Raw genomic sequence first — 48,947 nt, 5'->3', positions numbered from 1 at the left:
GGCCCTACCCTCATGCCCGGACATCCCGGAGATCACCCGACCGAGTCGCCACACTCGAACCAATGCTCACCATGATCGATAGAGAAACGGCTTCTGAGACGCAGTTGCCGCCTCAGACGCACCATCGAGCCCTGATGCTGCGGATCCGTGGCTTCATCGAGCAGCACCTGGCCGACCCCGGCCTGACCCCGGCCACGGTCGCCGCCGCCCACAACATCTCCACCCGACAACTGCACCGTCTCTTCCAGGCGCAGAACATGGCCGTCGCCGGGTGGATCCGTCGTCGCCGGCTGGAGAACTGCCGCCGCGACCTGGCCGACCCCCGGTACGGGCAGCACACGGTTCAGGTCGTCGCCGCCCGTTGGGGGTTCACGGACAAGGCACACTTCAGCCGCCTCTTCCGGGCCACCTACGGCATGCCCCCGGAGACCTGCGCCACCTGGCCCAGCACCAGCGCGGTGGACGGGCAACGTCCACCGCGGGGCACCCAGCACGATGATCGGGCGCCTCCCCGGAACCGGTGCCGAGCGCGCCGGCACGCCAGGACCACCCACCCATCATGAGTGGTGATCGTCGTGGCGGCCGGCGCACGGCACCCGAGGGCTGACCCTGGTGCAGACGTTGCGGGGCGAGGGCAGACCTGTGGTAGGCGTGCTCAACGAACCGCGTCACGGCCTGGTGTCAGCAGGTGATGGAGTCGATGTAGACATGGTCCACGTCGAAGAGCTTGAGCCAAATGCTGCTCTTGCCCCGGCGGTCGGTGGTCTGGCCGGGCAGTCCCCAGTAGTGCCACTTCGTGACGCAGCCGCGGTAGAAGCGGACAGCGTCCGTGTCGTAGTAGGAGGAGTGGTTGCTGGACCAGTCACCCGGCGGGAGTTCGACGTCGGCGGGCCACCCCGACCACGTGCCGGGCTTCGTGACACAAGGCAACTTGTCTTCGCCCTCATGCCACCACCCGGAGGAGACTCCCCAGCACCAGTTGTTCGCGATGCGGACGTTCATGCGCGAGTTGTTGCTGACCTCTCCCCCACAGCCCTGCGTGCTGCATGTTCCCGCCTGGGCGGAACCCGGCATGGCCAACAGTGCTCCCGCACCGAGCACTGCCGCCAGCGCGGCCCGAACGAATATCCCTGGTGTCGGCCTCATGACTGAAGACCCTCCCCGTTCACCTGAGCCTGATGAGCCCAGCGCCATCGGAATGAGGCTGCGCCGGACGCCAGCCGACGTGCTGGCGTACAGAGTCTCGGGCTTGACGGTCGCACTGTCGTTGACCGTCGGCGCCAGGCCGTTGACGATCAGTGCCCGCCCCGCGGTAGCGTGCCGCGGTCTTCGCCATGCGAACATCCCGTTGCCGCGGTCGGCCCGGTCAGTGGAGCACGTACCATCCGGGGTAGGTGCTCGTTCCGGTCATCCGACCGCCGTGCCCGGCTGATCGAGTCGAATGACGACGTCCTCCCGGGCTTGCCCGCCCTGGGCTGACCCCTGCGTCGTGAAGTGGCGGCTTCGCCGGGGTCTGCAATGGAGTCCTGGGCAACCCCCGAAAAGCGAGGACGTCGCGGGCTGGGCATCGGGCCGGGGAAGGCCGGCTGAGGGCCGGTCTCAGCGGTGGGCCTCGCGGTCCAGTTGTTCGATGTGTTCCGGTTGCATGGTGATGGTTGCGGCTGCTGCCGAGGCGCGCACGGTCTCCGGGCGGGTGGCGCCGGAGAGCACGATGAGGGACGGGGACCGGGTGAGCAGCCAGGCCAGGGCGATCTGTGCGGTCGTGGCGTCGTAGTGTGCCGCAAGGCCCTGGAGTGTGCCGGCGAGCGGGGGGCTCATGGTGGTCATGCCCCGTAGTGGGGAGTAGGCGAGGAAGGCGATGTCGTGGCGTTCACAGTGCGCGAGGACCTCGTCGTCACCTGGGGCGAAGAGTGAGTAGGGGTTCTGCACGGTGGCGATGGTCGCCTCGCTCCGGGCTTCGGTGAGCCGGCCCAGGTCGACGTTGGACAGGCCGATCAGGTCGATCTTCCCTTCCTGTTGCAGTTCGGCCAGGGCGCCGGTGCTTTCGCTGATCGGGACGTGCGGGTCGGGCCAGTGCAGGTGGTACAGGTCGATCCGGTCGACGTGCAGGGCGCGGAGGCTGGCTTCGCAGTGACGGCGCAGGGTCTCGGGCCGGCCGTCGGTGGGGAAGGTGTCGCCGCTGCGGTAGTGGCCGCCCTTGGTGGAGATCAGTGGGCGGTCGGCCGGGGCAATGCCGCGCAGTGAGCGGGCGATGAGACGTTCGTTGTGGTTGTCCTCGGTGGCCGTGGTGTAGGCGTGGGCGGTGTCCAGGAGCCGTATGCCTGCGTCGATGGCCGTGGTGATGGCGTCGGCTGCTCTGGCGGGGTCGTCGGCGTGCTCGAGGGTCAGGGCCACCAGACCGAGGCCCACGGGGTGGACCTCGGTCCGGCCGATGCGGCGTGGTGTCAGGCTCACGCCGCACGCTCCGTGACCCCGGCGGTATCGACGAGGTGCTCCCCTGCGGGGACGGAGACGGGTGCCCGCCCGGGCAGCTCGACGATGCCGGTGCATCCCGGGGGCACGGTGACGGTGGCGACGAGTCGATCTCCGGTGAGCTCCCAGGACAGGGCTGCCGTGCCGTAGGGGGTCTCGTGCCGGGTGCGGGCCCAGGTGATGCCGCCGCCGGGGCGGGGGCGGTAGGTGATGGCGCGGTAGCCGGGTTCGGCCGGGGCGATGCCGCCGACGACGCGGTGCAGCCAGTCGGCGACGGCGCCCAGTGCGTAGTGGTTGAAGGAGGTCATGCCGCCGGGGTTGAGGGTGCCGTCCGGACGGAGGCTGTCCCAGCGTTCCCAGATGGTGGTGCCGCCCATGGTGACGGTGTAGAGCCAGGACGGGCACTCGGTCTGCGTCAACAGCCGGTAGGCGACGTCGAGGTGGCCGGTGTCGGTGAGGGCGTCGCAGATCAGCGGGGTGCCGACGAAGCCGGTGGCGATGCGGGCGTCGTCCTGGAGGACCAGTTCGGCCAGCCGGTCGCCGGCGAACTGGCGCAGGCCTGGGTCTTCGAGAAGGTCGAAGGCCAGGGCCACGCAGTAGGCAGTGGGGCTGTCGCTGGTCATGCGGCCGTCGGCGTGTACGTAGCGGCGGCGGAAGGCGTCGGCGACTTCGTCGGCCAGCGTTGCGTAGTGCTGTGCCTCGTGCTCGTGGCCCAGTGCGCGGGCTGCCCGGGCGAGGTGACGGGTGGACCAGGCGAAGTACGCGGTGGCTATGAGGTAGCGGTCGGTGCGGGCGGCGGCCGGGTCTTCGGGCGGGGCGATGGGGTCCAGCCAGTCGCCGAGCTGGAATCCGGTGTCCCACAGCCGGCTGGGTCCTGCCAGGCGTTCCATCAGGTCCACCCATGCTCGTCCCATGGGGAAGTGACGGCGGAGCAGTTCCAGGTCGCCGAAGCGTTGGTAGAGGACCCAGGGGGTGAGGGTGGCCACGTCGCCCCAGGCGGCGCCCGGCTGGATGGGGGTCCACATCGGGGCGCCGGGGATGACGGGTACGTACCAGGGGATGGTGCCGTCGGGGAACTGTTCGACGGCGACGTCGTCCAGCCATGAGTCCAGCATGCCGGCGCAGTCGTAGAGGAAGCTCGCGGTGGGGGCGAAGACCTGGATGTCTCCGGTCCAGCCGAGGCGTTCGTCGCGCTGCGGGCAGTCGGTGGGGATGTCGACGAAGTTGCTCCGCATGCTCCACAGGACGTTCTCGTGGAGCCGGTTGATCAGGGGGTCGCTGCACTCGAACCAGCCCGTGCGGGCCATGTCCGTGTGGTGGACCCGCGCGGTGACGGCGTCGCCGGTCAGTTCTCCCGGCCAGCCGCTGACCTCGGCGTAGCGGAAGCCGTGCAGGGTGAAGCGGGGCTCCCAGGTCTGTTCACCGGAGTCGCCCAGGATGTAGGCGTCGGTGGCGGCCGCGAGACGCAGTGGGCGGGTGGCGAGCTCGTCGTCCTGGAGGACTTCGGCGTGGCGGAGGGTGATGGTGGTGCCGGCGGGGCCGTCGACGGTGATGCGCAGCCGGCCGACGAGGTTCTGCCCGAAGTCGAGCACGTACCGGCCCTCGTCCTTGGGCGTGATGGTGACCGGCCGGACCTCCTGGGTGCAGCGCACCGGCGGGCCCTTGGGCGCGACGAGGGTGCGCGGGTCCCGGCTGCCGGTGGCGACGGGCTCCCAGGTTCCGGGCCGGTCGCCGTGCGGGGTGGACCAGCGGGGGTCGTGCAGGCGGGCGTCGAAGGTCTCGCCGTCGTACAGGCCGCTGAAGAGGATCGGGCCGGTGGATGCCTGCCAGGCGTGGTCGGTGGCGACGACGGTGGTGGTGCCGTCGTCGTGCGTCACTTCGAGCTGGGCGATGAGGGACTGGTCGGTGCCGTAGAGGTTGCGGTGGCCGCCGTCGAAGCCGAAGCGACCGCGGTACCAGCCGTCACCGAGCCAGGCCCCGATGGTGTTGGCGCCCTCGGTGAGGAGCGAGGTGACGTCATGGGTGGAGTAGCGCAGGCGTTCGCCGTACACGGTCCAGCCGGGAGCGACGGTGTCGTCGCCGACCCGGTGGCCGTTGATCTCGGCCTCGTACAGGCCGTGCGCGGTGATGTAGAGGCGGGCGTGCGCCACGGGCCGGGGCAGGGTGAAGTCCCGGCGTACGCGGGCGGGGCGGCGGTCGCTGTCCGGGTCCTCGGGCCAGGGGGCGCCGACGGGGACGGCACGCCAGTCCTCGGGGGCGAGGAGGCCGGCCTCGACGGCGGCCGGTTCGCTCCAGCGGGAGGGCTCGTCGGCCCCGGTCCAGACGCGGACCCGGACGACGGCTCGTTCCCGGGAGGTCAGGGGGGCGTCGGGCCAGGGCACGAGAACCCGGTCCTTGCTGGCGATGCGGCCGGTTCGGTGCGTGCCGGCGCTTCGGGTGATCTCGATCTCGTAGCCGTCCTGGGGTCCTGCTCCGGGCGGCGTGGTCCAGGACATGTGGGGTTCGGTGACGCCGATGCCGAGGGCGTCGCGCAGGTGCTCGAAGGTCACCGGGGCAGGCTGAAGGGACATCGATGGGGGCCTTCCGTGAGGGGTTGTGCGACCGGCGGGGCCGGGAAGGGGCAGGGTGTCGTCAGCCCTTGACGGCTCCTCCGGTGAGGCCCTTCATGACCTTCTGGTTGAGGAACAGGTAGACCGCGAGCGTGCCGAAGACGTTGATGCAGATGGCGGCGAACAGCGGGCCGTACTGGGTGGCGCCGAAATCGCCGGTGAAGTTCAGCAGGCCGACCTGGACGGTGCGCAGGTCCTGGTCGTTGGTGAAGGTGAGTGCGATGAGCAGGTCGTTCCAGATGAAGAAGAACTGGACCAGGCCGACGGTCAGGACGGCGTTGCGGACCACCGGCAGGCTGACGCTCCAGAAGGCCCGGAGGATGGACGCGCCGTCGATGGTGGCCGCCTCGAACAGCTCGCGGGGGACGGACTTGTAGTACGTGGCCATCATGAAGACGGTCAGGGGCAGGCCGGTGCCGGTGTAGGTGAGGATCAGCGGCCACAGGGTGCCCGAGAGGCCTGCCTGGAAGTACACGGTGAACAGGGGCAGCAGGATCATCTGGGACGGCACCATGATGCCCGTGAGGAAGATCAGAAGGGTCAGCCTGCGGCCCTTCCACACCATGATCTGCAGGGCGAAGCCGGCCGCGGCGCCCAGCAGGAGGATCAGGGCGAGGGAGGGTACGACGGCGAGCAGGCTGTTCCTGACGTACAGTCCGATGTGGCCGGTGGTCCACGCCTCGGTGTAGTTGCCCCACTCCCAGGTGGTCGGCAGGCTCCACGTCGAGTGGTTGAGGTAGTCGGTGTTGGACTTCAGCGAGGTCAGGAACATCCAGACCAGCGGGTAGATCTCCACGACGAGCAGCAGCCCGATGGCCACTCGTGCCCACGTGCGGGAGACGCGGCGCCGGCGGCGGATTGCGGCACCGCCGTGACGCGGGCGGTCACCTCGGCCGCGCACCCGGGTCGTGAGGGGCGTGTCGACGGACATGGGTTCAGCCCTTCGTGAGGTCGCGCCGGGACACGCGGAAGACGACCAGGGTCACCAGCAGGCACAGCACCGTCAGCAGGAGCGCGATCGTGCTGCCGTAGCCGTAGTCGCCGTAGGTGAACGAGGTCTGGAACATGTACAGGGTCAGCGGGGTCGTGGCGTTGCCGGGTCCGCCGCCGGTGAGGGCGACGATGGAGTCGAAGACCTTGAGGGTGCCGTTGATGCTGAAGATCAGTGACGACATGAGCACCGGGAAGGACAGTGGCAGCACGATGTGGCGGATCAGCCGCAGTCCGGAGGCCCCGTCCAGTCGTGCGGACTCCAGGATCTCGTCGGGGATGTCGACCAGGCCGGCGAAGAGCAGGACGGCGTAGAAGCCCATCGAGCGCCAGATGTCCATGAGGATCAGCACCCAGAAGGCGTTTCCGGCGCTGCCGAACCAGTCGACCGGTGCGATGCCGACCATGTCCAGCAGTGAGTTCACCGGTCCCGTCTGCGGGGCGACCTGGAAGAACTTCTGGAACAACAGGCCGACCGCGACGGTGGGCAGGACGACGGGGAAGAACACCAGGGTGCGGATCAGGCCGGAGGCCCGCTTGAGGAAGAAGATGTACAGCAGGGACAGCAGGTAGCCGACCGCGACCTGCCCGACGGTGACCACGACCGCGTACTTCAGGGTGAACCACAGGGCCTGGCGTACGGCCGGGTCGGTGAACAGCCGCTGGAAGTTGTCGACGCCGTTGCCGGTGAAGCCGTCGATGGTGTTGCCCTTGGTGAACGAGTACCCCAGTGACCACACCATGGGGACCAGCATGATGAGGGAGTACACGAGCAGTGCTGGTCCTACCAGGATCAGGATCGCCCTGCGGTCACCGAGTACGCGGTGCATGGTGCCACTTCCTTGGGTGTCGGACTGCCGGAGCCAGGTGTTCCTGTGAGGGGCAGTCCCCGGCACGCGGTGATGCCGTGTGGTGCTGCCCCTCGCGCACCGTCACTGGCTGTTCAGGGCGTCCTGGACGGTCTGCATGAACTTCTCGGGGCTGAGGGCGCCGGTGGCCAGGCCGGCGGCGTTGGTCTGGCTGACGGTGGTGGCCTTGGTGCTGAACAGGGCTTCGAACCAGAGCACGTTCTGCCGGGAGGAGCTGATCGTGTCGCGGACCTGGGAGGCGACCGCGTTGGGCGCGGGGACGTCGGTGCCGAGCTTGAAGCCGGAGATGACGCCCTGGTCCTTCAGCACGGTGCTGCCGTAGTTCTTGGCGATGCACGAGACCCAGTCGCCGGTCTTCTTGTCGAAGGTCTTCGAGCTCAAGGTGATGGCCAGGCCGACGTTGGAGGGGTACTGGTCGATGGAGCCCGTGCCGCCGGCGACCGCGGGGAACGGCATGAAGCCGATGTTGTCGGCGCCGACCTGGTCCTGCTCGGGGTCGGCGATGTTCGCCAGCGCCCAGCTGCCCATGTAGAACATGGCGGCCTTGCCGGACAGGAACTGGTTCATCGCGGTGTCGTAGTCGATCGAGCCGACGCCCTTGCCGAAGTAGCCCTTCTTGCCGAGGTCGGCGATCTCCTGGGCGGCCTTGACGTACTGCGGGTCGGTCAGCTTGGCCTTGCCGTCCGCGACGTCCTTCAGGGCGTCGGGGCCCAGGCTGCGGTAGAGGTAGGTGGAGAGCAGCCGCGTGATCGGCCAGCCCTGCTGACCCGATGCGGAGAACGGCTGGATGCCCTTGGCCTGCAACTTCGCCGCCGTGTCGACGAGGGCGTCCCAGGTCTGCGGCTCGCTGAGGCCGTTCTGGGTGAAGATCTTCTTGTTGTAGAAGATGCCCTCGACGTTGTACTCGTACGGCAGGGCGGCCAGCTTCCCTCCGTACAGGGCCTTGATCGTCGAGACCGCGCCGGGCTCGAGCTGGTCGAGCACGCCCAGGTCGGTGAGCTCCTTCTCCAGGTCCGCGACCTTGCCGGCCTTGTACAGCTGGCTGGTCAGGGCCGGGGCGTTGCCGGCGGCGAACTGGACGGGCAGGGCGTTCTGTCCCGCCAGCAGTTGCAGCTTCTGGTCCAGGCCGGTCTGCGGAACGGTCTCGACCTTCAGCGGCTGCGCGTCGTTCGCCGCCTTGCACGCACCCTTCGACAGCGTCGTCAGGGCCGTCTTGACCGTGGTGTTCTCCGTGACGCTGAGGTAGCTGAAGTCCTTGGCCGCTGAGGCGGCGGAGCCGCCGCCGGTGCCGCCGCAGGCGGTGGCGAGGACGGTCACCGCGGCGGCGCCCGCGGTGAGGCCGAGGATCCGGGTTCTTCTGGCGCGGGACGAGTGGGTGATCACAGCTTGGCTCCCTGTCAGCGTTGATACGGAGGCGCGCGATGCCGGCCTGCAGGAACGCCGCGACCACCAGAGTGTGTATAACGTTCTTCACGACCGAGCGGGCACCACAGTGCACGCAGGACCCGCCGCCGTCAAGACATTCGGCTGTAACGCCGCGGAAATGCGTCCCGGATCTAGCCGACAAGGTCAGCCATGGTGTAGACCGTTGCACTAGTCAGACAGAAACGCAGGGGGCAGCAGGCATGGAGTCCGCATCGCAGCGGAAGAAGCGTGTGACCATCACCGACGTCGCCCGCCACGCGGGGGTGTCGACGGCCGCGGTCTCCAAGGTGCTGCGCAACGCCTACGGGGTGAGCGCGGCCATGCAGGAGCGCGTCAGGGCCGCCATGGCGGAGCTGGACTACCGGCCGCACGCGGCCGCGCGCGGCATGCGAGGACGCACCTACACGATCGGCGTCCTTCTGGACAACATCCGCAACACCTTCTTCGCCGACATCCTGGACGGGATCCGGGACCAGCTCCACGACAGCGAGTACACCGTCATGATCGGTGCGGCCGGCTTCGGCGCGGACGCACAGGCCAAGACCATCCGGTCCATGGTGGACCGGCAGATGGACGGGCTGATCCTGATCGCGCCGGGCACGCAGCGCAGCGAAGTGCTGGCCATGGCCCAGGCCACCCCGACCGTCGTCATCGGCCATCACGACCCGTCCGACATCCACGACTCCGTCCTGGACGCGGACGGGCTCGGGGCCGCCCTCGTCGTCGACCACCTGGTGTCCCTCGGTCACCGCGACATCGCCCTGGTCTCGGCCCAGGGCACCAAGGCGAGCCAGTGGACGCGCACTCCCGAGATCGTCCTCACCAGCGGATACCTGGAGGCGATGGAGCGCCATGGGCTGCAGGAGCATGCCCGCCTGTGCCAGGCCGCCTACTCCGACGAGGGCGGCTACAAGGCCGGCATGAGCCTGCTGACCGGTGAGCGGCGTCCGACAGCCATCATGACCGGCGCCGACGTCGCCGCCCTGGGGGTGTGGCGTGCCGCGCACGAACTGGGCCTGCGTGTCCCTGAGGACGTCTCCCTGGTCGGCTACAACAACACCGCGATCGCGGACCTGGCCACCGTGCAGTTGACGAGCGTCGACCAGGCCGGGCACACCATGGGCTCGACGGCGGCCAAGATGCTCATCGAGCGCGTGGAGGGGCACCGGGACCGGGCCACGCAGACCACCATGACGCCGCGTCTCGTCGTCCGCCGCAGCACCTCGGCGCCCGCCGGTGCATGATGCCGGCGCCCGTGAGCGTGACACCGGCGCAGGGATCCGCGGCGAAGGGCATGAATCCGCGGGTGGGAATGACGGACGTGGCCAGGGTGGCCGGGGTCTCGGTGGCCACGGTCTCCAACGTGCTCAATCAGCCGCATCGCGTGGCCGAGCCCACCCGCAGCCGGGTCACCGCCGTCATCCAGCGCCTGGGCTACGTACGCAGCGAGAACGCCCGCCTCCTGCGGGGCGTGCCGTCACGCGTCCTGGCGGTCCTGGTGCCGGACCTCGCCAACCCCTTCTACGCCGCCCTCGTGCGGGGTGCGGAAGACGAAGCACGCAAGGCGGGGCTTGCCGTCCTCGTGGGCAACAGCGTGCACGATCCCCGCGAGGAGAACCGCTACCTGGACCTGTTCACCGAGCATCGGATCCGGGGGGTGCTGCTGACGCCATCGGATCCGGACAGCGCCGGGATGCGGGCCTTCCGGCACAGCACCGTCCCGTTCGTCCTCATGGACCAGGCGGCGCCGAACCGGGAGCTGTGTTCCGTCTCGGTCGACGACGCCGTCGGCGGACGCCTGGCGATGGAGCACCTGATCGACATGGGGCACCGTTCCATCGCCTACGTCAGCGGGCCCGACCACCTGCCCCAGGTCCGGGAACGACGCGCCGGCGCGCTGCGAGCACTGTCGGCAGCCCGCCGGCCCGCCGCACTCCACGAGCTGACCTGCGATCAGCTCACCCTTGCGGCAGGACGCGACGCGGGCAGCCGGCTGCTCGGGATGCACAGACGCCCCACGGCCGTCTTCTGCGCCAACGACCTGCTCGCGCTGGGCGCCTTCCAGACGCTCCACACGGCAGGCCTGCACGTCCCGCGGGACATGGCTCTTGCCGGATACGACGACATCGAACTGGCAGCGGCCGCGGCCGTCCCCCTCACCTCCGTCAGGCGTCCCGCCGTCACCATGGGCAGCCTCGCCGCCCGCCTGCTCATCGCCGAAACCCAGCAGGGCGACGCGCCCCCGCACGCACACCGGCAGGTCGTCATGGAACCGGAGCTCGCGGTCCGCCGGTCCACGCTCCGGTGCCTCGACGCTCCCCTCCCGACCCTCCGTAGTTGACGCCCAACTCCCCATGGCCGCCCACGACTTCGCCCGGGCGCTACAGGGGCTCAGCGCTTGGTGGGACGCGATATCCCAGCTCAACCGCCACCTGTCTCGCAGTATGAAATGTTTCAACTGGTTTCAGGGGCAATGTAGTGATAGATCATCAAAAAACCTGAGGTACAGGGGTTGTGGCCCACCGCCACCCGCTACTAGCCTGCAAGCGCCTTGAAACGAATCAAGGCCCTTGCGTCGCAGGGAACATGACGCGCCGCCTGTTATCAGCAGATCTGAGGGCCGAGAGCGTCACTCCTTGAATGCGACCGCATGCGGAAAGTCCACCCTCTCAGGGGAGGTCTGCTCCAAAAATGAAACGTTTCATACGAGCCGGCTACAGCATTCCCGCTGTCCTCGCGGCCGTGCTGGCCTTCGTCGGCACCGGGATCGAGTCGCCGCCCGCGGCAGCGTCGTCATCGCACGTCGCCGTCGTGGGAACCGAAGCGGACGGCACGACGACTCCGCTGGGAATCGACGACGCGCATCCGCAGCTGAGCTGGCAGTTGGCGAGCACCAGCCGCGGTGTCACACAGACCAAGTACCGCCTGAGCGTCGCCACCAGCGCCGACAAGATCCGCAAGGGCCGCTCCGACGTGTGGGAGACCACGGTCCGGTCCTCCGACACAGCCGTCACCTACAAGGGCCCGGCGCTCAAGTCCCGCACCCGCTACTACTGGTCGGTCCAGGTGTGGACGAACAGCGCCGCGGGATCGACGGCCTCGACGCCGAGCTGGTTCGAGACGGCCTACATGAACTCCGGTGACTGGAAGGGCTCCTGGATCTCCGGCCCCGAGCGCAGTCCCGGTCTGCTGACCGACGAGCAGGCCACCGCCGACGACTCGTGCTGCCGGCAGATCGACACCGCCCTGTCCCAGGACGCCGCCGCGGGCAGCACCAGCATCAAGGTCACCGCCGCCACGGGCATCACCGCCGGGACCCGGCTGACGATCGGCGCCGGTGACACCGCGCAGAAGGTGTCCGTCGCCTCGGTCGGCGACAGCGTCGAGGTCACACCGGCTCTGCGGCGGGACTACGCCACAGGCGTCACGGTCGTGGGCGAGGAACCGGAGGACTTCTGCCGTCCGTCCAACGGATCGCCCAAGTCCGGCGCCTGCAAGGAGATCCGGCCGGCGCCACTGCTGCGCAAGTCCTTCCGTGTCGCTCCCGAACGCGAACACGGCCAGGTGGTCAGCGCCCGCGTCTACGCTTCCGGCCTCGGCTGGAACGAGATGACCCTCAACGGCGGCAAGACCGACCCCGAGGGCTTCCTCAACCCCGGCTTCACCAGCTACGACAAGACCGTCCAGTACACCGTGGACGATGTGACCAAGCTGATCCGGCAGGACAAGCGGTCCGCGGCGGACAACGTCATCGCCTCCCAGCTGGGCTCCGGCCGCTACGACAGCGAGGCGACCTCCGGCAACCACGGCTGGGAACGGGCCGAGTGGCGCGCCAACCCCACGCTCAAGGCGGACCTGTGGGTGACGTACGCCGACGGCACCGAGCAGGTTGTGAAGTCCGACACCAGCTGGAAGACCACCGGCGCGGGCCCGATCCGCTACGACAACTTCGACCTGGGCGAGACCTACGACGCCCGCAAGGAGATCTCCGGCTGGGACACCCCGGGCGCGCAGGTCTCCGCCTGGTCCACGGCACGCGCCGTGACCGGCCCGTCCGGCGCCCTCGTGGCCCAGAAGAGCGACCGGACCCGCAAGGTCGCCGACTGGCCGGCCGGCACGCGGAGCGAACCCGCTGACCGTGTCTACGTGTGGGACACCGGCCAGCAGCGCACCGGCTGGGCCACCGTCAGCATCTCCGGCGCCCCCGCCGGAACACCGATCCAGATCCGCTACGCCGAGAAGCTCGGCACCGACGGCCTGGTCAGCATCTCGGGCTACGCACCCGCAGGGCAGATCCAGACCGACTACTACATCGCCAAGGGCACCGGCACGGCCAAGCACCCCGAGACCTTCGCCCCCCGCTTCACCTTCAACGGCTTCCAGTACGTGCAGATCAGCGGCGTGGGCGGCAAGCCCCTGCCGGACGGCGTGACGGCCACCGTGAAGTCGGTGCAGGAGGTCCGCACCGACCTGCCCGAGACCGGTACCTTCACCTCCTCCAGCACCCTGCTCAACAACATCTACAAGGCCACGAAGGCATCGGTCGCCGGCACGCACGAAGCCGGCTACATCATGGACACCCCGACCTACGAGAAGGACGGCTGGACCGGGGACTCCCAGCTGATGGCACCCACCGCCTCCTACCTCTTCGACACCCAGCGCCAGTACCAGAAGACCGCGCAGGACCTCGTCGACGACCAGTTCACCAACGGCGAGATCTCCCTGCTCACCCCGGGCAACGGCCTGTACGGCTACTCCACCAGCGGGACGTTCAAGCCGGCCGGCGCCAGGTCCACTCCCATCTGGGACGCACTGCTGTTCGTCGCCCCGTGGGAAGGCTACGAACAGTACGGGGACACCAAGCCGCTGCAGACCGCGTACCCGTCGATGAAGAAGTACCTGACCGACTGGATCCCGCAGTGGTTCCAGGCCGACAACGACGGCCACGACTTCACGCTCACCTCGGGCCTGGGCGACTGGGACGTACCCACCGGCAAGGACGCACCGGCAGGCTCGGCCACCAGCGTGAGCGTACCCAGGGTCATCGCCCCGTCCTCGACCGCCTACGTCGCCTACATGGCCAAGATCACCGCTGACGCGGCACGGGCGCTCGGCAAGCCCGCCGAGGCGGCACAGTTCGACGAGCTCTTCGCGAACATCAAGGCCGACTACAACGCCAAGTGGTGGGACGCGGGCGTCGGCTACTACCGCGAGGACTCCTCACAGATCTTCGCGCAGACGAACCAGGCGCTGCCGCTGGCCTTCGGGCTGGTCCCCGATGACCAGAGGACCGCGCTGCAGGAGAAGCTGGTCCACGACGTACTGGTGACCCGGGAGGGCCACCAGGAGGTCGGCATCGCCGGATCGCGCTGGATCTTCCCGGTGCTCACGCAGGCCGCCCACGACGGGGCCACCGACGCCGCCAAGGCCGCGTACACCATCGCCACCCAGACCACCTACCCCAGCTACGGCTACTGGCAGTCCCTGGGCTGGACCGGACTGGGCGAGTACTGGGAGTCCAGCAGCCGCACCCGCAACCACGAGATGTTCGGCTCCATCGGCCAGTGGATGTACGAGGACCTCGCCGGCATCCAGGCCACGGCCCCCGGCTACAAGGAGATCGCCATCAAGCCGCTGATCACGCCCGGCCAGGGCATCGACAGCGCCTCGGCCTCCTACCGGTCCGTCAACGGCAGGATCACCTCGTCGTGGTCCTAGACCTCCACAAGGACCACCCTGAAGGTCACCATCCCCGCCAACACCACCGCGAAGATCTACGTCCCGGCCACCGACCCGGCAGCCGTCCAGGAAAGCGGAACCGGCAAGACCTACACCGCGGCCAAGGCCCCCGGCGTCAAGCTCACCGGCACCCAGGGCGACGCGGTCGTCTACACCGTCGGCTCCGGCACCTACACCTTCACCACCTCCCAGCACCGGTAACCACCACCCACCGCCGGGCGGGAAATCCGGCCACCCGGCGCCGGCACCCGCAACAACCCAGTACGGCCGGGACGCCCGCGTCCCGGCCGTACGCCGCATCCGCCCCACCGAGCCTGTCGGGAACAGGAAAAGTCACGCCGCTCCCGGCACCCCGCCACCACCGCGATGCCTACAGCGCGGGCCTATGAGGACGCCAACGGTCCCCCTGGCACAACAGGCTGTTGGCGCTGCAGATACCGTCGGCGTCACTGATCATCTCTGTAGCCCAGGGGACACCATGCAGCTCCGTTTGAAGTACGCGCCGGAACCCGAGAACGCGGCACGGTTCGCAGCCGACATCGTTGCGTCGGCGGCCGAGGTGAGCGGCATCGACCTTGATTACACGCCGGACAGTCTCACGAATGTCGATGAGATCATCGAAGGTTTCCGTGCGGACGGCGTGACCAGCGACGAGGTCGCCGAGACCCTTTACGGGTTCGGCTGCTACGTCGGCGAGGTCCTGGCACGTCACGGTGGCGGGACGTGGCGCAAGGTCACGGAACAGGAAGCCGGATTCTTCGGCTTCCCCATGGTCATCGAGATGCCCACGAAGCGTGTGTGCAACCCGATCGGGAAGGCGTTCAAGCGGGTGGACAACGGACCCGAGGACAGCGTTCGGTACTTCTACGCGGTGTTCACGAGCACCGAACAGCGCTGAGCCCCACGGCAATCCGTGCGGGCCGGCGAGGTCACATGGCCATCTGAGGAGGAATGTCCGGTCGCACGAGACGGACGCGCGCGGCTGGTATGCGGTCGGGCAGGTAGACGAATCCATTGCCGTTGTCCAGAAGCGATGCTTCATCGATGCCGTCTACGGACCAGAGATCGACCGGCCCACCAGTGTTGTTGATCATCCGAAGGAAGAAGTCTGCTTCCTCCTCGCCCCGACAGACGAAGACCCCCTCCACCTCAGCACGGCGACTACCGGCGATTCCTGGCGCGGCGCCCATTCGGGTCCAATCCAGGCCATGCCGTGCAATCGACGCCCGATTGAGGACGGACGACACGTGGAAGAGGCTCGGCGTATCAAACACGCCGGGAGTATACGAAGCAGTCCGCCTTCCATCCGGTGAGGGGTCCCGTCCGGTGATGGAACGTGGACGACGGGCAGGAAGGCGCGTCGGCGAACTGGCATCGTCAGTCCCTGGGCAGGTACCGCGGAAAGGGCGTCCGGCCCGCACGTATGCGCCGCATCAGGGCGGGCGTCCCGTCGCTCGCGCCCCGAGACCCCATGAACGGCAAGGTCTTGGCGAGCCCTCTCCACTACGCGACTGCGGTTCCTTCCGGCGTCCGGCGGCCCCGGCGCGTCGGCCTGCCCGGGCCGCACCCGGAACCGAAAGTTCGGCAGGTTCTCCCAGGTCAAGGAGATGGACGCCGGGTCGCTGTCCGTCGTGCTGCCGGACCGGCCGTACCCCCCCGTCGTGAGGATCAACGACAAGCAGGGGATGAATGCAAGCAGTAAGCGAATGCCAGGAACAGCATCGAAGCGTTCCGTTTCGCATCGCGAACCTGCCTCTGCCATGATCTGACCCCACGTCGGCTCTGGGCGGCAGAGGTAGCCGGGCCGTCGCTGCCCCCGATGGGGTCATTCACGGAGGGACGCATGGACTTAGCACTTGCCCAAGCGGTGGCAACCAGGGTCGCGGAGGGCGCACTTGGGGCCGCGAGTTCGCGGGCCCTGGACGGCCTGCTCGACATGATCCGGCACAGGTTCCGCCGCGACGGCGACGCGCTGGCCGCACTCGACACGGCCGAAGCGAACGCGGAACCGCTGATCGTGGCGCTGACGCAGCACATCGAGCGTGACCCGGACTTCGCTGAGGATCTGCGCGACTGGCTCAGGGACGCCGAAGGGGAGCAGGGTTCCGCACCCGCTGCCGCCCTGCGGCACAGCACGCAGAACACGGTTTCCGGCACTGTCCATGGCCATGTCATCCAGGGCCGGGACATCAAGGGCCGGTTCAGTTTTCGTGGCCTCCGTGGCCGAGGGGAGTAGCACGTAGGTGAGCATCGATTCTTCCTCATCGGATCGCACCAGCAACGCCATCAGTGATGGTTCGCAGGTCAGCGGCAGCGCGTACCAGGCCAAGAACATGCGCTTCGGTGCGCGTTCCACGGGGATCACGCTCATTGCTCTCGCCGGCGTTGCCGGGTTGACCTTCGTTGGTTTCACCCTGGCCGGTTCGGAGCCGTCCGACGATTCCTCAGGACCTGCGACGGGCGCATCCGCGTCCGTCAGCGCATCGCTCCCGGCGACATCGCTGACTCCGTCCCCCTCCCCCAGCACGCCGGCTGCATCCGTGGCTGCGCCGGTGGCAGAAGCGCCGTCGGAGCCGGCTCAGGCCCGCCCGTCCGGTGGTGCGGCCGGCGCTGCTCCCACAACGGCAACGGACCCCTCCATCACACAATGCCGGAGCCACACTCCGACGAGCATCGGAGGCATGGCCACTGCCAACCCCTGCATCAGGATCGAGAACAGCAACACGATCTACATCTACAGCGACTTCACCGCTCAGAAGACAGGCCAGTTCACCCTGTTCATCTGGCTCATCGACGATACCGGCACGCCGGTCCGCACGCGCATGAAAGCCTGCCCGATCAATTTCAAAAGCGTTGGCGAGAAGAAAGCATGCTCACTGCGCGGGATCACCCCTCCGGAGGCCGGGAAATGGGAAGCTGCCGTGACGGTCGAGGTCGGCTCCCGCGCCCAGCCTGCCATCTGGGACACCTCGTACAAGGGCACTCAGAGCGGAGCCGTGGTCTGGGATCCGATTCGCGCCTGACCTGACAGGCCGTTCTGTCCCTCGGTGCGAGGCGTCCGATGATGTCGGGATCAGCCGGACCCTTCGTCCACGGCGTAGGTCTGCGAACCCGCACGCAGGTTGGCCTGTGCCCTGCGGTAGGCGCGGCGGCTGGGCACTTCTGCCTGGGTGTTCTGCGCGTCGCGGCGGGTGGTCAGCGCGGCAAGTGCCTCACGCGCTTCCCCGAGGGGCCAGTCCGGCAGGTCGATCTCGCGGTGTTGCCGTGCGGCCGTCTGGATCTCCAGGAAGGCGTTGGCGGAGGCCGCCGCCTGCCCCGCCCGCTGCGGCGCGTTGACCGTGGTGAGTACCGCGCCCAGGCCTGCCGAGACCAGCGCGAGGATGCCCGCGGGAGTGCCGCCTGTGGACTCCACCAGCGCGGTCGTTCCCGCCACCGCCGCGAGCAGGGTCGCCGGAATGCCCAGCAGCCAGTGCAGCGCCCTCCAGCGCTTGGCCTCCTCGAACTGCGTCTGGGCGCTGTACATCGCGCTCTCCTCCAGGCGCCGGAACTCCGCTTCGAACGCGCGGCGGCGGGCGTCACCGCCGGCGGTCACGTCCGTACCGGAAGGGGGGTCTGGTGGGGCGTCAGCGGTGTCCACCTGTCCACGGTAGCCGCCGTGCCCGGTCCTCCGGAGGCCGTACGCCAAGGCCTATGTGGGGAGTTCGGCGTCGTACGCGGCGAGCGCCGCGTGCGCGGGGTGGTGCCGGTGCAGTCCGTCGATCATCTCGTGCCAACGGGTAGTCCCGATCAGCTCGTTGGCGTGCAGCGAGGCCCGGAGTTCCGCGACGGGGATCCGGTCGAGGAAGGGCAGGGCGAGGGGCGGCGCGTCCAGGCCGATGTCGAACTGCCCCTCCGGGACGGGCACGGTGAGGAAGCCGTTCCAGCCGGATCCGGCCCGGTCGAGCAGCATCCAGTACCGGGAGGGGGCGCCGGCCCCGGCGGTTCCCCGGACGGGGCTCACCCGCACCGGGTAGCAGAGCGGCCCGTCCTGTGCCGCGGATCTGGCGGTCGTCCTTCCGTCGTCCTCGATCGCCAGCTCGACGTCCACCATGCCGTCGCGCGTCACCGCCACCTCGGCGGTCAGCGGTTCTTCGCGCAGGGTGACCGCCCCCTCGTCCTCCTCCCCCGAGGAGGCGAGCAGGACGAACTCGGAGTCGAGACGCGCCGTCAGGGACAGGTCCACGAAGACCGTCGAAGGGCCGGGGGCGGGCCTGGTCAGCCGGATGCGGGCCAGCCGGGCGCCGTGACGGAGCACCGGGTCGGCGCCGAGCCGTTCGGCCAGCGCGGCGAGCGCCGACCTGGCGGAGGCCGGCAGGCGCGCCGGGTCCGCCGTGAGCAGCCCGGTGAGCAGGGCGGCCGCCTCGCGCCCGAACCAGAGGTCGTCCCGGTCGCCGCGCAGTCCGGCTTCGAGCACCGAGAGCGGACCGGCGAGCGAGGTGGCGGCCGGCGTGAACCAGTGACGCAGCTCCCCCGCCTGCGGCGACCCCACGACGCCGTTCGCGGGCGAGGGCGGCGTACCAACGGGATCGAGGAGCGCGGCGGCGGAGTGTGCGGCGGCCTCGACCCGGCTCCAGGGCAGGCAGTGGAAGAGGGACGCGGGAGCCGAAGTCTCGCGGTCGAGGCGGTGCAGCAGGAAGTAGCGCAGCTCCAGACTCTCCGCCCGCAGCCGTTCCACGGTCCGGGGATCGGCCGGAACGGCGGTCCAGGACTCCTCGAGTCCCGCGACCAGGCCCACGCCGTCCTCCGTGACGGGCAACGGCCCGCCGAAGTCGTCCAGTTCGACCACCAGGGATCCGTCCGGGGCCCGCAGGGCGAGGGCCGGGACGGGTGGTCCGTACCGGCCGACGGTCACGCTCGTCCGCGCCCATGCGGCGGTACGGAACCGGCTCATCTCCCGGGCGTCGGCCCGCTCGTTGCCGTCGTTGATCCGTCCCAGGGACGCGGGGGCGCCCGGCGCACCCGGTACGAGGCGGGCGATCCAGCTGCTCAGTGGACGGTGCACGGCCATCACGTCCTCCTCCTGGGCCGTGCCCATCATGCTCCGGGCCCGGTGATCCGCGCGAGCAGCTCGGCGACGACCGGCCCGTAGGCGCGGACCGATTCGGCGGGGAGGCTGTCCGGCCCGCCGGGAAGACACGTGCCGGCCTGCTCCCGCAGTCGCTCCCAGGCGGCCTCCCCGCGCTCGTCCAGCCGTGCCACGAGGTCCGCGGGGAGGGATACGGCCCAGGCCCGCACGGCGCTGTCGTCCAGGCCGTGTTCTTCCTCAGCGCGGCCGTCCAGCAGGGGCCTGCCCTGCCGTCGGGCCGTACGGTCATCGCCGGGCCGCTGCCAGCGCAGCAGGAACTTGAGCGCGCGCAGCAGCAGTTCCGCGCAGGTCTCGGGGTCCTCCGGCACACCGGCGAGGACGAGTCGGCGGGGTCCGTCGCCTCCGTGGGGGAGGTCGTGGAGCGCCCGCCCGAGCGGATCGACGACGACGCGGTGCAGCGGGTCGTAGAGCAGGGTGTTGACGGTGAGGTCGCGCTGCCGGCCGTCCTGGTCCAGGTCCGTACCGGTGGCGGGGTAGGGCAGCCCGCGCACGCCGAGGCCCCGGTAGTCCAGGGCGCGGACGTCGCGCTGCGGGGTGAGGACGGAGCAGACCAGGCTGTCGGGACTGAACCGCGGGGGGCACTCGGCGCTGAACCCGTCCCGCTTGAGGAGGTCTTCGGCGAGGTCGCAGAAGGCTCCGGCCGGGGCGGTGCCCGTGGCGTCCAGGTCGCCCACCTCGTCCGGACGGAAACCGGACAGGAGGTCGCGCGGGGCGCCCCCGGCCAGCCAGAAGCCGTGCCCGGACGCGGCGAACCGGTCGATGAGGGGCGCGAGGAACCGGGGGCCGCGCGCGCCGTGGATCAGCTCGTCGAAGGCGCCGGTCAGGCCGGGAGCGAGGGCGTCGGCGCAGTGGATCCGGTCCCGCTGCAGCTGTGCGTAAGGGAGGTGGCCGACGCGCTCCAGCGCCGGGTGCCGGGCGGGGTCGGTGCTGCGTGACGGCGGCTCGCTGTGCTCGTCGCCTTCGAGGAGCAGCCGGTCGTCGGCGGAGGTCGGCGCGGCGGGGGCCACGCAGCCGAAGCCGACGACCCGCCTGCCGTCGAGGACGTCCCCCGTCATGATCGGGCCGTCGGCGGCCCGCGCGTCGGCACCGAGCCGTGCCGCGGCCCCCGGGGCAGCGCCGGCTCCGTCGTCCGGCGACGCGTCGCCGGCCCGGCACGGCGGGACCTCCTGTTCCGTGCCCGCCCGGGAGCCGGTGGCTCCAGGGCCGGTCATCCGGCGGCCAGTCCGGTCCATCGTGCCTCCCCGTTCTCCATGCGCATGATCAGCGGCACGGGCACGGACTCCCACGCCGAGTACGTCGACCCGTAGTAGTCGGTGTCGGAGCGGTCCGGCTTCAGGCCCAGTACGGCGACGTCGTGCAGTTGCTCCGGGGTGCAGGTGATGTCCTGCTCCGGCTCGTCCACACACATGGTGAGACCCGGATACATCAGCCCCTGGGGCCCGTTCTCGCCGGGGTGGGCGCGGATCGCCCGGAGGATCTCCGACGGCGCCTCGCTGCGCCGGACCCACTGCTGCACTCCCTCTCCGCAGCCGGCGCAGAGCCGTACCAGTGCCTCGGTGTCGCCGTCGGCGGCGGCTCGCTCGATGCGGCGGGCCAGCCGGACCATCGCCTCGGGCAGCGCCTTCCCGTGGTCGTCGACCTCCGTCACCGCCGCGCCGGGGGGTTGCCGCCGGGCGGCGGGCGCGGCCGCGGCAGCGCTCTCCGCAGGGGTGAAGACGAAGGTGGAGACACCGTCCGCCAGTACGCGTTCCCCGGCGCCGGAGGTCAGGCTCAGGGCACCCGTGGGCAGGCTCGTCCCGTTGCCGACGTGGGCGTCGCCGCGCAGCCGCGCGACCCGTCCGTCCGCCCCGAGGGCCAGTGCGAGCAGGCCGGATCCGAGGTAGGTCCATTTCCCGTCGCGTACGTAGTAGGTGACGGACCGGCCGGGGTACCGGGCCTGGCAGCTCTCGATGCCCGCGTAGGTCACGGTCAGTCCCGCGCCCGCCCAGGCGGCCGAGGCGATCGAGCGCTGGTCACCGATCAGCGCCTGGCGGAACGCGGTGTCGCTCGGCAGCAGGCGCGTCGGCCGGCCGGACGTGCCGGAGTGCTCGAAGAGCGTGGAGACCGTCCAGCAGGCCCCGCCGCTGTCCGCGCTGCCCCAGGCCACGCCCTTGCCGTCGGGTGCGCGCCACGCCTGGGTGAGGGTGGACGGCTGCTTCGGCGGCAGGAGCGGGCGGACGCGTCCCCGCCGGTCGACGGCGTCGAGTGTGCCCTGGCCACGGAAGACTCCCGGACCTTCGGGCAGAGGGGTGAACAGGGTGACGTCCTCGGCCCCTCCGGTGACGAGGCCGGCGAACGGTCCCTTGGACCGGCTCAGTGCGATCCGCTGCGGATCGCCGGTGGCCGGGAACACCAGCAGCGCGCTGCCGTCGCTCGCAAGACTGACGGCGTCCTCACCGAGGAAACCGGCCCCACTGCAGGGGCAGCCGTGGGAGACCTTCTTGCCGGTGGTGACGTCGAGGACGTGCAGCCGTCCGGTGGTGTCACCGTCCTTCGCCGGGTCCGTCCAGACCAGTCGGCGGCCGTCCGGCGACCAGGTGAGCCGGTCCGGGACCAGTGCTCCGGTACGGTCCGCCTGCCAGGTACGGCCGGCGGCGTCGGCCACCATCACCGCCTGTTGCTTCGGCCGGACGTAGGCGAGAACGGGCCGTTGACGATCCGCCGCCGAGGAGGAGGGGCCGTTGCCCCGGGCACCTGCGGCCTTGTCGTCGGAGTCCGCCGAGCACGCGGCGGTGGCCACCAGGGCGGCCGACAGGAGGAGGGCCGCCAGGGTGCGGACACGGAAGGGCATGGATAAGGGAGTCATGCGTCGGTCACTTCTCCTCGGCGCACAGATCGATGTACGGATGGCGGTCGCCTACGTGCTTGGCCCACTCCTCGCGGGAGAGCCCCTCTCCGCCGGTCCATCGGCAGATGCTCCGTTGCCAGTCGATGCCGCCCACCTTCCAGAGGTTCAGCGGCCCGGCGGCGTTGTCGGTGCGGAACGAACGGGTGACACCGACCAGCATGCGGTCGTCCGGCGACCAGTACAGGTGGATGACGTCCCCGGCACCGCTCCGGTGCAGGGCGGGCATCGACAGCAGTCCTGTCGCGGTGTTGTGGACGAGGACCCGGTCGGCGAAGCCGACGGCCGTCCGGCTCCCGTCGGGTGACAGGGCCACCGTCCTCGCCCCGGTGCCGACGTCGGGCACGCGCAGTAGGGACCCGGTGTCCCGCAGCTCCGCGTCCAGGTAGCGGACGCTGTCGCCGTCGACGAGGAGGGCGAGGCGGGAGCCGTCCTGGCTCCAGTCCAGCCGGTACGCGCCCGGCGCCCTCACCGCCCGGGTGGTGGCGTCCCGCGGCGTGCTCAGGTCGATGGCGACGAGCCGCGCATCGTCCTCGCCCGGCCGTTCCAGGACGACCGCGCGGGTCCCGTGCACCCGCAGGTCGATGCCGTCGGCGAGGCGAACGGTGTCCAGCTCCTTCCAGGTCCTGGTGGACCACACCGTCACCGGGCCGGTGACGTGCCGGGCGATCAACAGGTGGGCCTCGGGCACAAACGCGACGTCGGTGACGATCCGCTCGGCGCTGGGACGGTCCGTCTCGTCGACGCCGGAGGGCCGCAGGTCCCGCAGCCAGGTGCCGTTCCGCCGCCACACGGCGATCGTGCCCCGCCCGTTGAACTGTCCGGCTCCGGCCACGAACTCCGCGCTCATCGCGACGTCGTTGACGAAGAACGTGGCGGAGCGGTACGTGGTCTCGTGCGGCCAGTCCGTCCGGGCGGAGAGGGACGGGTTGTCTCCGGTTTCCGGACGCACCGTGTACAGCCCCTCGGCGGCGTGCACGAGGTCCGAGAACGAGGAGAGGAGCAGCCGTCCGTCCGTACCGAAGGCGGCGGCGGTGGTCTGCGACGCCGTGCTGCGGCCCAGCGGTCCGGGCTGCTCGTCAAGGACGTTGACGCGACCCCCGAGCCCCGCGGAGACCACCGTGAAGTCAGCCCCCACGGCCACGGCGGTCGCCGCACCGCCGCGGGGCTCGTCGAGGCCCCGGCTCGCGGCGGCGCTATCTCCGGCGCCGACCGGTACGAGAGCGGTGCCCGCGTCGCCGGCGATCGCCACGCTGCCGCTGTGCTCGACCATGGCGCGGGGGGCGGTGGGCAGATTGCCCACCGCGAAGGTGAGTTGACGGCGCCTGGCCCGGTCCCATGCCTGAACGCCCTTTGGGCTGGCGAGGACGATCAGCTCGTCGGTCGCCCCGATGTGCGTCGGCGTGTCCTGGACGTCCTCCTGATCGATCTCCACCGCCACCTTGTGACTGTCGAGGCCGACGGAAACCACGCGGTTGTTCGTCAGCAGCAGGACCACCCGCTCCTCGGCGGGCTCCCGGTCGGCGCGCTGATTGGGGCTGGTGGCCACCGAGGCGTCCACCACCACTCGCAGGCCGCCGGGCAGCCCCAGGCCACTCATCGAACCGAGCCGCCGGCAGTCGGTCTGCTGGCGGGTGGTGGTGTCGTACTGGGCCATCGTGCCGTCGTCCCGCACTTCCACGAACCGCACTCCCCGGTCGGTGAAGGCGATCGCCGCGGTCCGGCTCTCCGCACGCGCGCAGGTCGGCACCGGCAAGGTACCCCGCAGGACGGGCTCGTCGTCCAGCACCTCGTACAAGGAGACGGCCGAGGAGCCGCGGGCGGCGAGCAGCCCGCTCACGTCGTTGAGCACCAGGCCGCCCACCTCGCCGGGCGCCTTCCCCAGGAGCTTCCCCGTGCGCAGGTCCCAGGACTTGACGCCCGAGTCGTTGCCCGTGGTGTAGACGCGGTCGCGTTTGTCGTCCACGGCGACGCTGTCCACCCGGTTGGGGCTGGCCTGCCACGACAGCCGTACACCGGAGTTGGTGTCCAGCACGTCGCGCATCGCCTGGACGGCCCGCGGGGTGTCCGGTGCGATACGGCTTCCGGCGAGGCCGAGCAGGCCCGCGAGACGGGGGTCGGTCTGCCGGAGTGACAGGGCCTCCGCGGCGAGGTCCGCCGCGAGCGCCTTGTCCGCCTCCTGCTCGCCCGCCTTGGCGAGGAAGACCGCCAAGCCCGTGACCAGCGCGAGGACGACCAGGAGCGCGGGCCCGGTCACCTTGGCCCAGCGGGCCAGGGCCGGCCCGTCCCAGGTCCGGGCCAGGCGGGCGGCCTCGGTGACGGTGGAGGCGACCAGGAGGTTCGCGGACCTGTCGCCGTGCCACGCCTGACGTGCCTCGTCCTCGTCAGTCTTCGGGACGATCACGTTCTGTCCGTTGTCCGCCGCCTTCAGCTTGCTCGCGTAGCCGCCCACGCTGACGAGTCCGCCAGCCCGCGTCCCGTCGAGCCCGCCGACCAGCGCTGTACGGGAGTTGAGACGGCGCAACGCCGGCAAGGAGAGCCGGTCTCTGAGGCTCCTGGAGGAAGGTGGGCCGGACCGGCGCCTCGTCTCCCCGATCAGCACGCCGAAGGCACAGCCCAGCGACCGGTCGGCCACCATCCCCACGACCCCGTCCGCGCCGGTGAGGGACCACAGCACGGTCCCGGTCGCCTCGTGCCCGGCCGCCGTCCAGGCGTCCCGGAGGGACTGCTGGAACCGCGCGTCGGCACGGAAGCCGGACATCGTCCGGGGGTCGGGCACCAGCGCGGGCGGCCCCTCGGGCAGCATGGCGACCGTGAGGGTCCCGCGTGCTCCGCCCCGCCCGGCGTCGAACAGCACGCCTGCCTCGGTGGCCTTCTGCGGCTCGGGCAGCGCCCCGTCCAGAGTCAGCAGCCACAGCAGGACCGGCAGAGCGAGGTCCCGCTCGTCCTCGCCGAGTCCCGCCGTCAGCCGTTTGATCCGTGCCGCGTGTCCGGGTGCAGCCCGCTCCAGCAGGCTCGCCGTCTCCAGCCCGTCGAGCGGAAGGTGCGCCTGGCAGTGCCGCAGCCACAGCATCCCGGTCCGCAACTGACCCGGCGCCTCCTCCACGTCGCCGACCAGAGCGAGTGCCATGGCGGCGGAGGCCCGAAGGGCCTGGGCGGCGGCCGGTTCGTCCGCGCGGTAGGGGCCGTGACCCGCCAGGGCCCGGACGCTGGTCGCAGCCGCGGCTCTGGGGGCCAGCAGCCGATGGACGTCCGTATCCCCGTCGCGGAGGGTACGCAGGACGTCGGTGTCCTCGGCTGCGACGCGTTCCCGCAGGTAGGCGAGGGCGGGCTGCTCGGGTGAGAGCAGGGCGTGCCGCACGCGCCGGGCCGTCGTCCGGTCGGTGACCGACAGCTCCGACGTCAGTAACGCGCCGACGTCCAACGCGGCTGAAGGTTCGTCGGCCACCATGTCTCCCCATGCCCCCGCCGGCGGAAGCGTGCGCTCCGCCGGTCCATCGGCACATGATGGCAGCCGAGACGTCGAGAGAAGGGGGACTTGGGGAGATCCAGACCCTCTTGTCGGTTCTTCCCATCACCTTCACAATCGCTGTCGCATCTCGGCCGTTGTGTCGCCGAACGTACGGTCGATGGTGAGTAGAGCGGCGCCGCGTCGCGGAAGACGTAGGCCGCAGCCCCCGGGCCCCGCTCCGTCGTCGACGTCCGCCCGGCAGCCACAGCGGGAAACGCCCGAGCGGACGTCGGCACTCCCCCGCCGGGCTGCTCGGCCGACGTTGACTCCCCCGCCGCGTTCCCCCACCTCGCCCCCGGTTTCCCGGTCCGGCACCCGGTGGGCAACGGGAAACCCGTCGACCCCGGCCGGGCGGCGCCACAAGTCTGTGTCCCGTCGGCACACGGCACGACCGTGGCCGGCGGCAACCGAAGGGGGCGCCCTCTCCGGTGCCGCACGGGGGACCGCGCGGCACCGGGGATCCAGGGCCATGAGGCGGCAGGGGGAACCGGGGTCCATGAGACGTGCGCTCATGTCGTTGTGTGCGGTGACCGCACTCGCCACCGCCGTGGTGACCGGCTGCGGCGACGGCGGTGACGGCTCCGGCGACGCCGGCGGACGGACCCGCCAGGACACCGGCGTGCGCACACCGGCGCTGACCTGGCGGCAGGAGCTCCGCGTCAACGACGCCCTCCAGCGACTGACCAGCCGGTGCATGGAGCGCCAGGGCTTCACCTACCAGGAGGAGCACGAGTTGACGCTCCAGGAGAACCGGCCCGTGCGCTTCGTCCAGGACGACCCGGCGTGGGCGCGGACCTACGGCTACGGCAGCCGCATCGAGGCGAAGAGCACGAGGCTGCACGAGCGCAACGTCAACGGGACCTACCGCCAGGAACTGCCCGCCACGCGCCGAGCCCTGTTCGACGAGGCCCTGGACGGCGGCGACGGCGCCCGCTTGCTGACCGCCCCCATGCCGAACGGCGGCGAGATCCGCAAGCGCATCGGCGGCTGCACCGAGGAGGCCGAGCGCACGCTCTACGGCGATCCCGCCGAGTGGTTCCGCACCAGCAAGATCGCGCTGAGCGCCAACGCCCTCTACGCCGGGCAGCTGATGAAGGACCCGCAGCTCACCGCGGCCGTCCGGGCGTGGTCCGCGTGCATGCGCGAGGCGGGCGAACCCTACCCCGACCCCCGGGCCGCCCAGGACGGCGTGCGGGCCGCCGCCGTGCGGCTGGGCGCGGCACGCGCCGACGAGGCCTTCGCCGCCGAACGCAGGACCGCCGTAGCGGACGCCGACTGCGCGCGGCGCACCTCCCTGCGGGCCGTGGCCACGGCCCGGGAGAAGCACTACCTGGACCGCCTGCCCGACCGGTACGTCAGGGACATCGACACCTACCGCCGTCTCGGCCGGCAGGCCTACGACCGGGCGGTGCGCATCGTTCCGGAGCGCGACTGACCATCGCGCGCACGGAAGCGCCCCGTCCACCGGCGCGGGCACACCACGGGCACCCGACGCCCCGCCCCGCCGGCGCACCACCACCGGGCACCATCGAGAAACGAGGGAAACCACCATGCGCAAGCTCACCGTCTCCGCAGCGCTCATCGGGCTCACCGCCCTGGGCGTGGCCGTCCCGGCCGCCACCTCGCAGGCCGCTGAGAGCAGCGCCGCCGGCGCCGTGTGCGACAGCAAGTGGGGGGCGCGCAACGGCAACATGTACGCCTGGGACGGCTACGACTGCAACGGCAGCCCGATCATGGTCGCCTCCGGCGACAGCTCCAACTGGGGTGCCGCGAGCGACCGGGCGTCCTCGGTGATGAACCGGGGCTTCACGGGCAACCTGTCCATCGTGAAGTTCTTCTACTGGCAGGACCACCAGCTCGGCCACACCTGCCTGTACCCGGGCGAGCTGTACGCCGACAACCTGTCGGACAACTACTTCACCGACGGCAACGTCGTGGACAACAACATCCGGTCGCACCAGTGGGTCAACGGCGGCTGTGGGGCCACCCTGACCTGATCCGCCCGGCCGGCCGACTGCCCGCGGGCCACCGCCCTCACCTGGGGACACGCCCCGCCCGGGCACCGCAGCGACGCACGTCCGGAGCCGTCGACCCGGCTCCGGACGTGCGTCTTTGCGCCACAGCGCACGAACGCCGGGATGTCCCAGCCGTCCCCCCAGTAGCCTTGACGTGCGCCGTTGCACGGCCGTACCGCCCGGGGGGACAACGTGGTCGACCCACACCACGCGACCGAAGCAGACCACCACGACGCGGGGAAACCGGATGCGCCGACCACGCACTCGTTCCCCGAGCACTTACGACGACTCCGGCAGGAACGCGGCCTGTCGCTCGCCGACCTGGCCCGCAGAACCCACTACAGCAAGGGCTACCTGAGCAAGATCGAGACCGGCGCGAAGCGGGCGACCGTCGACGTAGCCCGGCTCTGCGACCAGGTACTGGGCGCCGAAGGGAAGTTGCTCGAGCTCGTCGAGCGCGCGCCGCAACGGCCGCCGGGGCCGCTCGAGGACGCGGACGGCACCGGCGCGCAGTCGCAAGGGGCGTGTCCCTACCGGGGGCTGTCGGCGTTCGGTCCGCAGGACTCGGCGTGGTTCTTCGGGCGGGAGCGGGCGACCGCCGTGCTGGTCGAGCGGATCTTCGAACGGCTCGGCAGCGGGCCGCTGATGCTCGTCGCGCCGTCCGGCGCGGGGAAGTCGTCCCTGCTGCACGCCGGTCTCGTCCCGGCGCTGCGGCGCGGTGACTTCCCGATGCCGGGGGCCGACCACTGGCCGGTGGTGACCCTCACCCCGATCGCGCGGCCGCTCGAGGAACTGCTGGAGCGCACCTCCAAGGCCCTGGGCGAGGACCTCGGTGTCACCGCCGAGCAGCTCCGGCACGAGCCCGCGGCGCTGCCGGCGGCCATCCAGGCCCGCCCGGGCGGGCCACCGGCCACGCCCGGTGAGCGGCGCCCGCCGCCGTCGCGTCCGGTGGTGATCGTCGACCAGTTCGAGGAACTCTTCACCGCCTGCGCCGACGAGGACGAACGACGCGCCTTCGTCCGTGTGCTGGCCGCCCTGTCCGGCCCACCGCCGGCCGCGGACCCGCACACCCCCGGCATCGTGGTCCTCGGGGTCCGCGCCGACTTCGTCGGCAACTGCCTCGACCTGCCGGAGCTCGCACCGGTGTTCACCGACGGGCTGTTCGTCCTGCGCCCGATGTCCGAGGTGGAACTGCGCGCCTCGATCACCCGCCCCGCGGAACTCGCCGGACTCAGCCTGCAACCGGGGCTGCTCCCCCTGCTGCTGCGCGACGCCGGGCTGCACGTCGAACCGGGCACCACCCGCGGCAACGGCAGCGGCGACGAGACCGCCTCCGGCGCGCTGCCCCTGCTCTCGCACGCCCTGCTGGCCACCTGGCAGCAGCGCGAGGGCGCCGAGCTGACCGTCGCCGGGTACGAGCGGGCCGGAGGGATCCAGGGCGCGATCGCACGGACGGCGGAGACGGTGTTCGCCCGGCTCTACCCGGCGGAACAGCGCACCATCCGCCGCGTCCTGTCCCGCCTGGTGTTCGTCACCGACGGCAGCGGCGTCACCCGCCGGCGCGTGAACAGGGTCGCGCTGATGGGGCAGTTCACGGATGCGGAGCGGGCCGCCGCCGCGCTCGACGCGTTCGTGCGGGCCCGGCTGATCACCCTCGACCGCGACACCGTCGAGATCACGCACGAAGCGCTGCTGCGGGCATGGCCGCGCCTGCGCGACTGGATCCACGCCGACCGCGCCGGACTGCTCCTGCACCAGCAACTGGCCCACGCCGCGGGCGCATGGGAGAGCGAGAGCCGCGACCCCTCCGCGCTGTACCGCGGGACCCGGCTGGACGTCGTACGCACCTGGGCCGACGAATCGGACGGATGGAGCCGCCTGAATCCGGGCGAGGCGGAGTTCCTGCGGGCGAGCCAGGCCGCCGAGGACGGCCACCGCCGGCAGCTCGGACGCCAGGCCCGGCTGCGGCAATATCTGCTGGCCACCCTCGCCGTCCTGCTCGGGCTCGCGGTCACCGCCGGAGGCCTCGCCTACCAGCAGCGCGAGAGCGCCCGCGGCCAGGAACGCGTCGCGCACTCCCAGGCCCTCGCCGTCCGCTCGGCCTCCCTCGCCGGCGGCCGCCCGGAGGCGTCGATGCTGCTGGCGGAGCAGGCCTTCCGCACCCACGACACCCCCGAGGCGCGCGGCGCCCTGCTGAGCACCCAGTCCCAGCCGTTCGCCGCCCGGCTCGACGAACACCGCGGCCCCGTCAACACGGTGGCCTTCGCCCCGGGCGACAAGCTGCTGGCGACGGGGAGCACGGACGGCACAGTGATCCTGCGCAGCATCCCCGGACACCGCACCGTCGCCGTGCTGCCGGTGCGCGGGCCGGTGCGGTCCCTCGCCTTCAGCCCCGACGGCCGTACCCTCGCGGCGACGTCGACGAGCGGACCCGTCCAGCTCTGGGACGTCACCCGCCGCCGCATGACGGCGACCCTCCCGGCAGCCACCCGGGCCGCCCGCGCGGTGGCGTTCGCCCCGCACGGGCGCGAAGTGGCCGTCGCCACCTCGGACGGCACGATCGAGGTGCGCCGGAGCACCGGCGCCCACCGCGTCACCGCCTCCCTGCCCGGTCACCGGGGGACCGTGCACGCGCTGTCCTACGCCCCCGACGGCCGCACCCTCGCCTCCGCCGGCACCGACCGCACCGTACGCCTGTGGGACCTGCGCCGCGCCCGCTCCCTCGACGTGCTGCGCGGCCACACCGACGGGGTGCTGGGCGTGGCGTTCTCCCCGGACGGCCGCGCAGTTGTGTCCGGCGGCATCGACCGGACGGTGCGGCTGTGGGACGTGCGCACCGGCCGCCTCACCGCGACACTGTCCGGCAGCAGCGACGACATCAACGCCGTCACCTGGACGCCCGACGGCGCCACGGTCGCCGGCGCGGTCGGCGACGGGACGACGCGGCTGTGGGACGTGCACAGCGGGCGCCAGACGGGCGTGCTCGCCGGCCACACCGACTACGCGCTCGGCGTCGCCGTCACCTCCGACGGCGCCCTGCTCGCCACGGCCGGCTTCGACCAGTCCGTGGTGCTGTGGAACCTCGCCGGCCGGGCGCTCACGGCCCGCCCGTTCACCGAGGTGTGGCAGGCCCAGTACAGCCCCGACGGAAGCCTGCTGGCCACCGCCGACACCGACCACACCGTGCGGCTGTGGGACGCGGGCCGGCGCCGGCTGGCGGCGACCTTGCGCGGCCACACCGAGACGGTCTTCTCGGTGGCCTTCGCGCCCGACGGCCGCACCCTGGCCTCCGCCGGCTCCGACGGCACCGTCCGGATGTGGGACGTGGCCGGGCACCGGCTGCTGGACACCCTGCCGGGCCACACCGGGCAGGTCTTCGCCGTCGCCTTCGCACCCGACGGCCGCACCCTCGCCTCCGCTGGCAGCGACCGCACGGTCCGGCTCTGGGACACCGCGGACGGCCGCCCGCTGGCCGTGTTGACCGGCCACGAGGACTACGCCAACGACGTCACCTTCAGCCCCGACGGACGCCTCCTCGCCAGCGCGGGCGACGACCTGACCGTCCGGCTGTGGAACGTCACCAGCCACCGCCGGCTCGCCACCCTCACCGGCCACACCGGCGCGGTGCGCGGCGTCACCTTCGCGCCGGACGGTCGCACCCTGGCCAGCAGCGGCAACGACGGCACCGTCCGGCTGTGGGACGTACGCCGCCACCGCACCGAGGCGACCCTGACCGGCCACGTCGGCTCGGTGCGCGGGGTGGCCTTCTCCCCCGACGGCCGCACCCTCGCCAGCAGCGGCAACGACCGCACCGTACGCCTGTGGGACGTCGGCGGGCGCCGGGCGTGGGCGACGCTGACCGGGCACACCAACTCGGTGTGGAGCGTGGTCTTCGCGCCCGACGGCCGCACCCTCGCCAGCAGCAGCACCGACGGCACCCTCCGGCTGTGGGACCTCGACCCGCAAGCCCGGCTGGCGGCGATCTGCCGGCTGCGCGCGGGCCTGGACGCCCGCGAGCTCGCCGCCCTGCTGCCCGGTGTCCCCGCGTCCGAACTGCCGCGGACGGCCGCCTGCCCCCGCCGGGGGTGACGGCCGCCTCTCCAGGTGGGCGCGGGTTTCCCGAAGGTTTCCCGTTGCCCACCGCAACGGGGCGACGCCCCGCACCTCGACGGGCCCAGGGCGCGGCCCACAGGCTGCTGTCCGACCAGTTCCGCACACCACCAGAAAACGGGGATCCCGGCATGGCCTACCGGACCAGAGTCGTCCACACACTGATCGCCCTGCTCGCCCTTCTCCTCGCCGCGCCGGCCGCGACCGCCGCCGCCGGCCCGCCGAACGCTTCGGGGCGGGAAGCCGCCGCGTGCGGCGCCCTCGCCCCGGGGGCCTCCGCGGCCGCCGAAGCCGCCATCGCCGCCGCCTGCGCCGAGGTGGCGGCCGGCACCTGGTACACCTGGGGCGGCGGCCACGGTGCCCAACCCGGCGCCACCTACGGCCAGATCGACCCGACCGACCCCGACAGCGCGCACGACCCCGAGCGGCTCGGCTTCGACTGCTCCGGCCTCGTCCGCCACGCCTACGCCCGTGCCGCCGGCTCGGACATCCTCAACGGCACCGCCAGCACGCAGTACTACACCCACCGGGCGGCGAACCGCTTCACCGCCGCCCAGGGCCTGGCCCCGCTCCTCCCCGGCGACCTGCTGGCCTGGGGCCGCTCCGACGACCTGCACCACATCGCCATCTACCTCGGCGCGGGCAAGATGGTCGAGGCCAAGGAGTCCGGCACCCGCCTCATGGTCAGCGACGTCCGCCTGGGCGGCGACTACTACGGCGCCGTCCGCGTCAACACCGGCACGGTGACCGGCAACATCCACCGCACCTGGGGCAGCGGCGTGTGGACCAAGCAGGCGCCCTCGCTCAGCGCCGGCCGCGTCTACGCCTTCCCCGGCCCGACCACCATCCGCGTGCAGTGCCAGAAGCACGCCGAACGCGTCGACGCCGAGGGCTACTCCAACGACGTCTGGGCCTACCTGCCCGACTACAAGGCCTGGATGACCAACATCTACATCCAGGGACCCGCCTGGCTCGTCGGGGTCCCCGACTGCAACACCGCACCGCCCAAGCCGTGACGCACCGGGCGCCGGTGGCCGCTGCCAAGCGGCCACCGGCGCCCGCACCGTCGTGCGCCCGTTCGTGGTCGCTTGCGTGCCTTCCGAAGTCAGGTGGCCGGGACCGGCACGGCCACCGGTTCGTCCTGGCCTTCCCAGGTCACCCAGACCTGCGCCGGGATCCGGCTGCCGGCCACGCCGGCCATGATGAACTCGGTGGCCTCGCCGGGGTGCACGACCGCGTCCTCCGGAACGTTTCGCACGATCCGGTTCATCCGCGCACGGTCCATACGGACGCCTGTCGCGATGGCTGTGCCGGTGTTACGGAGCCGGTACAGCGACTTCCCGACCTGCTCGACCTGCCACACGACGTCCTGGCCTTCGGGGCGGGTGCGCCGCGGTGGGACCACGATGCCACCGGGGACGCCACCGCCAGGGCGGCCACCTGGTCGGCCTCCGGGGCGGCCGCGGCCGTCCCGGCTCTCATACCCGCCGCCGGGCCGCACGGCCATCTGCCGCACGATCTCCTCGATGGCGTCCGCCCGGCGCTCGGCCGCGGCCGCACGGCGTTCCGCGGCCTCGGCGGCCCGCTGGCTGATCTGCGCGGACTCTTCGTTGAGCGCCGCCTGCTGGGCGGCCTCCGCCGCTTGCCTTCGGTCGCGGCGCTTGGCGTCCAAGATGGCGTACGTGGTTCCCAGGACCGAGATGAGGATGGCCGCCCAGGCCGGGGCGTCGCCCCAGTCAATGCTCATGGCCGGAGCGTATCTTTCGGAACGGACACGTACGGTGGGCCGGGTGCACGCTGCCCACGACCTCGAGCGGATGCGAGCGCGCTCGGTGTCACCTTGATCGCTCAGGAGCGCAGCCCTTACGGTGGTGATCCCGGCCTCGGCCGTCCCTGCCCTCAAGCCGGCGACGACGGCGTGAATCATCACCTCACCCCCCGCCGTCGCCTTCCCGGCGGCGACGGAACAGGATCAACGATGTTGCCGCATTGCTTCCTCGACCCTTCTCCTGGTCCGCCGCATCGCCCATGGGCCGGCCATCAGGCCCGCAAGAGCAATCACACCCGCACTGACCAAGGTTTCGGTCCACGGTGTTCCGCTCTGCCTGCACACCACGATCGTCGACGTGGCAACCACAGCGTTGAGCCCGAGCAGGATCGCCCAGAGGCGCCCCTTAGGCGTGGACATATCAGACATAGGCCGTACCTTAGAGCTCGAAATACGATCACGCGGGCCCGGTCACCATAGTCCTGTCATGGTGGGACCTGGGAGCGTGGCCCTGAATCGCGGGTGACGGCTCGCGTGGGGAGAGGGCTGGATGAGCGATGTGGGCGGCTACCGGAATCTGGACTGTTCCATCCAGAAGAGAGACGTTCACGGGTGCAGGATCTGTCGGATCGCTTCAACAACCTGCGTTCCCGTGGCCAGGGCTACCTCGAGGTTCGGTCGCCGAACAGGGAGTTCCCGGTGCTGACACTGGCCTTCCGAGACAATCACGGGGTCGTCCACCTGATGAGTGACCCCGATCGGATGTATCTGCTCGTAGGAGACGGCACTGTGCCCTCGAGTGCCGAGGTCGAAGTCCCGATCATGGACGACCTCGGATTGTTCACGGGGCACTTTGTCCTGGACATCGATCGCGCGTGGGAGCTGGTACACGACTTCACGCAGACGTGGGGGGCGGCCGATCCTCTGGGCGAGTGGTGTGAGTTGTAGCTTGTTGATTCAGCTCTGACGATGTTGTGGGGTTCGTAAGCCCTGCGGTCGAGAGCTGGTGGTCTGCCGCCGTGGCTGCCCTGCCATGTGCGGTGGGCGGCCTGGTCGGTGGTTGTGGGATCACCGCCCGGATCCCGCGCCGCCGCAGATGCGAGCGGATCGGCTTCGACGAACCGGGGGCTGCCGGTCACTGCCGACGGGTCGTACTCCCTCCGCGGCGCCAGCTACGCTCCGGTCATGACCAGCAACAACAGCGAGATCACGGCGGGCGATCCAGTGGGCGGCCGCCCGTGGGATGTGGCTGCCGAGACGGCTTCACTTCAGCTCGTCTATCTCGTTCCCTTGGGACTTTTGCTACTCGTTGCGTGGTTCTTCGGCCAGCTCCACGACGCTCTCAAGCCGCTCACCATGGTGGTGGTTGTGGGAGCGAGCCGGCCGGTAGTCGACCTGTGCCGGAAGCGCCCCCGTGGCTGGCGCTCGGGCATCGCCACAGCCTTCGCCATCGTGGTGGGCCTGTCGGTGCTCGGCAGCATGCTCGGGGCACAGATCTCGACAAGCGGCGAAGATTTCGGAGACAGCCTGGGCTCCATGGCAGGTCTACCCATCGGGGCTGCTGTTCTCGCGTGGAGGGTGAACCGCGCCGGCACAACTCCCTCGGGGGCATGACACCGCCCCGTGGGGCCACGATCCACACGACGGCGCTGGTATCACCGGTGGCGTCGTTCTTGCCGCGCAAGCGGGCGGGGCGGAAGCCGCCGGTAACCAAGAGACGAACACCCCGGCCGCTGCCCTCGATTGCCGCGCAGCATGGCAATCCGACATCCCCCGTCGGCGCCGGCACGAAGGGGAACCAGCGAACGAGGATGGCGGCCGGTCAGCTGCGGGGGCCGCGGACGTGGTGGTAGCCGAGTTCGAGGTAGCGGGTGCGAGTGCTCCAGGAGCCGAGGTCGGGCGTATTCGCCAGGACGTCGTGCCAGGGCTCGGTGCCGGGAACGGCCGCCCCGCTGGAGGCCGCAACCTTGCCGGGGGCCGCCTTACCGGAAGGGCCGCCCTCCTCGTTCGCCGGAAGCAAATGTCCGGGAGGCCCGGCCCAGAGCCTCAGTCTGGACCGGGCCCTGGACTCCGGAACCGGCTCCCACAGACCCGCCGAGAACATGCCGGCGAGCTGGTTTATCGCGATGAAGCTGGCCAGGCCGCCCTCGGGGTCGGTGCGGTCCGGGCGCTCGGTCAGTGCGTGCCACAGGATGTACAGGTTCGGTATCCGCACCTCGGGCTGGAATCGGTACACCAGCCGCTCCAGCCTGATCGAGCCGATGCGCGGCAGCCGTACCTTGGTGAGCGGGACCACCTCGCGCTCGCCGCCGGTCCAGGTCAGCGTCTCGTTTCGCCCCGTGAAACCGGGCTCGGCGAAGACCGTGACATGGAGATGCTCCCGGCGATCAGGCCTGCGGTTGTGCAACACGCCCGCGCCGACGACGGCGCCGCTCACGGAGGCCAGACCGGCCAAGAACATTCTGGTCTTACGGTTCATCGCGACGGGGCACCTCCCTCTCGGCAACACGGCCGCCTCAATCATGCGCCATGCATGTTGTGTTGAGCTACCGTCAAGTTCACTACCGCGGACGAGCGTTCCTCATCGATGCCCCCGCCCGCAGGGATGAGTCCCGAGCTGCCGGACTGGGGCAGCCGGCATCAGCCCGTGGGCCGAGGGCGGGCGCGGAGGCATCCGGGCGCCCGGCGGGATCAGCGCGCCGCCCACGCCTCCACCGCGGTCGTGACCGGCGTCCCCGTGAGCGCGGACTCCTCGACGGCCAGTGCCAGCAGATGGTCCTGGCAGGCCTCGGCCAGCGGATACGGTTCCGGGCCGGTGTCCCGGACCCAGGCGCCGGTGCGGCACAGCAGGTCCACCACGGCGAGGTCGTCCTCGGACAGGCTCGCGCCCAGATAGTCGTTGCGCCACACCACCCGTCCGTCGAACGAGATGTGGTGCACCTCCGCCCCTTCGAGGTTGAGGTCGGTGCCGGTGCGGCGGCGCAGCAGCGGGGACTCCACGGGCGTACGCGGATCGGCCATCCGCACCACCGTGTCGTCCACGATCTCGCCGAGCGAACCGCGCACCACCATCCGGCGCGCGCGCAGCGGATTCCACCACTGGTTGTCCGTGAAGTCGTACAGGCCCGTGCGGGCCCCGCCGAAGTCCAGAAGGGCGAGCGTGGTGACGGCGTCCTTGGGCGTGAGGTCGTCCGACCAGCCGCCCGGGGAGAGCGGGTCGGCGAGCGGGGCGGTGAAGGCCCGGGCCGTCACCGTCACGGGCCCGAAACCGACGCCCAGCGTGTGCCGGATCAGCGACATCGCGTGGTACATGTGCGTCGAGGACACCTGGACGGACGTGACCTCGCCGATCACCCCTTCTTTCGCGAGGGCGATACGGGCGGCGTGGCCGGGCATCAGCGTGTACTGCTCCGCGACCTGGACGAGTGCGCCGCCCCCGGCGCGCGTCGCCCCTCCCACGGCATCCCACAGACTCCGGAGCCCGTTCACGTCGGGCGCCGGCGGTGTCTCCGCGAGGACCGGCACCCCGTGCTCGACGAGTTCCCGTACAACCTGGGGTGTGACGTCCCACGGCACCGACGGGATCACGAACTCCGGTCCGCTGCCGCACAGTTCGGCGACCGTCCGGAACGCGGGCACCCCCCACTCCGCCTCCACCTGGGCGGCTCGTTCAGCCGAGCGCGTCACCACTCCGGCCACCGCCAGCCGTTCGGGCAGCGCCTTCGCCAGCCGGGTGAAGAACTCCGCCCGCCATCCACTGCCGACGATGCCGAACCGTATGGGTGCTGCGCTCACGTGTCCGCTCCTTCGCGCGTCCGGGGCGCGAGTCTAACCCGGCGACCCGTACCACGCGCCGCCGTGGCCCCGCACCTGCCCAAGGCGTACGGGACCTGGGTACTCCGGTCCACGGGCGCAGCCCCAGACCAGCACCCACCGTTCAGCGGGCCAACTCCGCGACACCGTCGATCAGACGCTGCACGTCCTCGCCGTCGACGTACACGGCGAGCCCCGCACGCACCGCGCCGGTGTCGCCGAGCCCCAGCAGCCGTGATGCCTCCAGCGCGTAGAAGTTGCCCGCGGGGGCGTTCACACCGCGCCGCGCCAGCCGCTCGTAGACCTCCCGGCCGGGCACTCCCTCCACGGAGAAGAACACCGTCGGTGTACGGCGTGCCGGCGCGCCGTACAGCCGCACCCCGCCGATGCCCGACAGCCCCTCCAGCAGCCGCCCCAGCAGCTCCTGCTCGTATGCCTCGACCGCTCGCATCGACTCCAGCACCCGGCTGCGCCGGTCACCCGCGGAGGACGCCAGTGAGGCGATGTAGTCCACGGCCGCGGTGGTGCCGGCGAGCATCTCGTACGGCAGGGTGCCCAGCTCGAAGCGTTCCGGCACGGCATCGCTGGAAGGCAGCAGCTTGTCCGGTCGCAGTTCCTCCCACAGTCCGGGATCGGCGACCACGACACCATGGTGGGGGCCGAAGAACTTGTAGGGCGAGCACGAGAAGAAGTCGGCGCCCAGGGTGGCCAGGTCGACCGGCGCGTGCGGCGTCAGGTGCACCCCGTCGACGTACAGCAGGGCTCCGACCTCGTGGACGGCCGCGGCGATCGCGGCCACGTCGGGGCGTGTGCCCAGCAGGTTCGACGCCCCGGTGACGGCCACCAGCCGGGTCCGCCCGGACAGCTGTTCCCGCACGGCGTCGACGCTCAACTCACCGCTCCCGGGGTCGAACGCGACCCACCGCACCACCGCACCGGCGGATTCCGCGGCCTGGATCCACGGCCGGATGTTGGCATCGTGGTCCAGGCGGGTGACGACCACCTCGTCACCGGCCGTCCACTGCCGCGCCAGGGCACGGGAGACGTCGTACGCCGCCTGTGTCGCCGACCGGGTGAAGACGACGCCCCGCGGCTCGCAGCCGAGGAGGTCCGCCATGGCCTGCCGCGCTTCCTTGACGACGTGCTCGGCACGGCGCTCCGCGGCTGTCACCGCCCCCCGGTTGGAGATGCCCGAGCACATCACCGCGGCCATCGCCTCGGCGACCTGGCGCGGCACCTGTGAGCCACCCGGCCCGTCGAAGTGGGCCACCTTTTCCCTCAGCGCGGGGAAGTCGTCACGGATTCGCAGGACGTCGAGATGCATGCACCTATCCTGCCGGAGCCCGGATGCCGTACGGGGCCGGGTCGCACGGAACGGAACCGACCCCGGGGCAACCGGCTGCATCTGCGCCTGGCGCATGGGCGCCCCGAACTCCAAAGGGTGCGGTTCCTCCGGAGTGAAGGGCTGATCGAGAGCCGGTGTCAGGGGCAGGTGCCAAGATCGCCGCATGGGAGTTATCTACGGCTACTTCGCTGCTGCTGACGATGACGACGCGGTCCGGGCCGTGATACGCGAAGACGACGAACCGATCGCGACGGGCTATGACGGGTTCGACGTCAACGGAATGGATCCGACCCTCGACCTGCTGCCGGCGGAGGTGATCCTTTCGGGTCGGTCGGCTGAGACCGTCCAGGCGGACCCGCGGCATGGCCGGCTGCTGGCGACGGCCGAGGAGGGGCACTTGGTGTGCTTGTCGCTAACAGATGCCCTGCGTGACGCACTTGCCGAAGTTGATCAAGGTTCACTGCACGAGGCGGCCCGGGTATGGGCCGCATCGGACGTGTTTCCCACGCCGCCGGATCCTGACGGCCTTACGGGGTTCCTCGAGCAGGCCGCCGGCCTGGCGAGCCGGGCGGTCGAGCGAGGGCATCGCCTCTACTGCTGGATCTGTGTCTGACGGAAGCCTGCAACCCTTGCCCGGGTCTGTGCAGCGAACGGGACCTCTCTGTGTCAAGCAGGGGCGATCAGAGAGGTATCCCGTTCTTTGTACAGTCCCTGGGGACGCACCGACCGCGAGAGCACGTGCCGCTGCGACAGGTGCCGTGGCTGCGGCCATGGGTATGTCAGGGTCGTCGCGGTCCGTCGGTGGTGGGGGGTTGGCGGCAGCCACGCAGGTTGTTCTCCAAGGCGATGCGCCAGTGGTGGTCGGCCTGCGGAGCCGTTCCCAGCGCCCCACGCAGTTCCAGGCTCGCCAGGCCGTGGACCAGGGCATTGAGCTGGACGGCGATGTCGTACGGATCGGCCGGGACGAACCGGCCAGCCTCCATGCAGCGGGCTACGGCACGGGTCAGGGTTTCGAAGGTGCCCTGAATCCGGGCGAGGGCGGCCTCGTCGGGCCGGAAGTCCGCCACGGGCCGACTGAACATGAGTTCGTACAGGTGCGGATTGGCCTTGGCTGCGGCCCGGTAGGCGTACCCGAGTGCCATGAGCCCGGCTTCCGGATCGCCGTCGGAGGGCACCCCGGCAAACGCTTCGGCGAGCCTGGCGAACCCCTCCAGGAACATCGCCTGCAGCAGGCCCGCCTTGTCGCCGAAGAGGTTGTAGACGGCAGTCGTCGAAACGCCCACCTCCTGCGCGACCCGCCTGGTACTCAGGGCTTGCGGACCCTCTTCCGCAAGCAGGTGGCCCGCCGCGTCCAACAGGTGTCGGCGAAGCTCGTCGTAGTCGCGGATGCGTGGGCGGCCCATGTTGACAAGGGTAACGCAACGATGTTTCATAACACCGTTACTAAATATCCTGTCTCCCTGGCGAAACCGAGCCAGGAGGGCGAGAACAGGAGGGGCTTCATGTCCGCGGGATCCGAACTGCACGTCGTCCTCGGTGCCGGTGGCGCCGTGGGCGGCACCGTCGTCAAAGAACTCGTCACAAGAGGCCGCCGTGTCCGTGCGGTGAACCGCAGCGGCCGGCTCACCGTGCCGGACGGCGTCGAGGTCATGCGCAGCGACATCGCTTCGGTCGACGGAGCGGCGACAGCGTGCGCCGGCGCCTCCGTCGTGTACCACTGCGCCGCGCCACCCTACGACCGGTGGGGCCACGAGTTCCCGGCGCTGACCGACACGGTCCGCAAAGGCGCGGCGGCTGCGGACGCCAAGCTGGTGTTCGCGGACAACCTCTACATGTACGGCCCCGTGACCACACCCATGACCGAGGACATGCCGTACGCGGCCGGCAACCCCAGAGGGCGCGTCCGCGCCGAGATGGCGAACTCGCTGCTGGCCGCTCATCAGGCGGGCGAGCTTCGCGTCGCACTGGGCCGGGCCTCCGACTACTACGGTCCTGGCGGCGTGAACAGCATCACGGGCACGAACGTGTTCGCCGCGGCCCTGCAGGGCAAGGTCGCACGCTGGGTGGGTTCCCTGGACCAGCCCCACTCGCTCAGCTACCTGCCCGACTTCGCCAAGGGCCTGGTGACCCTTGGCGACGATGCGCGGGCCGACGGCCTGGCCTGGCACATCCCCACGGCAGACCCCCTGACGGGCCGCCGGTTCCTGGAGCTCGTCTTCGCGCAAGCGGGCCTGCCCGAGAAGTACGCCGCCGTCAGCCGCACGATGCAACGAGGTCTTGGCCTGGTGAACCCGACCGTCCGTGCCCTCGGAGAATCCTGGTACCAGCGCGACCGTCCCTTCGTGAGCGACGCCACCAGGTTCACGGACACCTTCGGCGCACTGCCGGCGACGCCCCACCCACAGGCCATCGACGCCACCCTCGCCTGGTTCCGGACCACGCTGGACCGCTGACGCCCGTCTTCATGAGCACGGCCCAGCACCAGCGGAAGCCAATGGAAGCACGGGATGGGGTAGGTCACCAGCGACCTGGTGCCTGCCTGGTCGGCGCCGACAACCAGGCAGGCCACACCAGCCCATGAGTTGGCCACGAGACGACCCAGGCGCACGAGGCCCCTGGCAACCCGCACTGGGGGGCTGGCCTCCCCCGGGATCGTCGCGAGCGCCCCATGGGCCCCCGGGCCACAGCCCAGAAGGTTCCGCGTTCGCGCACGCCGAGTTGTTGACGGCACGCCGACGCAGCGCCCGGACCACCACACCCCGCACGTACAGGTCATACGCGAGCGCACGGCCCGCAGACCCGCGCACGGCCATGGCAAGGGCATCGGACCGGCATGGCCTGCGTGCGGGGCGCCGGTGTTCAGCGCCGGGCTGCCGCGGCCATGGCAAGGATGCGGTACAGGACGGGGACCGGGATCGCCGGGTTGGTGACCGCCTCGCTCGCCGTGTCGCGGTCGTGCAGCAGCCCGGCCAGGACGCGGGCCGGCAGCCGCGGACTGCGCACCGCCGCGCCGCGGACGTAGCCTTCCGGGTCGTTGAGCAGCCGCACCGCGTCGGCCGGTGACAGCCGGGGGTCCTCAGCCGCGCGGCGGCGCACCTCGGCCTCGGGGTCCCGGGCCAGGTGTGCGACGTCGGCCGGTGTCGACTCCGGATCGTCCAGGGCCAGGCGGCGCATCCGCGCGCTGGGGTCGGTGATGTGGCGCAGCAGGCCCGTACGGGGGAAGTTGGGGTGGCTGCGAGGCCGGCCGGGGTGGCTGAAGCTGCCGTCCCACCAGCGCCAGACCTCCAGCAGCAGGTCGGCCGGCGCGTCCTCGCACGATTCGGCGAGGAACAGGCGGACCACCCGGTCCTCGTCCTCCGCCAGGCGCGCCAGGACGTCCGGCGGGAGGTGACGGGCTCGGGCCACGCTGCGCCGGACCAGCGGGTGGGACGACGCGGCGAGGCGGCGCATCGCGTCGGCGTCACCGTGCAGGTCTGCCACCCAGAGCAGGGTGTGCGACAACAACGCCGGATCGAAGTCGTGGCGTACCGCGGCACGTTGCTCCTCGGTGAGGTCGTGGCGCAGCGCCACCGCGGAGCGGATGTCGTCCTGCGGGTCCTCTGCCAGCAGGGCGACGCCGTGTGCGCTCAGGCCCGGGTTGGCGGCCAGGGCCCGGCGTACTTCCGCGTCCCCGTCCCGGATCAGCTCCGCCTCCAGTTCGGGCCCGAAGCGGCACCGTTCGAGTGCGCGTCGCGGGTCGGGCAGGTCGGCCAGAACCTCACTGGGCATGGGTACACCGGTGTGGTGGGCGAGCAGCGCGGCCGTTCGCACCACGGAGTCGGTGTCGGCCAGGAGCCGCTCCTGCAAAGGCACAGCGAGGTCCTTCCACCGGGCACAGGCCGCCGCCCGCACCCGGGGATCGGCATCGGCCGCCAGGCCGGGAAGGTGTCGTGCGGGGAGCCCCGGGAGTTCGGCGGCTCCCGCGCGGGACGGGTTGGAGAGGAGGTCGTCGTACAGGTCCTCGGGGAGTTCGGCGCCCCAGATGCCGGCGTGCTCCGCCCAGAGCACGCGCCGGTTCGGCGACGGCTCGGCGCGAATCAGGCGTATCCACTGGTCGGAGGTGAGCTTGGGCCGGAAGGTGTCGGCGGGCCTCGACCGCACCCGCGGATCGGGGTGCGCCACGGCGGCGTCGAGGACGGCGGGCCGGTCGCATCCGTGCAGGAAGCCCTCTTCCACATCCAGCAGCCGGATCAGCAGGTCGTCCGTCGCGGCCGGATTGGACCCCATCCGCTCCGCCCAGTGCAGCGGCCACGCAGACCGGCCGGGCACCGCCGCCCACACCTCGGCGCGCTCGGCCTCCGTCTCCAGCCCGGCGGCCACGGCGGCCTCCTCCAGCCGCTCCGGCAGCCGGTCAAGGGCGGTCACCCGAGGCCCTTCCTCGCCTGGAACCGCCGCCAGCAGAACCTGCCCGTCGAGGGAGAGCGCCACGAACCCGGGGTCGCCGGTCAACCCCGGCACGCCGCTCCCGGCGTGCCGGACCCGCGTCCACCAGGAGTCGTTGCCGCCGATCCGGTGCCTGAGGACGGCCACCAGGAACTCACCGTCGGCATCGCGAAGACGGCGCCACCACGCGGCATCGAGTGCTTCGCGGGCCCCTGCGTCCGGCGCCGCGATCCCTCGCGCGATCCGCCAACCGACCTCCGGCGGGAACAAGCTGCCCGGGCGCACGTCCTCGACGACCGTGAGTCCGGCGCCTACGAGCAGATCGTGGAGTTCCTGCTGCCGTTGCACCCGGTCATGATCCCCGCCAGCTCCCGCCGAGACAAGGTCCGTACCGCCGGGCCCAACCCGCCCGCGCCCACCCACAAGTCACCTATCGTGAGGTCGTTCCGCGGGCCCCGCCCAAGCAACCGGATCCGGACCACACCTCGAGCACCGGCAGACCCATCCCATGATCCGCAGCGCGGGCCGCGTGGGCACGGGGATCGGCGAGGCGTCCTCACCGGGGCTTGCCTCCGTGGCGGCGTCGCAGACCGGGTGGGCAGGAGTGTCGTTCATGAAGCGGGTGCTCCTTCCAGGTCGGGGCCGACGCTGGGTGCCCGTCGGCAAGGTGGTGGCATCACGGTCACGGGGATCGGATAAGTTGCCCCGATGAGTGACACGGACCCGCTGGTGCCCGTCCTTGCCGGACTCGTCGTCGACGTCGTCTGGTTCCTCGACAGTTGCGAGGACGACGAGGTCGACCCCGACTCCGCGGTGAAGATGATGGAGAGCGTGAGCTGGGTGCTGGGGCAGCTGCCGCCGGACCAGCGCGATCGGTTCCTGAAGGTGCTCGCCGACCTGGTCGAGGCCGAGCAGGACCCGGGCCGGCGGGAGTTCTTGGAGGCCTTCCCCTTCGCCAGCGGCCTGGTCGGCGACGAGGACGACTCAGGTTGAGCCGAAACCTGACCAGGTAAAGGTGCCGCGCTGAAGGACGTGCCTCTCGCTGCGGCGAACCGGTTCCTCCCGGTCGTGCTCGCCCTGGTGGTCCAGAACCCAGAGAAAGTCGCCCTCGGCGAACCGTCCGACCGTCGCCGCGGTGCGCATCGCGCGGGCGAGGTCGGCGGCCGTGTGAGGCTTAGACGTCGTTTCCTATGGCGGTGGTGAGTCGTTGAGCCGTCCATGACGGGCCTGATAGTGCGGCTGGTGCCGGATGAGTTGTGGGCCTTGTTCCGGCAGGTGGTGCCGCCGACGGAGGTGAAGCGTCCGCAGGGCGGTGGGTGTCGTCGTGCAGGCGATCGGGAGACCTTGGCCGCGATCATCTTCGTGGCCACCACGGGCTGCACGTGGCGGCAGTTACCGCCGGTGTTCGGTCCGGCCTGGTCCACCGTCTACCGACGGTTTGCGCAGTGGAGCCAAGCCCGGGTCTGGGCCCGCCTGCATCGGGTCGTCCTCAACGAACTTGGGGTTCGAGGCGATCTGGATTGGTCCCGGTGCGCGATCGACTCCGTCAGCGTCCGGGCGGCAAAAGGGGGGCGTTGACTGGACCGAATCCGACCGACCCCGGCAAGAGCGGATCGAAAATCCACCTGATCACCGACCGGAACGGGCTGCCCCTCTCACTGGGCATCTCCGGCGCCAACATGCACGACAGCCTCGGACTGCAACCGCTCGTGCAAGGTATCCCGCCCATCCGGTCCCGTCGCGGCCCACGCCGCCGGCGTCCGGCCAAGCTACATGCCGACAGGGGCTATCCTCACCTGCGCCGATGGCCCAGTCAACGCGGCATCCGTTACCGCCTCGCACGCAAGGGCATCGAGTCCTCCACAAGGCTCGGCCGACACCGCTGGGTCGTGGAGAGGACGGTCTCCTGGCTCGCCGACTGCAGACGCCTGCACCGCCGCTACGAACGCAAGGCCGAACACTTCCTCGCCTTCGTCGGCATGGCCGGAGCCCTCATCGGCTACCGCCGACTTACCAGCTGAAGCAGCACCTCATAACGCCTACTCGTCTCCAGCACGGTCGCGTCGAAGCCAGCCGGTGACCCGGCCCAGCCACCCCGTGTGTGGCTGCTTGTCCCTGTCAATCAAGAAGCGGGCTGTCTGCAGCGGGTCACGCGGGGGCTGGCCGGTTTGGTGCCGGTGCCAGTAGGTGGCCACCCTCGCCTCCAGATCGCCCAGGTCAACGTTGTCGGTCCTCGACAGAACGACCGGTCCCTCCGGCCCTTCGGGGGCAGCGAGTGTCAACACGCCACCGTCGGGTGAGTACGCCGCTGTGTACTCACCCTCATCTACGTCAATCGCCTCAATCCAGTTCGTAGCGTGAATGTAGGACTCAAAGACGAGCAGGTTCCCATCACGATCGAAGATGAAAACGGTGTCGAGAGGCAGCTCCATAACGATCACTGTGGCAGCCCCCGGCCTGTCGTGCTGTCACCAAATGAAACGACGTCTTAGCAAGCGCGACCACGTCGGCCGTCTTCGGCCTGATCCGGCGGCCACCACTCGCTGCGGCCGCGACCACCCACGCCGCCCTGGCCGGCGCGCGGCGGAGTGTGAGCGACGCCGGGTGCCTTGATGAAGGGGGCCGTGTCCTCCGTCACATCCTCCAACCTCATAACGGCTCCGGCGTCTCTAGGCATGAACGGGTCACCGAGCCCGCGGACAGCTCGTCCGGAGAATCGACATCGCACCCTCAGGAGGACTCCTTGCCCTGGAATCGCCGCGCCCGTCATCGCATCGCAGCGCTGCCGCTGATTGCTGCTGCCGCGGCACTCGGCGGCTGCGCCTCGACTGCCCCAGTGCCGGCGGCGGACAGGAGCCCTTCCCCAAGGGAGTCCGTGGTCATGCACCCACAGGAATCAGGGACCGCCGTCACCGAGAAGCCCGCCGTCACCGAGAAGCCGGTGCGGTACCCGGCATCGGCCCCCGAGTTCACCGTACGAACGCGGTCAGGGCATCTCGTCAACGACTGTGTTCCCAAGCGCCTGCACCAGTACGTCACCACACTGACCACGAAGGACGGCAAGCACCTCTCCACCCTGATCCTGGGAAAGGGGCCCGACGCCGTCTACTTCGGGCACCAGTACGGAGGTCAGATCTGCAACTTCCTCGACCTCGCAGAGGAGTTCGCCGGGCGCGGCTACCGGGTGATGCTTCCGGAGTTCCGCAACCATGTGGCCTCCGAGAAGTCCGCCGCTTCCAGCTCCCTGGACGCGAAGGCCGCCTTCGACAAGCTGAAGGCCCTCGGAGCGAAGCGCGTCTTCCTGGCGGGAGCCTCCTGCGGCGGAACCACCGCGGCTACGCAGGGTGTGGCAAGCGGCATTCGCATCGTCGGCCTGACTCTGCTCTCCTCACCTGCACGTTGCGACGGCGACGCCGTGGCGGCGGTGAAGAAGATCAAGGAACCCTCCCTGTTCATGGTCGCGCACGACGACATGCAAGGAGGGCACGAGCGGCAGATCCGGGAACTCTACGAGGCATCCGCCGCACCGCAGAAGCGGCTCGTCGCGATCGACGGCGAAGAGCACGGCACTTTGATGCTGTACGGATCCAAGGAAGACGACCAGCGGCGCACCTTGGTCGTCGACTTCATCGTGAACGCCTACGCGGCCGATGACGAGGCTGGCGTACACGACTGACACGCCGACTCCCGGCACTGGCCATGCGCGACCTCACCGGACTCCCCCGTCGCCACTCGCGTCGCATGCCAGGAAGGCCCGACCGTACGATGCGCACCAGAGCGGACGGTGAGCGATGGGGAGCCCCGAGGGTGGCCTCGGCTGGGCGATCCGGCCGGGGAGGCACCTCGACGGGCGGGCCGGACCCTGACCTGGGACGCTGCACGGCTGAGCACGTCGGCAAGTAGGCCCGCAAACCGTCGTGCGCGATCGCCGGAGTCCACCTGGTCGCCCTGTCGCCCTGGTCCGCTCCGGTGCGGAGTTCGAGAACGGCGTCCTGGTCGAGCGTTCTGAGAGGATCGCAGCATGACCGGCCAACGCCACACCGTCACCGAATCCCACCGGCCCTTTGCTGAACCGGTCCGGCTCGACCTGTCCGATCCCGACACCCTGCGTCATCTGTGGGAACTTCAGCGGGCCTCCTACGCGGTCGAAGCCCGGCTCATCGGCTTCGACGGCATCCCGCCCCTGCACGAGACCCTTGAGCAGTTGCGGGCATGTGACGAGTCCTTCCTCGGGGTTCGCGACGAGTTGAGGCTTGTCGGAGCGGTCGCCTGGACCCGCTTGCCGAACGGTGCTCTGGACATCTGCCGTCTCGTGGTCCACCCAGTCGCGCATCGCCGCGGCGTGGCAACGGCACTGCTCGACGCTCTGGACTCGATCGAGCCCGCGGAACTGACCATGGTCTCCACCGGAACCGCCAACCTGCCTGCGGTCGCGCTCTATCGTCGGCGCGGATTCATCTCTGTCGGCGAGAGCCAGGTCGCGCCCGGCGTGACGGTCACGCTGCTGGAACGCAAGAACCCGTCAGCATCTCAGTCACTCCACGACTTTTGACGGTTGCTTGCCTTGCCGCCCGCCGGCACGCGGACCGTCGGGGCCACCGCCGGCACCCGCTGTATTACCCACTCAGCCTGGCGGACGCGTCGGCCTCACCCCAGAGCGGGGCGCCGGCCTCGCCGTACTCGCATGTAAGTGATGGTTCCAGAATGAGGTTCGCAGGACGCGACCAGCCCAGAGTGTCCTCGCGGATCATGCAACACTCAAGCGTGACAACGCCCGAAGAACCGCCCAAAGCAGGCCCGCCCGGCGGTCCGTATGCCTGTCCCTGCTGCAAGCTACTGACGCTGGAAGCCCGCGGACACTTCCAGATCTGTGACGAGTGCAGCTGGGAGGACGACGGGCAGGACGACCCGGACGCCGACGAGGTCCGGGGCGGCCCCAACGGGGCGGATAGCCTGACCGACGCACGTCGTCGCTACGCGCAGTACGTCACCACGACGAGGGCAACAGATCCGAGATCGGCAGCCAATGGCGGCCCCGGCAGGTGGCGTTCGCGCCCGAAACGTCGTCGTAGCTGAGTGCTTGTCGACGATCAGTAAGTGGGCTGAGCAGGTCCACGTGAGTGGGCAGAGGTGTCCGCGAGGCGTGGCATGATCCGCCCCATGAGTGAGCGCCCGCTGTCGCCGCGCTGGGTCTCGTCATGGGCCGGCACCGTCTCAGATGCCCTCACCCAAGTGACGGAAGATTTCGAACGCAGGCACGGCTATCCTCCCGGCCCCAACCTCGTGCGGCCGGCTGACCACGACGACCGCGAGGCGGCGCGCGCACTGGCCCGTGGGATAGAGGCGCCCGATGATCTGATCACCTTCTACAACACCGTAGGCGAGGTCGTGTGGGACGACGTCGGAAACGGCTACTTCTTCCACTCCGCCCCGGACGCCCTCCAGATGCTGACGGCGTACGGGACCATCCCCGTCGGCAACAGTCCTCAACCCGGGCTCGTGTTCGGCAGCGACGGCGGCGGCCGCAGCTACATCACCAACCGCGAAGGCGCCATCTGGCGCACCCGGACGGCGACCCTGGACGAGCCGGAACTCGACCAAGTCGCCGACGACCTACAGCATTTCCTCGAACAACTCGCAGAGGCCCTGGCACGGTTCATCGACACCGGCGAACCAGGCTGCCTCTGACCATTGGGGCGCCGCGCCCACCTACCCTCTGCACGCCCTAACATCGTCCACGGTGCTGGGACGGCCGGCGGGGGGGTGCCTCTATGTCTTTCGTCAAGCGAGGCGGGGGGTTCTGGGTTGGTAGTAGGTGCCGTCGCGGAGCATGGCGAACAGGACGCTGAT

39 protein-coding genes and 1 pseudogene are annotated in these 48,947 nt (G+C 70.6%); 21 read left to right on the top strand and 19 right to left on the bottom strand.

Going from position 1 to position 48,947, the window contains the following annotated elements; genetic code table 11:
- Positions 1–134 precede the first annotated feature (134 nt).
- A complete protein-coding gene (locus ABZ479_RS37055; protein WP_500465659.1) occupies positions 135–563 on the top strand; it encodes a helix-turn-helix domain-containing protein in 429 nt (142 codons plus the stop codon).
- Positions 564–681: 118 nt separating this feature from the next.
- Here the strand turns inward: ABZ479_RS37055 and ABZ479_RS37050 are convergent, their stop codons facing one another.
- The 6 genes from ABZ479_RS37050 to ABZ479_RS37025 all read right to left on the bottom strand — a co-directional run bounded on the left by ABZ479_RS37050 (position 682) and on the right by ABZ479_RS37025 (position 8,323).
- Positions 682–1,002 (bottom strand): hypothetical protein, encoded by a 321-nt coding sequence (locus tag ABZ479_RS37050; RefSeq protein ID WP_500465658.1) that lies wholly within the window; start codon positions 1,000–1,002, stop codon positions 682–684.
- Positions 1,003–1,599: 597 nt separating this feature from the next.
- Positions 1,600–2,454, bottom strand: coding sequence for an aldo/keto reductase (locus tag ABZ479_RS37045; RefSeq protein WP_500465657.1), 855 nt, complete (start codon positions 2,452–2,454; stop codon positions 1,600–1,602).
- On the bottom strand, positions 2,451–5,021 hold the full coding sequence (locus tag ABZ479_RS37040) for a family 78 glycoside hydrolase catalytic domain (RefSeq protein ID WP_500465656.1): 2,571 nt from the start codon (positions 5,019–5,021) through the stop codon (positions 2,451–2,453). The genes ABZ479_RS37045 and ABZ479_RS37040 overlap by 4 nt, the downstream gene beginning before the upstream one ends.
- 82 nt (positions 5,022–5,103) lie before the next feature.
- Positions 5,104–5,901 carry a carbohydrate ABC transporter permease gene (locus ABZ479_RS37035; RefSeq protein ID WP_500465655.1) on the bottom strand — a complete coding sequence of 266 codons (798 nt, stop codon included), beginning with the start codon at positions 5,899–5,901 and terminating at the stop codon, positions 5,104–5,106.
- A gap of 115 nt (positions 5,902–6,016) precedes the next feature.
- Positions 6,017–6,901 (bottom strand): carbohydrate ABC transporter permease, encoded by an 885-nt coding sequence (locus ABZ479_RS37030; RefSeq protein ID WP_500465654.1) that lies wholly within the window; start codon positions 6,899–6,901, stop codon positions 6,017–6,019.
- Positions 6,902–7,003: 102 nt separating this feature from the next.
- On the bottom strand, positions 7,004–8,323 hold the full coding sequence (locus ABZ479_RS37025) for an ABC transporter substrate-binding protein (RefSeq protein WP_500465653.1): 1,320 nt from the start codon (positions 8,321–8,323) through the stop codon (positions 7,004–7,006).
- Positions 8,324–8,565: 242 nt separating this feature from the next.
- Here ABZ479_RS37025 and ABZ479_RS37020 point away from each other — a divergent pair, with 242 nt between their 5' ends.
- The 4 genes and pseudogenes from ABZ479_RS37020 (at position 8,566) to ABZ479_RS37005 (ending at position 15,002) form a co-directional block, all read left to right on the top strand.
- Positions 8,566–9,609, top strand: coding sequence for a LacI family DNA-binding transcriptional regulator (locus ABZ479_RS37020; RefSeq protein ID WP_500465652.1), 1,044 nt, complete (start codon positions 8,566–8,568; stop codon positions 9,607–9,609).
- Between the two features lie 50 nt (positions 9,610–9,659).
- Positions 9,660–10,706, top strand: a complete 1,047-nt coding sequence (locus ABZ479_RS37015) for a LacI family DNA-binding transcriptional regulator (protein WP_500465660.1) — start codon at positions 9,660–9,662, stop codon at positions 10,704–10,706.
- A 299-nt stretch (positions 10,707–11,005) separates the two neighbouring features.
- Positions 11,006–14,305, top strand: a pseudogene (locus ABZ479_RS37010) (family 78 glycoside hydrolase catalytic domain).
- 277 nt (positions 14,306–14,582) lie between these two features.
- Entirely contained in the window at positions 14,583–15,002 is a 420-nt protein-coding gene (locus ABZ479_RS37005; RefSeq protein WP_500465651.1) for a hypothetical protein, read from the top strand.
- A gap of 31 nt (positions 15,003–15,033) precedes the next feature.
- Here the strand turns inward: ABZ479_RS37005 and ABZ479_RS37000 are convergent, their stop codons facing one another.
- The gene (locus tag ABZ479_RS37000) at positions 15,034–15,378 is read right to left on the bottom strand and encodes a hypothetical protein (protein ID WP_500465650.1); all 345 of its coding nucleotides are present in this window, start codon (positions 15,376–15,378) and stop codon (positions 15,034–15,036) included.
- 569 nt (positions 15,379–15,947) lie between these two features.
- Between ABZ479_RS37000 and ABZ479_RS36995 the strand changes: the two genes are divergently transcribed.
- Positions 15,948–16,340 (top strand): hypothetical protein, encoded by a 393-nt coding sequence (locus ABZ479_RS36995; protein ID WP_500465649.1) that lies wholly within the window; start codon positions 15,948–15,950, stop codon positions 16,338–16,340.
- 7 nt (positions 16,341–16,347) lie between these two features.
- On the top strand, positions 16,348–17,127 hold the full coding sequence (locus ABZ479_RS36990) for a hypothetical protein (RefSeq protein ID WP_500465648.1): 780 nt from the start codon (positions 16,348–16,350) through the stop codon (positions 17,125–17,127).
- 50 nt (positions 17,128–17,177) lie between these two features.
- Here ABZ479_RS36990 and ABZ479_RS36985 read toward each other — a convergent pair whose 3' ends face one another.
- The 5 genes from ABZ479_RS36985 to ABZ479_RS36965 form a co-directional block, all read right to left on the bottom strand.
- A complete protein-coding gene (locus ABZ479_RS36985; RefSeq protein WP_500465647.1) occupies positions 17,178–17,696 on the bottom strand; it encodes an SLATT domain-containing protein in 519 nt (172 codons plus the stop codon).
- A 96-nt stretch (positions 17,697–17,792) separates the two neighbouring features.
- A complete protein-coding gene (locus tag ABZ479_RS36980) occupies positions 17,793–19,151 on the bottom strand; it encodes a hypothetical protein (RefSeq protein WP_500465646.1) in 1,359 nt (452 codons plus the stop codon).
- 26 nt (positions 19,152–19,177) lie between these two features.
- On the bottom strand, positions 19,178–20,461 hold the full coding sequence (locus ABZ479_RS36975) for a nucleotidyltransferase family protein (protein WP_500465645.1): 1,284 nt from the start codon (positions 20,459–20,461) through the stop codon (positions 19,178–19,180).
- Entirely contained in the window at positions 20,437–22,074 is a 1,638-nt protein-coding gene (locus ABZ479_RS36970) for a hypothetical protein (protein ID WP_500465644.1), read from the bottom strand. The genes ABZ479_RS36975 and ABZ479_RS36970 overlap by 25 nt, the downstream gene beginning before the upstream one ends.
- A gap of 7 nt (positions 22,075–22,081) precedes the next feature.
- Positions 22,082–25,564, bottom strand: coding sequence for a WD40 repeat domain-containing protein (locus ABZ479_RS36965; protein ID WP_500465643.1), 3,483 nt, complete (start codon positions 25,562–25,564; stop codon positions 22,082–22,084).
- A 556-nt stretch (positions 25,565–26,120) separates the two neighbouring features.
- On the opposite strand from ABZ479_RS36965, the gene ABZ479_RS36960 reads away from it, so the two are divergent.
- From ABZ479_RS36960 to ABZ479_RS36945, 4 genes are all read left to right on the top strand, one after another.
- The gene (locus ABZ479_RS36960; protein WP_500465642.1) at positions 26,121–27,059 is read left to right on the top strand and encodes a hypothetical protein; all 939 of its coding nucleotides are present in this window, start codon (positions 26,121–26,123) and stop codon (positions 27,057–27,059) included.
- A gap of 115 nt (positions 27,060–27,174) precedes the next feature.
- Positions 27,175–27,621: a hypothetical protein gene (locus ABZ479_RS36955; RefSeq protein ID WP_500465641.1), complete on the top strand. Its 447-nt coding sequence runs from the start codon at positions 27,175–27,177 to the stop codon at positions 27,619–27,621.
- Positions 27,622–27,831: 210 nt separating this feature from the next.
- Entirely contained in the window at positions 27,832–31,728 is a 3,897-nt protein-coding gene (locus tag ABZ479_RS36950) for an nSTAND1 domain-containing NTPase (protein ID WP_500465640.1), read from the top strand.
- 152 nt (positions 31,729–31,880) lie between these two features.
- Entirely contained in the window at positions 31,881–32,765 is an 885-nt protein-coding gene (locus tag ABZ479_RS36945; RefSeq protein WP_500465639.1) for a C40 family peptidase, read from the top strand.
- Positions 32,766–32,854: 89 nt separating this feature from the next.
- On the opposite strand, the gene ABZ479_RS36940 is transcribed toward ABZ479_RS36945, so the two are convergent.
- A complete protein-coding gene (locus ABZ479_RS36940) occupies positions 32,855–33,496 on the bottom strand; it encodes a hypothetical protein (protein ID WP_500465638.1) in 642 nt (213 codons plus the stop codon).
- 633 nt (positions 33,497–34,129) lie between these two features.
- On the opposite strand from ABZ479_RS36940, the gene ABZ479_RS36935 reads away from it, so the two are divergent.
- Together ABZ479_RS36935 and ABZ479_RS36930 are read left to right on the top strand one after the other, a co-directional pair.
- A complete protein-coding gene (locus ABZ479_RS36935) occupies positions 34,130–34,465 on the top strand; it encodes a hypothetical protein (RefSeq protein WP_500465637.1) in 336 nt (111 codons plus the stop codon).
- 237 nt (positions 34,466–34,702) lie between these two features.
- Positions 34,703–35,131: a hypothetical protein gene (locus tag ABZ479_RS36930; protein ID WP_500465636.1), complete on the top strand. Its 429-nt coding sequence runs from the start codon at positions 34,703–34,705 to the stop codon at positions 35,129–35,131.
- Positions 35,132–35,339: 208 nt separating this feature from the next.
- Here ABZ479_RS36930 and ABZ479_RS36925 read toward each other — a convergent pair whose 3' ends face one another.
- The 3 genes from ABZ479_RS36925 to ABZ479_RS36915 form a co-directional block, all read right to left on the bottom strand.
- Positions 35,340–35,996, bottom strand: a complete 657-nt coding sequence (locus ABZ479_RS36925; RefSeq protein ID WP_500465635.1) for a hypothetical protein — start codon at positions 35,994–35,996, stop codon at positions 35,340–35,342.
- A gap of 212 nt (positions 35,997–36,208) precedes the next feature.
- Positions 36,209–37,312: a Gfo/Idh/MocA family protein gene (locus tag ABZ479_RS36920; RefSeq protein WP_500465634.1), complete on the bottom strand. Its 1,104-nt coding sequence runs from the start codon at positions 37,310–37,312 to the stop codon at positions 36,209–36,211.
- A gap of 142 nt (positions 37,313–37,454) precedes the next feature.
- On the bottom strand, positions 37,455–38,654 hold the full coding sequence (locus tag ABZ479_RS36915; protein WP_500465633.1) for a cysteine desulfurase-like protein: 1,200 nt from the start codon (positions 38,652–38,654) through the stop codon (positions 37,455–37,457).
- Between the two features lie 184 nt (positions 38,655–38,838).
- On the opposite strand from ABZ479_RS36915, the gene ABZ479_RS36910 reads away from it, so the two are divergent.
- Positions 38,839–39,288: a hypothetical protein gene (locus ABZ479_RS36910; RefSeq protein WP_500465632.1), complete on the top strand. Its 450-nt coding sequence runs from the start codon at positions 38,839–38,841 to the stop codon at positions 39,286–39,288.
- Between the two features lie 166 nt (positions 39,289–39,454).
- Here ABZ479_RS36910 and ABZ479_RS36905 read toward each other — a convergent pair whose 3' ends face one another.
- A complete protein-coding gene (locus ABZ479_RS36905; RefSeq protein ID WP_500465631.1) occupies positions 39,455–40,078 on the bottom strand; it encodes a TetR/AcrR family transcriptional regulator in 624 nt (207 codons plus the stop codon).
- A gap of 99 nt (positions 40,079–40,177) precedes the next feature.
- Between ABZ479_RS36905 and ABZ479_RS36900 the strand changes: the two genes are divergently transcribed.
- The gene (locus ABZ479_RS36900) at positions 40,178–41,128 is read left to right on the top strand and encodes an NAD-dependent epimerase/dehydratase family protein (RefSeq protein WP_500465630.1); all 951 of its coding nucleotides are present in this window, start codon (positions 40,178–40,180) and stop codon (positions 41,126–41,128) included.
- A gap of 406 nt (positions 41,129–41,534) precedes the next feature.
- Here ABZ479_RS36900 and ABZ479_RS36895 read toward each other — a convergent pair whose 3' ends face one another.
- Positions 41,535–43,445 (bottom strand): hypothetical protein, encoded by a 1,911-nt coding sequence (locus tag ABZ479_RS36895; protein WP_500465629.1) that lies wholly within the window; start codon positions 43,443–43,445, stop codon positions 41,535–41,537.
- A gap of 360 nt (positions 43,446–43,805) precedes the next feature.
- Between ABZ479_RS36895 and ABZ479_RS36890 the strand changes: the two genes are divergently transcribed.
- A complete protein-coding gene (locus tag ABZ479_RS36890) occupies positions 43,806–44,090 on the top strand; it encodes a hypothetical protein (RefSeq protein WP_500465628.1) in 285 nt (94 codons plus the stop codon).
- 225 nt (positions 44,091–44,315) lie between these two features.
- A protein-coding gene (locus ABZ479_RS36885) for an IS5 family transposase (RefSeq protein WP_500465627.1) occupies positions 44,316–45,118 on the top strand; the annotation gives its coding sequence in 2 pieces (ribosomal slippage) (positions 44,316–44,673 and positions 44,673–45,118; 804 coding nt in all).
- 18 nt (positions 45,119–45,136) lie between these two features.
- Here the strand turns inward: ABZ479_RS36885 and ABZ479_RS36880 are convergent.
- Positions 45,137–45,529 (bottom strand): hypothetical protein, encoded by a 393-nt coding sequence (locus tag ABZ479_RS36880; protein WP_500465626.1) that lies wholly within the window; start codon positions 45,527–45,529, stop codon positions 45,137–45,139.
- Positions 45,530–45,978: 449 nt separating this feature from the next.
- Between ABZ479_RS36880 and ABZ479_RS36875 the strand changes: the two genes are divergently transcribed.
- The 4 genes from ABZ479_RS36875 (at position 45,979) to ABZ479_RS36860 (ending at position 48,785) form a co-directional block, all read left to right on the top strand.
- Entirely contained in the window at positions 45,979–46,773 is a 795-nt protein-coding gene (locus ABZ479_RS36875) for an alpha/beta hydrolase family protein (RefSeq protein ID WP_500465625.1), read from the top strand.
- A gap of 345 nt (positions 46,774–47,118) precedes the next feature.
- Positions 47,119–47,649, top strand: coding sequence for a GNAT family N-acetyltransferase (locus ABZ479_RS36870; protein WP_500465624.1), 531 nt, complete (start codon positions 47,119–47,121; stop codon positions 47,647–47,649).
- Positions 47,650–47,801: 152 nt separating this feature from the next.
- The gene (locus tag ABZ479_RS36865; RefSeq protein WP_500465623.1) at positions 47,802–48,173 is read left to right on the top strand and encodes a CPCC family cysteine-rich protein; all 372 of its coding nucleotides are present in this window, start codon (positions 47,802–47,804) and stop codon (positions 48,171–48,173) included.
- Positions 48,174–48,257: 84 nt separating this feature from the next.
- Positions 48,258–48,785 (top strand): SMI1/KNR4 family protein, encoded by a 528-nt coding sequence (locus ABZ479_RS36860; protein WP_500465622.1) that lies wholly within the window; start codon positions 48,258–48,260, stop codon positions 48,783–48,785.
- Positions 48,786–48,947: the final 162 nt, after the last annotated feature.

Origin of the sequence: Streptomyces sp. NPDC005722 (assembly GCF_040630935.1) — a bacterium.
GTDB lineage: Bacteria > Actinomycetota > Actinomycetes > Streptomycetales > Streptomycetaceae > Actinacidiphila.
This window is presented reverse-complemented; position numbering and strand designations above follow the sequence as displayed.

Bases quoted from the DNA above. Each gene is read 5' to 3' on its own strand.
- ABZ479_RS36900 (WP_500465630.1), top strand. From the start codon at position 40,178: ATGTCCGCGGGATCCGAACTGCACGTCGTCCTCGGTGCCGGTGGCGCC.
- ABZ479_RS36905 (WP_500465631.1), bottom strand. From the start codon at position 40,078: ATGGGCCGCCCACGCATCCGCGACTACGACGAGCTTCGCCGACACCTG.
- ABZ479_RS36870 (WP_500465624.1), top strand. From the start codon at position 47,119: ATGACCGGCCAACGCCACACCGTCACCGAATCCCACCGGCCCTTTGCT.
- ABZ479_RS37015 (WP_500465660.1), top strand. From the start codon at position 9,660: ATGAATCCGCGGGTGGGAATGACGGACGTGGCCAGGGTGGCCGGGGTC.
- ABZ479_RS36945 (WP_500465639.1), top strand. From the start codon at position 31,881: ATGGCCTACCGGACCAGAGTCGTCCACACACTGATCGCCCTGCTCGCC.
- ABZ479_RS36865 (WP_500465623.1), top strand. From the start codon at position 47,802: ATGAGGTTCGCAGGACGCGACCAGCCCAGAGTGTCCTCGCGGATCATG.
- ABZ479_RS36965 (WP_500465643.1), bottom strand. From the start codon at position 25,564: ATGGTGGCCGACGAACCTTCAGCCGCGTTGGACGTCGGCGCGTTACTG.
- ABZ479_RS36860 (WP_500465622.1), top strand. From the start codon at position 48,258: ATGAGTGAGCGCCCGCTGTCGCCGCGCTGGGTCTCGTCATGGGCCGGC.
- ABZ479_RS36995 (WP_500465649.1), top strand. From the start codon at position 15,948: ATGGACTTAGCACTTGCCCAAGCGGTGGCAACCAGGGTCGCGGAGGGC.
- ABZ479_RS36930 (WP_500465636.1), top strand. From the start codon at position 34,703: ATGACCAGCAACAACAGCGAGATCACGGCGGGCGATCCAGTGGGCGGC.
- ABZ479_RS36875 (WP_500465625.1), top strand. From the start codon at position 45,979: ATGCACCCACAGGAATCAGGGACCGCCGTCACCGAGAAGCCCGCCGTC.
- ABZ479_RS36955 (WP_500465641.1), top strand. From the start codon at position 27,175: ATGCGCAAGCTCACCGTCTCCGCAGCGCTCATCGGGCTCACCGCCCTG.
- ABZ479_RS36890 (WP_500465628.1), top strand. From the start codon at position 43,806: ATGAGTGACACGGACCCGCTGGTGCCCGTCCTTGCCGGACTCGTCGTC.
- ABZ479_RS36915 (WP_500465633.1), bottom strand. From the start codon at position 38,654: ATGCATCTCGACGTCCTGCGAATCCGTGACGACTTCCCCGCGCTGAGG.
- ABZ479_RS37050 (WP_500465658.1), bottom strand. From the start codon at position 1,002: ATGAACGTCCGCATCGCGAACAACTGGTGCTGGGGAGTCTCCTCCGGG.
- ABZ479_RS36910 (WP_500465632.1), top strand. From the start codon at position 38,839: ATGGGAGTTATCTACGGCTACTTCGCTGCTGCTGACGATGACGACGCG.
- ABZ479_RS36960 (WP_500465642.1), top strand. From the start codon at position 26,121: ATGAGACGTGCGCTCATGTCGTTGTGTGCGGTGACCGCACTCGCCACC.
- ABZ479_RS37020 (WP_500465652.1), top strand. From the start codon at position 8,566: ATGGAGTCCGCATCGCAGCGGAAGAAGCGTGTGACCATCACCGACGTC.
- ABZ479_RS36925 (WP_500465635.1), bottom strand. From the start codon at position 35,996: ATGAACCGTAAGACCAGAATGTTCTTGGCCGGTCTGGCCTCCGTGAGC.
- ABZ479_RS36975 (WP_500465645.1), bottom strand. From the start codon at position 20,461: ATGGACCGGACTGGCCGCCGGATGACCGGCCCTGGAGCCACCGGCTCC.
- ABZ479_RS36970 (WP_500465644.1), bottom strand. From the start codon at position 22,074: ATGACTCCCTTATCCATGCCCTTCCGTGTCCGCACCCTGGCGGCCCTC.
- ABZ479_RS36880 (WP_500465626.1), bottom strand. From the start codon at position 45,529: ATGGAGCTGCCTCTCGACACCGTTTTCATCTTCGATCGTGATGGGAAC.
- ABZ479_RS37055 (WP_500465659.1), top strand. From the start codon at position 135: ATGCTGCGGATCCGTGGCTTCATCGAGCAGCACCTGGCCGACCCCGGC.
- ABZ479_RS37030 (WP_500465654.1), bottom strand. From the start codon at position 6,901: ATGCACCGCGTACTCGGTGACCGCAGGGCGATCCTGATCCTGGTAGGA.
- ABZ479_RS36980 (WP_500465646.1), bottom strand. From the start codon at position 19,151: ATGGCCGTGCACCGTCCACTGAGCAGCTGGATCGCCCGCCTCGTACCG.
- ABZ479_RS37005 (WP_500465651.1), top strand. From the start codon at position 14,583: ATGCAGCTCCGTTTGAAGTACGCGCCGGAACCCGAGAACGCGGCACGG.
- ABZ479_RS36940 (WP_500465638.1), bottom strand. From the start codon at position 33,496: ATGAGCATTGACTGGGGCGACGCCCCGGCCTGGGCGGCCATCCTCATC.